The sequence below is a fragment of the Halostagnicola sp. A-GB9-2 genome (assembly GCF_030068615.1).
GTDB lineage: Archaea > Halobacteriota > Halobacteria > Halobacteriales > Natrialbaceae > Halostagnicola.
On the sequence record NZ_JASJOC010000007.1, the window covers coordinates 1 to 57,671 of the forward strand.

A 57,671-nucleotide genomic window follows, 5' to 3' on the forward strand; every position below is an offset into this window, starting at 1 on the left:
TAATCAACCGATTCGGAGGGTTTCGATCAAGCTATTCGGAGGCATCCGAAAGAGTAAGAACAAGAAGTCCCAGCACAAATTCGAGAGCAACGGGCCTCATCCAGCAGCAGTATATAGTTCGATAGTATTGTAGAAAGAAGTCAACATTCAGAATCCGCTAGTACGGGGAAATCACACGAGATAGAGAGTTCCAGCCGTTTGTCGATCGCTCGAGTCTCCCGAGTCAATTCCTCCCGACGATCGAGTCGACGGCCTCGAGATCCGGAAGCGCCGTCATCGCGCCCGTCGCCGTCGTCGTCGTCGCCGCCACCGCGTTGGCGAACTCGAGCGTTTCCTCGAGCCCGCGTCCGCCGTTCAATCCGACGATCGCGCCGGCGACGAACGCGTCACCGGCACCCGTCGTATCGACCACGTCGATCTCGTACCCGGGATGGATCGCCGTTCCAGACCAGGGTGCCTCGGGGGCTGTAACGGCGACGGCTCCGTCGCTTCCGCGGGTGAGCAAGACCGTGTGCGGGCCGACTTCGAGCGCGTTGTGAGCGACGTGATCGCCAGACGACCCATCGAAGCCGAGTAACTCGAGTTCCTCTCGGGTCGCTTTCAGCACGTCGACGTCGGTAAGTACGTCGCGGGTAACTCGTCGAAACGTTTCCTCGTCGGGCCAGAGCTCCCGTCTCGCGTTCGGATCGAACGAGACCGTACAACCGTGGTCGGACGCCCGGTCGACTAAGTCACACATCGCCTCTCGAGAGGACCCGCTCGAGAGCGCGACGCCGCCGACGTGAACCCACTCGGCCGACGCGAGGGTCCGGTCGTCGACGGTGCCGGACTCGAATCGGGTATCCGCCGTGTTCTCGCGGTAAAACGAGAACGATCGATCACCGATTTCGTCGTGCGTGACGAACGCGAGCGTCGTCTTCGCCTCCGGGTCTCGTTCGATGGAGTCCGCGGGGAGTCCGTGCTCCTCGAGCGTCGTCGCGAGATATCGGCCGAACGGATCGTCACCCACTCGCGTCCAGAACAGGGGCGTCGACTCGAGTCGAGTGAGCGCGACGGCGACGTTCGCGGGCGCACCGCCCGGTCTGCGATCGAATCCCTCGACGCTCGTAAGGGGGCCGGGTCGTTTTGGGAGAAAGTCGATCAACGTCTCACCGGCAACGACCACCTCGTGTGACATAGGCTCAGTTCACAGAGCGGTGAGTAATGCGTTACGGAGATGGACGAAAGGAATACCCAACCAGTCCTACTCGATTTCGACCCACTCGCCGCGTTCGTCGCTGTCCTGGATAGCGGAGAGCACGCGCTGTACCGAGAGCCCGGTTTCGAAGCTCGGTTCGAACGGCTCACCGGCCTCGACTGCCGAGAGGAACTCGTAGTTCTCGTGGACGAAGGTGTGTTCCCAGCCGAGGACGTGACCCGGCGGCCACCAGTGGTCGAGATACGGATCGTCCTCGTCGGTCACCAGAATCGTCTCGTAGCCGCGGTTGTGCTCTAAACACACCTCGAGTTCGTTCAGGCGCTCGAGCGAGAAGCGAAGACTTCCCTTCGAACCCTCGATTTCGATCGTGTGATCGTTCTTGTGGCCCGTCGCGTACCGGGACGCCTCGAGTGTGCCCATGGCTCCGTCGTCGAACTCGACCTGCGCGGAGTAGGCGTCGTCGACGGTGACCGGGCGCGTTTCGTCGCTCCCCTCCACCGGTCGCTCGTCGACGAACGTGCGGAGATGCCCGCTCAGGCGGGTGATATCGCCGACGAGAAACTGCAGGAGATCGACCGTGTGCGCGCCCAGATCGCCGAGTGCACCGGAGCCGGCCATCTCCTCGTCGTTTCGCCACGACCACGATGCGTCGGAATCGACCAACCAATCCTGCAGGTAACGCCCGCGAACGTGACGGATCTCTCCGAGTTCGCCGGCCTCGAGGAGTCCCTTCGCGTACTGGATTGCCGGCACGAACCGATAATTAAAGGCACAGCCGGCGGGGACATCGTCACCGGCCTCCCGCGACGCCTCGGCCATCCGTTCTGCGCTCTCGAGGGTCGGTGCGAGGGGTTTCTCACAGAACACGGCCGTTCCGGCCTCGAGCGCCGCGATCGACGGTTCGGCGTGGACGTGGTTCGGGCCGAGGTTGTAGAAGACGTCGACCTCGTCGACGACCTCCTCCCAGTCGGTCGAAATCGTATCGAAGCCGAACTGGTCTGCGGCCGCCGAAAGCTCGGATTCGTTCCGACCGACGAGCACGCTCCGTTCGATATCCGGCGCGTCCGGAAAGAACATCGGTAATCGCTCGAGAGCGTTCGAATGCGCTTTACCCATGAACCGGTAACCGAGGACGCCAACATCGAGTGTCATACAGCGTTATTAACAAGAGACGTAATTAATATTTTCCCATGCGACGGAGGGCCGGTTCAAAGAGGCAACTGCGTCGCTCAGCGCGCCGCGTCGACGGCTTCGACGAACTCTTCGGCCGTCTCCCGAACCTGGTCCATATCTCCGGCCTCGATCGCGTCGTAATCGACGATGGCGCTTCCGGCACCGACTGCGAGCGCACCCGCGTCGAAAAAGTCTGCGACGTTGTCGGTGGAGACGCCGCCGGTTGGAACGATCGGCAGATCACCGAGCGGCCCCTGAAGCGCGCTGATGTGGCCCGGGCCGACCGTCGTCGCCGGGAACATCTTCAAAATATCCGCGCCCGCCTCGACCGCGGTGACGGCTTCCGTCGGGGTCATGACGCCCGGAACCGAGACGACGCCGTGACGGTTGCAGGTCGTGATAACGTCGATGTTGACGTCCGGCGCGAGGACGAACTTCGCGCCCGCGTCTATCACGGATTGTGCGGTCGGGGCGTCCAGGACGGTTCCTGCGCCGATGACCGCGTCCGTATCCGACAGTTCTTCGTCGACCGCGGCGATCTTCTCGCGGACGCGGTCGCCGTCGGCCGTGACCTCGATTCCATTGACGCCGGCGTCGTGAATCGCTCGAGCGACCGGAACGATCTGTTCGTCGTCGACCCCGCGAAGAACGGCGATGACGCCGCTTTCGACCAGGCGATCCGTGACGGATGCGTGATTTGCCATACGGGGTGGTTGGCTTGCCGCTGTTTAAAACCTAACTAGACAGTTCTCGACGAACGAGACGGGCAGAACGTTCGAGCTGGTCACGGCGCTTGGGCTGTTCGCTATTCGTACGCAAAGAGTGTCGCCTCACACACCTCGCAGACGAGCTTTTCCGCAGGCGACGATCCGATCGGTGTCACCTCTCCACAACAGGTGCGCTGTGTAACGATCAACTCGCCGTCACAGCGCGGACACTCCCGAAGGAACGGACGCAGAGGTCGACCCGCGGCGAGGCGAACCGTCGTGTCGTCGAGACGGGACTCGAGTGCGCGTGCCGCACCGAGTTCCGCGAGCACGACTGGTTCGTGGAATGAAACGATTCCGCCGGGGCCGTCGAGAACGACGTGCGGCCGACCCCAGGTCCGCTCGGAGCGCGTTTCGACCGACTGTGAGGTAAGGTCGTCCGCGACCACTGCGAGCTCCGCGGGCGAGCCGGCGCGGAGACGCTCGATCTCCCCGCGCCATTCGCGTCGAAACGAGTCCTCGAGAACGAACTCCTCGCCGTCGGGAACGACGACGCCGGACTCGAGCAACGCCGCGATGATATCCTCACCGCTCGGGGGAGTCGACTTCGACGCGTTACCGACTTCGGCCGTCCCGATCGATTCCGACGGGTTCACACCGCGGCTATCGGCCAGCGATCCCTCCCGGTCGTGGCCGAACGGTTCTCCCGGAAGCCCGGCGGCGAGTCGAGGCGCGAACCGGGGCGTATAGGGGACGAGATACCCCCTGAAGACGATCGTCGCGGTTCCGGTAAGGGCGAGAACGGCACCCGCGGCGAGACGGCGACGGAGCGTGAGTATCGCGACAACGAGGGCGAGAATAGCGGTGTTTACGATAGTACACGGCCAACACCGATTCTCACCTACGTGCTCCGGACGGAGAATGCGCTCGAACGGATCGGTCATCGATCGTCCGTTCTCGTGCCACTCGCTTGAATGTAGCGCCCTCGAGAGGCGGTACTTCGGCGAAGAGGTCGCGTTGGACGGCGGAAAGCCCCAGTCATTCCCCTCGAGGGAACCGACGACACCCGTTCGCGGTACCCCGATCCCACACCAGCATTATATACGGCGACGGTCGAGTAGCACTCGAATGGAGTATACGAGACTCGGCTCGACAGGCCTCGAGGTATCGAGGCTCTGTCTCGGCTGTATGAACTTCGGCAGTGACGAGCCGTGGATGATCGACGACGAGGAGCGGAGTCGCGAAATCATCGATCGAGCTCGCGAACTGGGTATCAATTTCTTCGACACGGCGAACGTCTACTCGTACGGCGAAAGCGAGGAGATAGTCGGTCGTGCTGTCGAATCCTTCGATCGAGACGAACTCGTTATCGCGACGAAGGTCTACTCGCGAATGGGCGAGGGGCCGAACAAGCAGGGATTGTCTCGAAAGCATATTCTGGACCAGTGCAAAGCGAGCCTCGAGCGGCTCGGAACCGATTATATCGATCTCTACCAGATCCACCGCTGGGACGATCGGACGCCGATAGAAGAGACGCTCTCGGCGCTAGATTACCTGATAGAGGAGGGACTCGTCCGATACGTCGGCGCGAGTACGATGGCGAGCTGGCAGTTCTCGAAGGCGTTGTACACCGCGGATATCGAGGATTACGAACGGTTCACGTGTCTCCAGCCGGAGTACAACGCGGTCGATCGGCACGAAGAGCGAAACCTGCTGCCGGTTTGTGCGGATCAGGACATCGGCGTGATTCCGTGGTCGCCCCTCGCCGGCGGATTTCTGACCGGAAAGTACGATCGGGACGCCGACCCCGACGGGGACAACAGGGCGGCGACGGACGAGTACACGCAGGCGCGGTTCACGGACGAAAACTGGGACGTGCTCGACGCGATATCCGAGATAGCAGACGAGAAAGGGAAAACGCCGGCACAGATCGGCATCGCCTGGCTCCTTCACAAGGACCTCGTCGACGCTCCGATCATCGGGCCGCGCCGGATGGATCACTTGGAGGAGAACGTCGGCGCGCTCGAGGTTTCGTTGACGGACGAGGAAATCGAACGGATCGAGGCACCGAAACGACCTGTGTGGCCGCCAGCGGGGAAAGACCGGTGACTGGAGGGCGGGCCGAGTTCCGACAAGTTGAGGTGTGTGAATCGAAACCACATACGTATACACCATGAACGGCGACACCCTGGCCAACACACTCGAGGATGCGGGGCTCTCCCCGTATCAGGCCGACGCGTTCGTGACGCTGCTCGAACGCGGATCAGCGTCTGCCACCGATATCGCGAAGGCGAGTTCGGTCCCGGACGCACGGATCTACGACGTGTTGCGGGATCTCGAGGAAGACGGCTACATCGAAACCTACGAGCAGGATAGCCTGCACGCGCGGGCACACGATCCGAGCGAGGTGCTCTCGGATCTGCGATCGCGGGCGGACCAGTTCGATACCGCAGCCGACGAAATCGAGGAGCGATGGAGCCGCCCCGATCTCGAGGACCACAAGGTGAGCATCGTCAAGCGCCTCGATACGGTGCTGGCACAGACGGACGAACTGATCCGATCGGCGGAGGATCAGGTGAAAGTCGCCCTGACGATCGGTCAGTTCGACGAGCTCTCGGACGCGCTCGAGGAGGCCTACCAGCGAGGCGTCAACGTCAAAGTCTGCCTGTCGACGATGGACGAGGGCGTGTCGCTTCCCTCCGATGACGTGTTCGAAACGACGTGTACGGAAGCGCGATACCGAAAACTACCCTCGCCGTTCGTCGCGCTGATCGATCGGTCGTGGGCCTGTTTTTCGCCCCACGGACGAACCGCGGATCAGTACAGTATCATCGTCAACGACCTGACGTACGCGTACGTCTTTCACTGGTACTTTCTCACCGGCCTCTGGGAGTTTCACGAATCGGTTTACTCCGAACAACACGACGGAGAGCCGATCACCTACGTCGACATGCGCCAATGTGTCAGGGACATCGATCCGCTGCTCACGGAGGGAACCCACATCGAGGCGACCGTTCACGGCTTCGAAACCGATACGGGTCGCGAACTGACGTTGGACGGCACCATAACCGACGCGACCTACGCCGGAATCAACGCAAGCGACGACCAGAAATCGCCCGTCTCCCAGCTCGCGGGGAAAGTTTCGATCAGTCTCGAGACCGATCAGGGAACGTACACCGTCGGCGGCTGGTCGGCACTACTCGAGGATATCGAAGCGACACGGATAACGATCGAACCACTCGAGTAGTGCGCGTCGACACCGCTCGAGTAGTGTGCGCCGATACTGCTGAGTAATGCGCATCGACACTGCTCGAGTAACGGACGGCCGCAACGAACGACTTCGGAGCGGCTCCGTCGGCGGGTGAATATCGTAGACGAACGCCGCATTTTCACGATTCCACGCTCCGAACCGAACGGATATGTAGCGCCTCTCGTGGACGAGAGCGGCAATTCTCGCGCCACTCCCGATTGTTGACTACACCCGTTGTAACCTATCCACTAATTATAAATACTTACAATCGAGACATTCGCTCATGCCTGACAACGGCTCACAGGGAACAAGCACAAACGAACCGGGCGTTTCGCGGCGAACACTGGTCAAAGCGGCGGGGGCGGCGGGAGCAACCGGAGCCTCGGTCGGCCTCGCGGGCTGTATCTACGGGGGCAGTGCGAGCACGGACGGGGTTACGTTCGGCTTCGACCCGGACGCAGAGGACGCTGTCGGCGAAGAGATACTCGATCTCTTCTACGAAAACGGCGTCGACGAAGACACCGAAATCGAACTCCAGCCGGGGGACAGCGACACCGGCGACCGACGCGACACCTACACGAACCTCCTCCAGGCCGAAGAAACCGAACCGGATCTGTTCCTGATGGACAACGGCTGGGTTAACACGTTCATCGAACGTGGCGATATCGCAAACCTCAGCGACGAACTCGGCGACGACGAACTCGAGCGAATCGAAGACGAGTACTTCCATGCGTTCACGGAAACCGCTCGAGATCCGGACAGCGGCGACCTCTACGGACTGCCGCTGTTCCCCGACTACGCAACGATGCAGTACCGCAAGGACTACGCTCGAGGCGCAGGCTACGACGACGAGGACTTCGAGGAGTGGGCGACCGAGCCGATGACCTGGGAAGAGTGGGCCGATATCACCGAAGACATCGTCGACAACTCCGATGCGGAGTACGGACTGGCGACCCAGTGGGAGACCTACGAGGGAACCGCCTGCTGTACGTGGAACGAGGTCATGACCTCCTTCGGTGGCGCGTATTTCGGCGGCGAGGAGAACCTCCTCGGTCCCGTCGGCGACCGACCGATAACGGTCGACGAGGACGAGTTCATCGAGGCGCTCAGCATGATGCGCACGTTCGTTGCCGACGAACACGACGAGGACACCCTCGAGGAGTATCCGACCGGACTCGCCACTTCCTCGATCACGTCGTGGGAAGAAGAGGACGCCCGGGAAGCGATCGCCGGCGGCAACGCGGCCATGCAGCGTAATTGGCCGTACGCGATCGTCGATACGATCGAAGACGAGGACAACGACGTCTCCGCGGACGATTACGGCGCGATGCCGATGCCCTACGCCGTCTCCGAGGAAGACGCGGCCCAGCCCGGGGCGGGCGGAACGACCTCCGCACTCGGCGGCTGGCATATCGTCCTCAACCCAAACTCCGAGCGCAAGGAGGAAGCGCTCGAGGTGATGCGAGCGGCGATGGCCGACGACCTCAACTTGGGCCTGTTCGAGCTCTGGGGTTGGATCCCGCCGAAGCCGCACCTGTTCGAGACCGAGGAGGTCGAAGACGTCGAACCGATCGGCGATTACATGGATACGCTCCGAGTTGCCGGCGAGAACGCGATGCCGCGTCCGTCGACGAGCGAGTGGACCAATCAGGCGGGCGTCATCGCCGAAGAGGTGAACCAGGCGGTCGCCGGCGAAAAGAGCCCGGAAGACGCCGCCGCGGACCTGCAGGATAGTCTCGAAGATACCGAATCGTAACGATGAGCACCGAAAATCAACCGAGCGGGCCCGCTCGAGAATCGAAGCGTTCGGGTCCGCTCGTGAGGATCGTCCGGTGGATGGAGAATCTCGGCGAAACAGGGTTCGCCTACTTCCTGTTGACACCGGTGTTTCTCGTGCTCGGAACGATCGCGCTGTATCCGCTCTTGCGGACGTTCGAGCTGTCGCTGTACACGAACGTCCTCAGCGATCCGGAGTTCGTCGGCCTCGAGAATTACGTCCAGTTGTTCACCGGCGAGGCGGACGCGAACTTGCCGGGAACTACCACGTTCCTTCCGGGAGGGGTGACCACGAGCGGGAGCTTCCCGTTCGTTCACATCGAAGGGGTTCTCCGTAGCGCGCTCATCGTCACGCTCGTGTTCACCGTCGTGAGCGTCTTTTTCGAGACGATCATCGGATTCGGACAGGCGCTGGTATTGGACCAAGACTTCCGCGGGCGACGATGGGTTCGGGCCGCGATCATCATTCCGTGGGCGATTCCCATCGTTATCCAGGGGATGATCTTCTACCTGATGTTCCATCCGGATACGGGATTCCTCGTCGATTACCTGGGGCCCCTGGGCATCATCGCACAGAACAACACGCTCAACGATCCGGCGAGTTCGCTGTTGATCGTCACGGTCGCCGACATCTGGAAGACGACGGCGTTCATGGCGTTGCTGATCCTCGCGGGTCTTCAGAGCATCGACCGGAATCTCTACGAGGTCGCTCGAGTCGCCGGCGCGAGCCGCTGGCAGCAGTTCAAGATGATCACGCTTCCGCTGGTGCTTCCGGCCCTCGGGATCGCGATCCTCTTTCGAACGATCGACGCGATGCGAGTGTACGGGCTCATCGACTCCGTTTCGGGCTGTTCGACCGTCCCGTCGCTCTCGTGTATGGTGGTCATGACCTTCAACAACAGCCGCGGGCTCGCCTCGGCGATCGCGTTCGTAACGGCGGCCCTCATCGGACTGCTCGTCACGGTCGTCATCTACCAACAGTACAAGGAGGGTCTCTAACATGGCAACGACAGATCAATCGTCGACCGAACAGGAGACAACGGGCCAGCCATCGAGCGAACCCGAAGGGGGGCCGCTCGAGCGCTGGGCCCAGAGCCTCGTAACGAACAAGGACAAACGCGATCGGCTCTACAAGTTGCTGTTCTACGTGGCGGCCGGGTTTTTCCTCGTAACCACACTGTTTCCCTTCTACTGGCTGCTCGTCCTCGCGCTGACGCCGAACAGCCAGATCATCGGCGGGGACTGGGGCGTTCCGATCCCGTTCGTTGGAACCGAGATCCCGTTCCCGCATCCGCAGGGGTTCAACGTCCACGCGTTCGTCGAGGTGTTCCAGCAGGTCCCGTTCCACCTCTACGTGTTCAACAGCTTCGTGCTCGCGACCGCGACGACGATCATCGTTCTGGCTATCGCGAGCCTCGCGGGATACGTCTTCGGACGGTTGGATTTCCCCGGACGTGGACCGCTGATGCTCGCCGTGTTGGTGGTTTCGTACTTCCCGCCCGCGGCGTTCTTGGTGCCGCTGTTCGACGCCTTCCTCGGAAACGCGATCGTCGTCCCGTTCGTCGGGTGGGAACTCATCTCGGCACCGCGGCTCGTCAACACGCCGGGATCGATGATCATGCCCTTCAGCGCGCTGTTCTTGCCGCTTGCCATCTTCATCCTTACGACATTCTACGCGCAGATTCCCGACGGGTTAGAGGACGCCGCTCGAGTCGAAGGGACGACTCGACTGGGAGCGTTGTTCCGGGTGATCATGCCGCTCTCGGCGCCCGGTATCGCGACGGCCGCGGTGTTGACGTTCATCTCGGTCTACAACGAGTACTTCTTCAGTTCGATCATGTCCCTCCAGAACCAACCCGAGCAGTGGTCACCACTGGTCGGCGGAATATTGAGCTATCAGGACCAGTACACCACGGATTTCAACCTGATGGCGGCGGCGAGCATCATCGGCGTCATTCCCGTGGTGATCATCGTGATCCTCGCACAGGAACGAATCGTCAGCGGCCTCACCGCAGGGGCTCTCAAAGAGTGATCAAAATCATGGTACGACAAAACACATGGCACGAGTAACACTACAGGACGTCACGAAACGCTACGAAGACGTCGTCGCCGTCGACGAGATGAACGTCGAGATCGAGGACGGAGAGTTCGTCTGTCTCGTCGGCCCCTCCGGCTGTGGGAAGTCGACGACGATGGAATCGATCGCCGGACTCACCAAACCGACCGACGGAACGATCGAAATCGGCGAAGCGGATGTCACGACGCTCCCGCCGAAAGACCGCGGGGTCGCGATGGTGTTCCAAAACATCGCGTTGTTCCCGCACATGGACGTCTACGACAACATCTCGTTCGGGCTTCGGCTGCGAGATTACGACACGAACGAGATAGATCGACGCGTCGAACACGCGACCGATGTCGTCCAACTCGAGGGAATGCTCGATCGAATGCCCGAAGAGATGTCGGGCGGACAGCGCCAGCGGGTCGCGATCGCTCGAGCGATCGTTCGTGAGCCGTCGGTCTTCCTCATGGACGAGCCGCTCGCGAACCTGGACGCGAAGCTTCGGGTTCACATGCGAACGGAACTCCAGCGCCTCCACCAGGAGCTGGATACGACCATCGTCTACGTCACGCACGATCAGGCCGAGGCGATGACGATGTCGGATCGAATCGCTGTCATCAACAGCGGCTCGTTACAGCAGATCGATCCGCCGTTGGTCTGTTACAACGAGCCCGCGAACCTGTTCGTCGCCGGCTTTATCGGCTCGCCGTCGATGAACTTCGTCGACGGGCGACTCACCGCATTCGGACTCGAGACGGATACCTTCGACCTCAAGTTCGAACCGGAACACCTCGACGGCGTTTCGGTGGGCGACGACGTCACGATGGGGATCAGACCCGAAGACGTCTACCTCTCGGATATCGGTCAATCCGCTGACGACGAGACGGCACCGATCGGGGCGACGACGGACGTCCTCGAACCGATGGGCGACGAAATCTTCGTCTACCTCGACCTCGAGCACGAATCGGGTGCACCAACGGACGAGGGAGGAATGGGCGCGTCGTCCAACCAACTCCTCCTGAGTGTCGAACCGGACCTCGAGATCAGTGAGAACGAAGCCGTCACCGTCACGCTCGATCGATCGAAAATTCACCTGTTCGACGGTGCGTCAGGCGAAGCGCTCACTCACGGAATCGAAGATCTGGCGGACTCACCTCTCGAGCAGGGGAAACCAAACGTTGGTGGTCCCGATGAGTAGTCTCGTCCCGGTCGTGTATTACGGGGGGTTTCTCGTCCTGTTTTTCTTCTGGATCTACGGGATCGTCTCGTTTACGAGAGATCTGAAGAACAGATTCGTTCCGGGACTTCGGCAGTACCGACGCGGTCGGAAACAACTCGCCGAAGCGGACGAACAGGAACGCGAACGCGAAGAGAAAGAACAGCAGCTGTACTGATACGATGAGACGAAACAACTGTTCGGCGGCGGAGCACAACCCGACGCCACCTGTCGCTCCAAGAGCGATCGCTAATACATCGGTAGCCGGTGGCTCGGTTGGCGACGAATCGGCGGCTCCCACATCGATGACGGTTGCACAGACTCGTGACGAAACTACTGCGAACATCTCTCAATAAATGGATACTAACTTCACACAGATTCGGACCGGTATTGTCGGACTCGGAAACATCGGCGAACATCACGCACAGCGACTCGAGGAACTGGGCGTTTCACTGGTCGGCGGGATGGACGTCGCCGCGGATGCCCGCGAAGACTTCGCACAGCGATACGAGATAGACGTCTACGAGGACCATCAAGCCCTCTACGACAATGTCGACGTCGTCGTGATTACGACGCCGAACCGGTTTCACGAAGAGTACGCCGTCGACGCGCTCGAGCGGGATCTGAACGTCCTCCTCGAGAAACCGCTGGGACACACGCTCGAGAGCGCCGAACGGATCGCGGCCGCCGCCGCCGACTCGAGTGGCAACTGCATGGTCGGGTTCAACAACCGATTTTTGAACGCCGTCCAGATCATCAAGAACCGACTGGAACAGGGCGAGTTCGGAAAGATCACCCACATCGAAGCCAACTACGTCCGCCGACGCGGAATCCCCGGACGGGGGTCGTGGTTCACCAGAAAGGACATCTCCGGGGGCGGATCGCTCATCGATCTGGGCGTCCACGCGATCGATCTCGCTCTGTACATCCTCGACTACCCGGAAATCGACGCGCTCTCCGGTGTGACGAGATCCGAGTTCGGACAGCGAGAAGACTACTCCTACCTGGAAATGTGGGGCGAAGACGTCGGTCCCGAAGGGTTCGACGTCGACGATTCGACGAGCGCGTTTATCCGCTGCGATGACAACCGGACGATCAGTCTCGAGACGGCCTGGGCGACGAACCGACCGTCAACCCACGAGTTCGTCGTCCGCGGAACCGAGGCCGCCGCGCGGTTCGATCTGCTCGAGAACGAACTCTCTATTCACTCCGTCCGGTCGACCGGTCCGAATCAGTTCGAGGATGCGACGATTCGAACGCCCGAGAACGACACCCACGGCGACGAACAGGAGGCGTTTTTCACCGCCATCGCCGAGGGTGAAGCGGCCGAAGACAACGTCGAGGAGGCGCTGACGGTTCAACGAATCATCGACGGCATTTACCGCTCGAGCGAGAGCGGGCTGCCAATCGTGATGGACGGATCGAAATCGCCACGTCAGGAGACGCCAGCTACCCCACAAAAATAGGTCGAGCGGGTCAGACGAGCGATTCGTGGAAGCAAGCACCCGAACAGGATCGCCGGGAAGGATTACATAGCTATGGCTGTAACATTCTTCGTGAATTATAGAAGACAGATGATCGAATCTTATTGTGGTTCTTTCAATTTAAACGAGTGAGACTCACAAGAGGGGGCGGCGAACGGATCGCTAGTGGACCGTGCGATCGTCGCTAGTATCGATCTCCTCGATCGGATCGCTGTTGCCGAACGTGCGATGGGTTTGGCTACTCGAGTCGAGCCACTCGACCGCATTTCGGAGCACCTGCCTGATCTCGGGCTGGTGGTAGACCGGATACGTCTCGTGACCCGGCCGGAAATAGAAGATTCGACCCGCACCTCGCGTGTAACAACAGCCAGAGCGGAACACTTCGCCGCCTTCGAACCAGGAGGTAAACACCAACGTGTCGGGTCGCGGGATATCGAACCGTTCGCCGTACATTTCCGCCTCGGGCACCTCGATGTACTCCTCGAGGCCGTCGGCGATCGGATGGCTCGGTTCGACAACCCAGAGCCGCTCCGTCTCGGCGGCTTCGCGCCACTTCAACGAGCAGGTTGTCCCCATCAGCCGCTTGAAAATCTTCGAATAGTGGCCCGAATGCATGACGAGCAAGCCCATGCCGTCGAGGACGTGATCGCGGACTCGTTCGACAATCTCGTCTTCGACTTCGTCGTGGGCGGCGTGGCCCCACCACGTGAGTACGTCCGTCTCCTCGAGCACGTCCTCCGTAAGGCCGTGTTCGGGTTCGTCGAGCGTCGCCGTTCCGACGGTGAAATCATCCGCCAGCGCATCAGCGATCGTTTCGTGGATACCGTCGGGATAGATATCTGCGACGACGTCGCTCTCTCGTTCGTGACGATACTCGTTCCAGACGGTAACGTGGGTCGTCATTGGCGGTAATTACCCGGCAACGACCAAATACGTTCGGTTTGCTCGAGAGGTCACACGATGAGAGAGGATTGGGGCAACGAGAGCTAGAAGGGGGCGGCATCCGAGCTGCGGGCCCAGTCCGTACCGATCCCAAAATCGGAGGGGCCGTCCGAAACGCGAAGATTGTATCATAGGGTCGGTTGTCCCTATTTTCAGCCAGTCTCAGCGGAGAACGAGTTTCGCCGAGCGAAACCGACGACTAAGTATCCATGCCGGGAGAGAATTACAACCGACCCTATCAGCCGCCGAGATTACCGGAACCGCTTTTCAAACTGGATCGCAACTGGTGGTGTATGGCGAAACACCTCCGAACCGGAATCATCGGTACCGGCGACTGGGGAACCCACGTCGCAAAGCAGTTCCACGAGCACCCCGACGCCGCGGTTACCGCGATCACCGACATCACAATGGCCAATCGAACGCGGGCCGGGGAAACGCTCGAGGTCGACTCGGACCACCAGTACGGACACCACGAAGCGATGCTCGACAACGAGGGCCTCGACGCCGTCCAGATCAGCTCGCCGCACGAACTCCACTACGATCACACGATCGCCGCCCTCGAACGCGACGTTCACGTCTTCTGTGAGAAACCGTTTACGCCGGGCCTCGAGCGAGCGCGAGATCTCGCGCGGCGAGCGGAGACTGACGAACAGATACTGATGGTGGGCTATCAACGGCACGTGAATCCGGCGTACGTCGCGATCAGAGAGGCAATATCGAGTGGCGACGTGGAGCCAAAGGTCGTCACCGCCGAACTGACACAGGACTGGATTCAAGACGTTTCCGACACCTGGCGGGCGAACACCGAACTGAGCGGCGGCGGCCAGCTTTACGATAGCGGGAGTCACTTGCTCGACGCCATCATCTGGATGCTCGAGGACGTTCCGACCCACGTCAGCGCGGAGATGGAGTTCTACGAGGATACGCAGATAGACATCCAGGCGGCACTCGCGGTGCGATTCGCGGGCGGAACCGTCGCGAACATCACCGTCTCCGGAGATTCACCCGACGTCTCCGAGCGGATCGTCGTCCGTGGTGACGGCGGCCGCTGTTTGCTCGAAGGGACCGGCTGGACCGACCGCGAAGTGACGATAACCGACTCGGCGGGAGATCTCCGAAAGTCGATCGAGAGCGAGCTTTCGTCGTACGAAAAGGTCGACGCGTTCGTCCGATCCGTTCGAAGCGGGACGGAGCCGCCGGCCACGGCCGAAAATGCGCTCTACGCGACGGCGCTCACCGAGGCGGCCTATAAGTCAGAACGGCTCGGTCAACGAGTACCGATCGAAACCAAATGATAAAGAAGTAACTACCCACTAATCGATCCATCAGAGCTACCTAGAGAGTGTATAGACCGCGGAACCTGATGAACGATTATTCCAGATGGACAGCGATAAGAGAGTGGGCACATCGGTTAATTTGTTTTCGGTTGAAAAATAGAACTTGCTATAGATTACTTTCGAAAACAGTGAACAAACAGATAAGAATAATTTATACGAATGTGCAGTCGAATGGTTGCGAGAGAGAATCTACGGCGGTATCGGAGTACGAAGTATCGGCCCGAAAAGTGTATTAGGATGTCTAATATGATAGTATAGCCGAAATACAGGAGACGGAAAGGAAGGAAACAGAAATTAAGGGAAAGGAGATCACCCACGTGACCGCCGACGAAGACCCGATAAACTATCCGTACAATATTGTGTATATACTTCTAAACTAATATCCGTTATTATGCCACATTTCAACCGGAGCAATCGATCCGTCGGAAAGCCTAAATAACGCAACGGTACAGTCAGTGTATGGGTCAGATTAGCTACGACTTTACGGACGAGACTGTAATCGTGACGGGCGCAACGTCGGGGATCGGTCGAGCGGTCGCACGGCGGTTCGGGGACGCCGGTGCGACGGTTATTGTCGCGGATATCCGCGAAGAGCCAAAAGAAAAGGCCGAATCGGCTCCGACGGCCGAACTGATCGAAGACGGCGGCGGCCGTGCAACATTCGTCGAAACGGATGTCTCGAGTCCGACCGAAATCGTCTCCGTCATCGAAGCCGCTCGCGAGTTCGGCGGCGTCGACGTGATGGTCAACAACGCCGGCATCTATCGGCACGCATCGCTGCTCGAGACCGACGTCGAATCGTTCGATCAGGTCTTCGGAATCAACGTTCGCGGCGTCTTCGCTGGCTGTCGAGCAGCCGCCAGAGACATGCTCTCGAGGGAGGATCCCGGCTCGATTATCAACACGGCCTCGATCAGTTCGGAGTACGCCCAGACCGGTCACGCGATGTACGATGCCTCGAAAGGTGCGGTCATGATGCTCACTCGAGTCGCTGCCCTCGAGTTGGCCAGCCACGATATACGGGTCAACGCCGTTGCGCCGGGAATCATCGAAACCACCTTCGGAAGTGGAAACCCCGAACCAGAGCGCCACGTCGATGACCAGTTTATTCACGACGAAATGGAGATACCGGAAGTTTCGGGGCGGGAACGAGACCCTGTGATACCGATGGGGCGAATGGGCTCGCCGGAAGAGATGGCCGGATCGTACCTGTTTTTGGCCGCCGACGATGCGTCGTACGTCACCGGCCATCTGCTGTACGCCGATGGCGGATACCAGATCGTGTGATTGAGACGACGACTGTCGAAGTGTAACCAACAGTTCGGGCCCGTAATACCGTATTTCCTGCCTCGAGCGCGGTGGTAACACTGACAGTCGGCAGATAGTGAGCGCCCATCGTTTCGGAACTACCGAACGCTCGAGTAACACCGGTGAACGAGCTGAAAATCAAGGTTCCAGTACAGTTAAGACATCGGCTGATCCACTGTGACACGATGACGCTCGAACGAATCCTGTTAGCAGTCGGACCGAACGATATCGATCGCGCTGATGAGATTCTCGAAACGGTTCTCGAGGTTGCGAAACCGACCGGTGCGACCGTTATTCTTTCGCACGTGTTCACCGAAGACGAGTACGAAGACGTTCTCGAGCAACTCAATCTCGACACGAGCGATGAATCGGTCGACGCTGATCGGGTCGCCGACCGGTACGCCGGGGTTCAGGATTTTACATCCGGCTTCGAGGAGGCCGATATCGAGTACGAAATTCGAGGATCGGTCGGAGAACACGGAGAGATGATCGTCGATCAAGCGACAGCCTTCGAGGCGGATCGGGTTATCGTCGCAGGCCGAACACGTTCACCGGTCGGGAAGGCGCTTTTCGGTTCAACCGCACAAACGGTGCTTCTGTCCGCTCCGTGTCCAGTCACGTTCGTCTGTAGCGAAAATTAATCCAACAGCAGGTCCCGTTCGCCTTGAATTTGGGAGAGTCCACGCTCGAACTGTTAATCAGCTCCCTGATTCGGAACGTGGCCGCAGTGTGAACAACTCGAGGGGCGACGGCCTACCGTGACGAGTTCGGTGCAATGGGGACAGATGTACTCCATGGAGACGGCTACGATCGACGATAACTAAACTGTTACTACGACGATCAACGTACGAGATCGTAAATTGCAATCGGTTCCTGACCGTCTAGTCCCTTCGGGAACCCCGGCGCTAATCCGCTTAATCGTCGGCGGCAGTCGTGTCTGGGCGATACTCTTCGCTGATGGACTTCCACTTGTTCGTCCGAAACCGCCAGTAGTTGATCGCCGCGGGGACACTCTTCTCGGCGACGAACGAGAGGTACAGTCCCCAGTATCCGAGGCTCGTCGTTGCACCGAGATACGCCAACGGGATCGCGCCGCCGAAGACGCCGATGGATTGGCTGACGAAGGGGATCCGAGTATCCCCGCTGGCGTCGAGCGGGCCGGCGGCGGCGGCCGTCACCCCCTGAAAGAGAACCGCGACGCAGGCCGCGTAGACGAGGTTCGTCGCGATAGGGATTTCGGCGCTCGTCGGATCGTCCGCGAAGAGCACGACGATCTGTTCGGCGAACACCGCGATGAGAACTGCAGAGACAGCGTACGTGGCGACCGAAAACCGAATAATATCGCGACCGTACGCCTCTGCCAATCGCTCGTTGTTCCGCCCGAGAGCTTGCCCGACGAGACTCGAGGATGCCAGTCCGAAGCCCCATCCCGGCGTGTTCATCAGGCCCCAGACTCGACGGGCGATAACGAATGCGGCGACGGTCGTTTCGCCGAAGACATCGAGGATCGTGAGCATCGGGAACTCGGCGACGGTCCAAACGAGGTTTCGGGCTCCGATGGGCAGACCGATCTGCGTGATATCACGGAGCGTATCGGGATCGACGTACGTTCCGAGCGGATCGACCCGGACCGGGAACTCGCCGATACCCGGGAATCGACCGCGGACGATACCGATCGCGAAGACGACGGCAATTGCGACGTTCGAAAGGACGGTCCCGAGTGCAGCGCCGGCGACACCCCAGCCGACGCCGAAAATGAAGACCGCGTTCAGGACAATGTTTAGGACGGCACCGCCTGCTCGGACTTGCATCGCGGTGTAGGCGTCGTCCGCACCGACGAGCGTTCGACTTCCGACGAGGTTGAGCCCGGCAAACGGGATCCCGAGCCCGACGACCTGCAGGTACGTGCCGCCGTACTCGATTGCCCGTTCGTTGCTACTGAGCAGGGTAATAAATTCGTACGGAAAGAGCCAGAAGACCCCCGCAATTGGGATACTGATCGCGACGACGAAGAGCGTGCTCGAGCGAACCGCGAGGCCGAGTTCCTCGTACGCCTCGGCACCGTATCGCTGTGAGACCAGTGCGAGGGTCCCGCCGGCGACCCCGCCACCGATCGCGAAGGCGAGCCCCCAAAACGGCCCTGCAAAACCGACTCCGGCGACGGCGGACGTTCCGACCGCGACGCCGACCATCGCGACATCGACCGCGTTTTTCGACATTCGGGCGATCCCGGTGACGATTCGTGGCCACGCGAGAACGGTCGCCTGAATAGCCCGCTCGCGGTCTATCAACCCCAGATACGCGAGACTGAGGCCGATGTACAGTATCGTGAGACGAAATGGGTTTGGGTACCGTGACACGAAGTGTTTGAGATCCTTTCGCGTTGTATTCAAAGGGTGTTTGTTACCCGGCAAAGGGTTCCTCGAGCACGGGAATCGGACCTGACGGCCGGAGGTGCTCGCTAGAATCGAACGGAGAACACTGAGAGGACATCGCATCTGTTTGTTCAGTATGAAGACGGTCAGACGCGGAATTTTCGGCGTCTCAGGGTCGAAAACGAACCACGCTGGTTGTCTCGATTCTATCGCGAATACCGAACTCGTCGCGGGTGTGACCACGAGTCAGCCCTTGATCGACGCGTTCGAATCGGCGTACGGTACAACCGGATACGCCGGCCAAAAAACACTTTTCGAGAACGAAGGCCTCGATGCGGTCAGTACCTGTCCGCCATCCTGCACACACGCGTCGACACGACCAGGGCACGACGCTCTCCAAGATAACGTGCGAGGATGTCGCTACAGTTGCCCTCGAGTTCGAGAACGGAGCGTACGGACGGTCAGAGCGACGACGGCCGGCACGGGGCACCGGGGAGCGGATCGCATTGAGGACGGTCGTGACAGCAGCTGAGGGAGAACCGATCGCGTGTCGGCGATCGGATCCGCTCGTGTATCGGAACCCGGATCATACCGAGTTTAGACCGAAACGCACGGGAGGGAGTATTGATTATGCCGTTTTGAAATGGGGAATAATCGTTTCCTCATAGTGTGAAACGGTTTCGTCGAAATCCCCCACGGGAATAAGAACGACGTGGTCGACACCGGCGTCCACGAACGACTCGAGCTGGTCGATCACCCGCTCGGGATCGCCAGAAGCGGTGACCCTATCGACCGCTTCGTCGGGAATCCGGCGCGCCGCGGCGTCCAGCTTTCGTTTTTGCTCCCGATCGAAGGACATGTCGAACATAACTGGCGTATCGTTCGCTATGGCTTCGTACCCCATCTTCGTCAGCAGTTGCGGGCGCAAAGCGAGACTCGTCCGGTTGCGCTCGATCGCGAGTCGCCGAGCCGCCTCGTGATCCTCGGAGACGGTCGTCGGAATCATCACCGCCCGATCGATCGCGTTGGGGTCTCGCCCGCGATCATCCATAACAGTAAGGATCCGCTCGAGGTCGGCCTCGTACTGGTCAGGGGCGTGGATCCAGGGAATCCACCCGTCGGCCAGTGCACCGGTAACCCCGCGCATACTCGGCCCGTAACCCCCGACCCAGATCGGCGGGCGCGGCTCCTGAACCGGTTCGAATCCCATGTGTGCGTCCTCGAGTGTGAAGAACTCCCCGTTGAACGAAAACGGCTCGTCGGCCCGCGAGTTCCAGAGTCCGTCGACGATTTCGAGCGTTTCGGTGAATCTGGTGAACGGATCGGTCCAATCGACATCTTCGATCGGTTCGAAATTGAACGCCTCACCGGCCCCGATTCCGAAGCCCGCACGGCCGTTCGTCAGCCGATCGAGCGTTGCCGTCGCATGGGCTAACTCCGTTGGGTGTCGGCGAACGGAGTCGGTTACCGCCGGCAGCAACGTCGCGTCGTCCGTGTGCTGTGCGATCGCACCCAATACGGTGAAGGCTTCCCACGGCGGGTCGACGAGGTAGTGCTCTGATCCGGTGGGATGAAACAGGTGGTCCGGTACCGTGATGATATCGAAGCCGGCCGCTTCCGCCCGAACCGCATCTTGGATCGTTCCGTGAACGTCGTCGTAGCTGACCAGTTGGCACCCGAACTGAAGACTGTTTGATTCGGTTTCGACCATCACGTACGATGTCCCACTGTCTGCAGTTATAGTTGTGCCCATAAGCGGAATGGCTGGGGAAGGGAGGGGGCGTTCGAAGCGGTCCCGTCCAGCACTCATCCCGTTAGAACACATCATTTCGCCCGCAACAATACCGATAATTATTAGTATTGGTTAGTTGTAGAGTGATCCACATGAGAGATCATGACAACAACTGTAACAGTGGTACCGACAACGCCGGGACGGGACGCCGTCGTGTCCTCGCACTGAGCGGTGGACTTCTCACGGCGACTGCACTCGGTAGCATCGGGAGTGCAAGTGCGGAACCGAGCGAGATCGAACTGACGGAAGACCCCGGAGCCAACTCACCGGGCTCCGGAATCGCACCCGCTGACGGCTGGGCGTCGACCGACTGGCTGACTGACAGGCCGCTCCAGGTCGTCCGCGTGACGAACCTCAAGGCGGGTGGACCGGGTTCGTTCAAGCACGCGGTCGAAGACGTCGACGGACCCCGAATCGTGGTCTTCGAGGTCGGCGGCGTCATCGATATGCAACAGCAAGACATCGAGGCTGAGGAACCGGATCTGTTCGTCGCGGGCCAGACCGCTCCGGATCCGGGAATAACGATCACTCGAACGAGTGGCCCGGGAGTCGAGTTCGACGAGGAAAATATGCTCGTCCAACATATCCGTTCGCGTCCCGGAACCGATATCGAATACGGCGAGCCCGCCGATTCGATGGTCGTCGGAGACGACGGCCACAACGTGATTTTCGATCACTGTTCGGTCTCGTGGGGTTCGGAAGAAAACATGTCCGTCAACGCGGGATCGGCGAGTGCGGACATCACGTTCAGCAATAACATCAACGGAGAAGGGCTGAAGGACACGACGGGCGTCGTCAGAGACGACGGCGACGACCAGCGTGCGTATGGAACGCTCGTCGGCAACGAGGCGGAAACGACCGCGATTCTCGGGAACCTCTACGCTAACAACTGGCGTCGAAACGTCCGACTCAAAGGCGGGACCTCGACCGTCGTCGCCAGCAACGTCACGTACAATGTCGAAGCCGCAAACCGAATCGGCGGCGGTATCGACGATCCGTCGGCCCGGACGAGTTTCGTCGCGAACGCGTTTCGATCCGGCGACGAATCGGACTTCAGCTTCCCGTTCATCTATACCGGAGACGAGACGCCGATCGACCTCCACGTTTCGGACAACGACGTAGAAGATTCGTTCCAGCTACTCGACGACGATGCGGTCGACGACGGGATCATAGAAGTACACGACGAGCCACCCCTTTGGCCCGACGGATTAACTCCCGTCCAGGACCCGTTCGGGCAGCAGTTAAACACCGTGGGGGCCCGGCCCGCACAACGGACGCCGATCGACGAACGCATCGTCGAACACACGATCGAGAGAGGGGGAACCCACATCGACAGTCAAGATGAGGTTGGCGGCTATCCGAACCTCCCCGAAACCGAACGAGAGTTATCCATTCCGTCCGATCCCAACGATTTCACCGCGTGGCTCCAACAACACACTCGAGCCGTCGAACTCCCCGGCGAAACAGCTCCGAACTAGCCACCCCAGACCACACGCTCGAGAACCTCAACGAACTCGAGTGCAGGGTTTTGTGAAGGCGTCGAGCGGTAGAAGGGCTCGAACGGTCCTGGCCGTGCGGCGGTGTGCATGAAGCCCCAGTCTATATGGTGAGCTGTCGCAATTACCATCATATGGACGTGTTACTGACTGGGACGTACGGCCGGTGTGGAACCGCACTTATCGATCACCTACACGACGATCCAGCGTACGAATTTACCCACCTGAACCGCTCGGATCGGCCGGACGATCACGAGTACGGCGGCTACGAGACCGTTGTCGCCGACATCGCCGACGGTGAGGCGGTCGAATCGGCAAGCGACGGACAGGACGCGATGATCCATCTGGCCGGATACCCCTATACGGACGGGACGTGGACTGACATTCTGGAGCCGAACATTCTCGGCATGGTAAATGCCCTTGAGGCCGCCCGAACACACGAACTCGAGACGGTCGTCTTCGGTTCGACGAATCACGTTATGGGAATGTACGAAGTCGAGAACGCTCCCGAGCTGTACACCGGAACCGATGTCCCGTTTCGGCTCTCGGCCGGCGATCCCGTTCGACCCGACTCCTATTACGGCGTCTCGAAGAGTTTCGGCGAGGATATCGGGCGGTACTACGTTGAGAACTTCGAGTACCCGAAGCGGTTCCACGCCATCCGCATCTGTAGCGTTCGAATGCCGGAGTACGACCACCCCTACGGCGACGCAGAAGCAGGTGTCGACGACGGTAAATTCGATCGGAACAGCGATGAGTACGCCCACCAGGTCGGGCGGATGAAAGCGATGTGGCAGTCCCGACGCGATTTCGCGCACATGATCGACTGCTGTTTGCAGGATTCGGGTACCGGATTCGAAATTTTCAACGGCGTCAGCGACAACGAACGACGTTGGTACAGCATCGAAAACGCTCGAGAGAGAATCGGGTACGAACCGCAGGATAACGGCGAATCGTGGAATGCACCTCCGGAGTAGGGGAGGAGACACACGATTCGTTCGAAAATCATTTCGAAAGCACGAAGCATGAGACCGTAGCCACGAGTGTTCGGTGCGTTCCGAGAGCGGGAGGCCGCTGGTGTCGACCTGTTCCGTGATTTTCCGTTCCCCTAGGAAGAACGAACCTATCCGATAGATAACAATAGCGAGACAGTTGAACGCATGCAATGGACAGCGCGGCCGGTGCTTGTCGACTTTTCCGGAATCAACCTGCAGTCGATACGTATACAGCGACAGACCAGATACCGCGAGTTCGGTGCGAAGAACGTTTCTCATGGGGATGTAAAACCGTAAATGACGGAATCGAAGGTGAGGAACGTTCTCAGTCTCACGAAACTAACCACGTGAGACGGGGACGCGAGCACAATCCCATTACACACATACAGATGTAACAGGATAGCATGATCTGTCGATCGGTGAGGGTTCGTCCACGATGAGAACTAAATGATCGGATGTACCGAACGCAATTAGGAGAGGAACTACAAGTGGTATACGAGAGATATTTACATTTACCCCATTCGGTCGAGTATTTGCGATAGCTTGTTTAGATACTAATGTCTATCATAGCGAAGTGTGGATTCTTCCCCGGTAAATCATGCGTTCCCGACTGCAGAACGTAAAATAACCCTCGAAGAAACCGAACCCACTGTCGGAATCGCCGACCGCGATACACTCGAGACGACACATAGGTTCGTGGATCGGACCACCATTCGATCAGTCGAACTCTTTGGCCCGACGCCGGGCGTGGTGTGGGTTACCAAAACAAATATACATCCACCCCACAGGCTACTAAACGAGGAATGGTAGCTACAGAACTTCGATACGGGATCGTCGGGTGTGCCGGGATGGGGACGAACCACGCCGATGCCGTCGCGAAAACCGACGGGGCAACTCTCGTCTCCTGTGCAGACATCGACGATGAAACCGCCCGTGCGTTCGCGACGCAATACGGAACGACGTGGTACGAGGACCCACTCGAGATGGTCGTCGATGAGCGATTGGATGCAGTCAGCATCTGTACACCGAACGGAACACACGCAGAGATCGTGACCGCGCTGGCCGGCGAAGGTGTCGATATCCTCTGTGAAAAGCCACTTGAGGTAACGCCGGAACGCGTTGCCCGAATCGCAGATACCGTCGAACGCGAGGGAATTACGTTCGGATGCGTGTTGCAACGGCGAACGTTCGGCGGCCCGCGGCTTGCTCGCGACGCAACGAGAGCGGGACGTTTGGGAGAGATCGTTCTCGGCAACGTACAGGTGAAGTGGGACCGAGGAGAGTCGTACTACGAGGACGTGAACTGGCACGGAACGGAGGATCTCGACGGCGGAATCCTTCTCACGCAGGCACTTCACGGAATCGACCTCCTCCAGTGGACGACCGGCGGCATCGACCGGGTTGCCGCCACGACTGATACGATCCAACACGACATCGAGGTCCCCGATACCGCCGTCGCGAGCGTCGAATTATCGAACGGGGGATACGGGCAGATTACCGCCACGACCGCGATGTATCCACAGGAGCCGATAACCCTCGAGTTGCACGGAACCGAGGGAACGCTCCGGTGGCGTCAGAACGAACTCGAAGCGTTCGAAACCCTCGAGGGCGCGGGAGCCGAGACGCCGAAGGAGTTTTACCTGGGAGCGGAACACCTCGGACAGGTTCGAGATTTCGTGCAGGCGATACACGAAAATAGAGAACCGATGATTCCGATATCAGCGGCTCGAAAACCGCACGATGTCGTGTTTGCGATCCAGGCAGCAGCGGATCGGGAAGAATGGATCGACGTTGCTACCATTCGTGAGGAATACCGGTAAATTTCCGATGTGAACACCGGGAATCCCCATCGGATCGGGTGAACACGCGTCTCGAGACGACAAACGACGCTCGGTCTCGAGTCGGTACCTATCGCTCATTTCGCGGTTGGGAACGAGATTTGGCTACACTTCCGTCGGGGACTGGGCGAACGGGTCCCACTCGAAATAGAGGATAAGACAGCTCACACAGAACGTGAGAAGGACGGGAACGAGCGTCAATTGAGCGACGACATAGGAGCCGCTACCGGGATCTAAGTGGGGATAGGAAAACGCCAGCAAGAGAGCGAATAATATGTCGAGAGTGATCATCGTCTTGCAGACCGATTGCATCAGTGTCATACGATAGGTTGGCGACAATATAGTATAAAAATTACCACTCCGTGAGCACACTCAATCAGAGGATGATTGCTTGAATAGGGTCTCGAGCACTCACGAACGAGAAATTACCGCTTTGGAGGTTCGGATTGTAACCACCACCGAAATATTTATCATAAATGACCGCAGATGAATAGACGGAATGACAAGTGATAACAATCGTGTTGCGGGAGCAACGCGGCGGAAGTTCCTCAGCCTCAGCGCGCTCGGAACGACGGCGATGGTAGCGGGGTGCATGGGTGGTGACGGAATGGGAGACGTAGACGGTGATCGGCTCCGCACCGACGACCGAGACTACGCAGCACCGGAGGACAGACATTTCAACCCGTTTAATCCGACCGGGTCCGCCGCGTGGCATCCCGGGCGAATGGTGTTCGACAAGATGGCGATCTATTCGGCACCGGCCGACGAGATCTATCCGGTGATCGTCGAAGACTACAGCAAGCCCGACGACGACACGCTGGAAGTCGAGATTCGGGACGACTGGACCTGGCAAAACGGCGACGCCTTCGTCATCGACGACTGGGTCACGCAGGTGGAGATCAACAACGCACTCATCAGCGAGGGGGAAGTGGGAGACGACGAAGAGCAAGACGCAGGCCCGTTCGTCCAGGATATTGAAGTGGTCGACGATCACTTCGCTCGCCTCTCGCTTCGCGATCCGCTATCCGAACACTTCGCCGCGATCAACGCGCTGGCGACGCCGCCTGGTGACGCCGATCACGGCGTATTCACGAAACACGACGACGAGCAGTGGAGCGAGTGGCACGACCAGATCGTCGACGGTGACGATAGCGAGCGCATGGATGCAATCGAAGAAGTCATTACGACCCCGCACCCGGAGCTAACCGACGATCCGATCGGAAACGGCCCCTTCGAGGTGAGCGAAATCGGCGACGACGAGATCGTCTGTGAGTTATACGAGGACCATCCGAACGCGGACAACGTCGACTTCAACGAATTCTCGATCCATCACTTCGAAGACCCGATTCAAGCGTACCTACAGGGGAACATCGACGCCTCACACAGCGGCTGGCCGGTCTCCCCAGATCTGCAAGAACAGATGCCGGAAGGTTCGGAACTGATCTCGGAGGATATGGCACACAACAATCTGATCACGTTCAACTGCGGGTACGACGTCGACGTGTGGGACACGCCGTTCGATACCCCCGAAACTCGACAGGCGATCGCTCACGTCTTCGACAAAGAAGGGCTACGGACGCTGGCCGAAGACACCGAGGTCGAGGTCTTCGAACATCCACCGTGTCGCGTTCCACACGGCGCTATCGACGAAGGCGAAGTAGACGTCGGCGACTTTACCGAGTACGGGCAAAACGATACCGACAGAGCGACCGAACTGCTCGAGGGAGAAGGGTATTCGCTGGAAGACGACACCTGGTACACGCCCAACGACGAAGAGTTCGAGATTACGATCCTGACCGGTGTCGATAACGTCGTCATCCAGACGCTCATCGCAAACCTCGAGGAGTTCGGAATCCAGACCCAACAGGAAGAGGTCGACGACGCGACGCTCGACGAACGGCGGATGGCAGGCGAGTACGATATCATCCCGGACGGGTCGTCCGCGGACAGTATTTCAGAGATGTGGTCGCTCGATCTCTGGGATTGGATCAGCGATCTCACCCACCACAGTCCGGAGATGACCGTGCCGATGCCTGTCGGCGATCCGTCGGGGGCGGACGGCGAGGAAACGATAACTATTGAGGATCACCTCACCGAGTGGCGCATCACCGACGACGACCAGTATCACCGCGAACTCATGTGGGCATGGAACCAACACATTCCGCAGGTCGAGATGGGCGTCGAACCCTCGAACGGCGTGATCAATACGGGACACGGTTGGGAGCTCGAAGCCGAACACGGGATCAAACACGGCCTCGATACGGTACTCTACGACGCTCCCTCGATTACGGACGAGGGCCTGAGCTGGAGTGAACCGTAACGAATCACAACGGGAACAGACTCGAGGGCAAGGCGAATCGAGGAATTCCTCGAGAGACGCACTTTCGCACAGAATGGCCCGCTATCATTTGTGGTGTGTGAGGAACCCACACATTTATAGTGGTTAGCGAGAGTAGTAATTTACGCATGGATTGGAGAGTTCGACGGATAGGACAGGCACTGTTTACAGTGTGGGGTGTCATAACGATCTCATTTCTGCTCGTGCGACTGATGCCGGGAAATCCGATGTCAGCGATGATCGTAGAACTCGAGGAACAGGGGATCTCCCCCACGCAGGCGCGATATCTGGTCGAGCTTCGGCTTAATATCGATCCCGAAGAGCCGATTCCGATCGCCTACGTGAACTACGTCGGATCGATGATACAGGGTGACCTCGGGCACTCGATGTACTACGACCGACCGGTCGTAGAGGTGCTCGCGACCGCGCTCCCGTGGACGCTGTTCGTGTTGAGTTGGGCGGCGTTCATTAGCTTCTTTCTCGGCATTACGCTCGGGGCGTTGATGGCCTACTGGGAAGGCGGCAGGTTGGATCTGGGCCTGACCGGTTACGCGACGGTTATGGGGTCCGTTCCGTTCTACGTTCTCGCGATCTTGCTACTGGTGTTTCTCGGGTACCGATACGGGATCTTTCCGACCGGTGGCCGACAACCAACTGGAGTCGAACCCGGCTTCAATTGGACGTATATACGCGGGGTGATTCACCACGCGGCGTTACCGGTGATATCTATGCTGGTTGTCTCGGGGGCCGCGTCGTTGAGTATGCGCGGAAACAGTATCCGAGTGCTGGGGGAGGATTACCTCCGCGTTGCACGGCTCAGGGGACTTCCCGACTCGACGATTGCGATCCAATACGTCGCTCGAAACGCGATCCTTCCGATGTACACCGGACTGATGATCAGCATCGGGAGCATGTTCGGCGGGTCGATCATCCTCGAGGAGGTCTTCGCCTATCGGGGTGTCGGATACTACATGATGTCAGCGGTCAATCAACGCGATTACCCGCTCATGCTGGGTGCGTTTACGATCATCACGATCGCCGTCGTCATCGCCTTGCTGATCGCGGATCTGACGTATTCGAAGATCGATCCACGCGCAGGAGGTGGGAAGAGTGAAGGACTCTAGAGGGCCAACGGACGGCGACGGACAGCCCAAAGCCGCAGACGGCGATGGACAGCCAAAAGCCGCAGACGGCGGAAGTGTCAACTCCCCGTTCGAGACGATTTCCGATATCGAAGAAACGCGGCGAGATCGATACAGAAAACGCTACGAGAATTACGTCTATGCACCGTTCTCGATAATCTGGGACGACTGGCGAGCGCGCATCGGGCTGGCGATCATCGCGTTGTACGTCTTTGTCGGAACGGTCGGCGTTTTCCTCGTTGAACCGACCACAAACTTGGACGGTTCGGCGTTTATCCAACCGTTCGAAACGTGGGAGCACCCGTTCGGAACGGATCGGATGGGCCGTGATCTGTTCGCGGATACGATCCATTCGACTCGGCCGATCCTCATCATGATGGCATCCGGGGGACTGTTTACGGTCACAGTGGGGACAGTCTTCGGCACGATCGCGGGGTACAAGGGTGGGATAACCGACACGGTGTTGAGTTCGATTACGGACGTGTTCATCAATATTCCCGGCCTCCCACTCGTTATCGTACTCGCGGTCATGTTCGAGCCGCGGAATCCGGTACTGGTCGGCATTCTGTTGAGCATCGCGGCGTGGGCTGGCCTCGCGAGGGCGATTCGATCACAGGTTCTCACCATGCGGAGGGAATCGTTCACCGAAGCTGCACGGGCGATGGACGTCTCGACCTCGCGAATCATTCGGAAGGATATCCTTCCGCGACTCATGCCGTACATCGTCATCAACATGATGAACGCCACCCGGAACATCATCTTTTCGGCGGTCGGGTTGTACTTCCTCGGGGTCCTCCCGTTTGAGGACCAAAACTGGGGAATCACGCTGTATCTGGCCTACGACGCTGGTGCACACTACCGACCGGGGGCCCTCCACTGGCTACTCATTCCGATGATCGCAATTATCGGGATCTCGGTCGGGCTGATACTGCTCGGACAGTCGCTCGACCGCGTGTTCAACCCGCGTGTCAGAGCCCGACACCGGAACGGGGAGGCCGAAGCCGAAGGAAGCGAGGATGTCGAGGCGGACAACACCGGAATGATGAAACAAGTCTAAAATTACAACAATGGCTCGAAACGAACGCAGTATGACGGAACAGGCCGTATCGAACGACGATCGAGACGCGTCGATCACCGACCCGATACTCGAGGTACGAAACGCCACCGTCAAGTTTGGAATGGACCGCGGTGAATCGCGAGTCCTCGACGACGTCAGCATCGATATCGAACGAAACGAGATACTCGGCGTCGTCGGCGAAAGCGGCAGCGGAAAGTCGATGTTCGCCTCAGCCTTTCTCGACGCGATCGTCGACCCGGGGACGCTCAGCGGAGAGATTTCCTACTATCCCGACAGCGGCGGGGAAGTCGACGTTCTGGGCCTCACGAAAAGCGAGCTCAACCAGTTCCGCTGGGAAGAGATTGCGATGGTGTTTCAGGGAGCCATGAGTTCGTTCAACCCCGTTCGAAAAATCAACACCCACTTCGTGGAGACGCTCACTGCACACGGAGACACCGTTTCCGAGGGGATGGAGCGAGCACGCACGATCCTCTCGGATCTGTACATGGACCCGGAGCGGGTGCTCAGGTCCTATCCCCACGAACTCAGCGGGGGGATGAAACAGCGCGTGTTGATCGCACTGAGTCTCGTCCTCGAGCCGGAGGTGCTCGTGATGGACGAGCCGACGGCGGCGCTCGATCTGTTGATGCAGCGGTCGATCATCTCGCTCATCGAGGATATTAAGGAGAAGTACGACCTGACTATCGTCTTCATCACGCACGATCTCCCGCTGGTCGTCGACCTCGCCGATCGGATCGGCGTGCTCTACGCGTTCGAGTTCATCGAGATCGGTCCCGCGAACGAACTGCTCGAGGAGGCGGCCCATCCGTACACTCGAGCGCTACTCAAGTCAACCCCGAATCTCACCGCACCCGTCGACGAAATGCGGCCGATCGAAGGGAGCGCTCCCGATCCGGTAAACGAGATTTCGGGTTGTTCGTACCATTCGCGGTGTCCGATGGCAGACCAGCGCTGCGAAGTAGAAGATCCTGGTCCGTACATCGTCGATACGGATCACGACGTTCACTGTCATTACTGGGAGGAGGCAAGCGAAGCGGTGCCGATGCCGAACGACGGGTCGGGAACTGAGACAGGGAGCCCAGATTCCGATCAACCGATATCGGTACAAACACCGGAGACGCGCCCTCGGTGGGCGGGCGAGAACCCAGTCCTCTCGTTGGACGACGTCGAAGTCCACTTCGAAGCGACCCAGGACGAGGGATTATTGAACCTGTTCACCGATCCGGAAACGGTTCGGGCAGTCGACGGCATTTCGTTCGACATCTACGAAAACGATGTCGTCGTCCTCGTCGGGGAGAGCGGGTGCGGCAAGACGACGCTCGGTAAGGCGGCGGTCGGACTCGAGCGTCCGACAGCCGGACGCGTCGAGTACCGGGGACAGGACGTCTGGGAAGCGAAGGAAACCGGCGGCGACATTCCGTTCGAGGACATCCGTCAGTCCCTTCAGATCGTTCACCAGGATCCCGGGAACGCATTGAACTCCTACCGAAAAGTGTTCTCGAGTCTCGAGGAACCGCTCGTCAGATGGTATGACGACCTCGACGGGAACGATCGTCGCCAACGGATCCTCAGCATGCTCAAGCATGTTGGGATGTCGCCGCCGGAGGATTATATCGAGCGGTATCCACACCAGTTGAGCGGCGGTGAACAACAGCGAGTTGCGCTGATCCGTGCAATGTTAATGAATCCGGACGTCATCCTCGCGGACGAGCCCGTAAGCGCTCTGGACGTCTCCTTGCGCGTCGAGATGATGGATCTGATGCTCGAGCTCCAGGACATGTTCGATACCTCATACCTGTTCATTTCGCACGATTTAGCCAATGCCCGATACATCACCGAAAAAACCGACGGACTGATCGGGGTCGTCTATCTGGGAAAGCTCGTCGAAATCGGGACGCCGGAACGGATCATCAACGATCCCCAACACCCCTACACGCGGGCGCTTTGCTGGGCGACACCGGAGTTGCTGACCGAAACTGATCGAACGGACGACTCCCCGATGCGAAAGATCGATATCCCGGATCCGACGGACCCGCCGTCCGGCTGCCGGTACCACACGCGCTGTCCCGAAGCAAGGGACGTCTGTCGCGAAGTCGAACCGGAGATGGTCGACTCGGGTACGGACGAAACGCATCAACGAGCCGCGTGTTTCCGCGCCCAGGAAAACCACGAGTACTGGACGAGCGAGTCCATCGTCGAGGACTGACGCGGTTTTCAGCCCGTATCAGACCCGACCCTGAGTTGCGTTTTTGACGACCGATTACTCACGATAGCGAGCGGTGAGTATCGAGTTCGTACGTTTCTCCGGACGACAAAATAGCACCGACTGGAGAACGCCGATCCAGACTACTGCCACCTCACTGGGCAGTCCGATGGGCAGAAGGCGATGGCATAATGCCGTTACATTCTACTGTTCCCGAGAGCAGAATTCTCTGCCAACACACTCGAGGTTTTACATTCCGGTAACGATGGCTGAATCTGAATCGTACAGTATCAATGGGAGTCATAGATCCAGAGACAGCGGTGTTTGGGGCCTGCGTGAGTCACACCGCTCAGAAACGTCGGCCCAACTCGAGTCTGCTCGAGCAAACTCGAATTCTGTTACGATCATACTATTGTAAATAATTGGGGCGAGTGGTTCGGCTGTCGGGAACACGAAAAGCGAAAAGCGAACGAGAGTCGAAGGACTGTAACCACCGCAAACAACGTCAATAGAAAGAGAGTCGAATAATTGGCAATACGTCTCTCGTCGTGTGCATCGGCAAACTTGTGCTACACGTTCGCTCCTTGGGAACACATAACTTGGATCTGCGTGATGAACGGACCGAATGACCCATTAGTATCGGCGAGTGCCCCATCCCCGCGACCGGCAGTTTGGGAATGTTTTATGTCCACCGACGGCCTTCTTTGGGATATGACGATCGACACAGTTGATGACTCCGGCGTAATCGGAAGCCTGAGCGAAGGTGTACGAACCGTTCTCAATTCGGTCACGCTGACGCTCGCCATGGTCGGAGTGTTGCTCATACTGATCGGTTTTATCATGCAAACCGGCGTTCTGGCCGGTCTGTTACCGATCTGGGGGGCAGGATTGGCGTTCGTCGGGTTCACTGCGTATGGCCTGATCTGGCGGTCCAGGAAATAACTTCGATCGAGTACAATCGTCGTAATCGAGCGCAGACACCCACAGGCAGGTTCCGCTCGACACAACGTTTATGACCTCACTCAAAAATAACCGAACGATGCCCGAAATTCAGACCAGTCACTCCGATATTCGCGAGTTCGGCGCGACGGGAGACGGCGAGACTCGAGATACCGACGCGATACAGACCGCACTCGACGACTGCGCCGAGTCGGGCGGAACGGTTCGCGTTCCACCGGGAGAGTACCTGACAGGACCGCTTCGCGTCGGTGATAGGACATCGTTACACGTTGAAAACGGCGCAACGCTTCGATTCGTCAAGGACCACACTGCCTTCCCGACCGTCGAAAGTCGCTGGGAGGGATGGGATCAGTTCGGCTTCCATCCGTGTCTGTTCGTCGACAACGCCTCGAGCGTCGAGATAACCGGACGGGGCGTGATAGACGGCTCGGGCGAACACTGGTGGCAGTACAGAGATCTGCCCCGATCAGCGTACCCCGACGACCTCGAAGAACGCGTCGAGGAGTTCGACAAGCGAAACGAACTTCGGGACGGTGTGAGTTCGTTCACGCTCCGACCGCCGTTACTCCAGATCTACGATTCGGAGAACGTTAGCGTCTCCGGCGTAACGCTTCGAAACTCGCCGTTCTGGAACACGCACGTCGTCTACTCCGAAGACGTGACGATAACCGACGTGCGGATAGTGAACCCCGCGGACGCACCGAACGGCGATGGGATCGACATCGACTCCTCGAGAAACGTTCGGGTCAGTGATACGTTCATCAACGCCGGTGACGACGCGATCTGTCTCAAATCGGGGAAGGACGAACAGGGGCGTGCGGTGGGCGAGCCGGCGGAGAACATCACGATTACTAACTGCACGGTCAAACACGGTCACGGCGGGGTCGTAATCGGAAGCGAAACCGCCGGCGACGTCCGCAACGTGACCGTGTCGAACTGTACGTTTACCGATACCGATCGAGGGATTCGAATCAAGTCCCAACGGGGTCGCGGCGGCGTGGTCGAGGATCTCCGCTTCGATACGATCGTCATGCGACAGGTTGCCTGTCCGTTTGTCATCAACGGGTACTATTTCACCCCGATCGACAGCGATCCGGAGCCGATCGACGAAGGAACGCCGATGGTCAGGAACGTCCACTTCCACAACATCAGCGCCCGAGACGTCGAATCCGCCGGATTCTTCGCCGGGCTTCCGGAGCGACGTTTCGAGGGCATCACGTTCGACGACGTCCATATCGACGCGACGCGGTCGCTCGAGGCAACCGATCTCGATCCCGCGATGGCGTACGACTACGACCAGCGACACGGTTTCTTCTGTAAATCGATGCGAGACGTGTCGTTTACCGACGTTCGCCTCCGAGTTCCGGACGACCCGGCGCTACGGTTCGAGGAAACCAATCTGGTGTCGATCGATGGCCTCGAGGTCGAGCGAGCGGGAGCGACCGACGGCCCGCTCATCGAACTCGATAACGTCGAAGAAACGCGAGTTCGGGGCTGTTCGCCACCGCCTGAGGACCGGCGGTTTCTCGAAGTGGCTGGTCCTGCTAGCCGCAGGCTCTCGCTCGTCGGCAATTACGGCGATCTTCGGGAAACGATCGATATTGGGACGGAGTGTGATGCGGTCGTCTTCGAATAGGTGCTCGAACGGCGAAGCGTTTAAGCGCCTCCTTGACAGAGGTTCGCTAGGAGCTTTCAAATGAACGCAGTTCAGGCAGACGACGGCCACGTATTCGTCCGACTCGGCTCGGGTGACCTGCTCCTCGAGTCCGTCCGTGACGTCTGCGAGGAGCACGGCATCGATTCAGGCGTCATCGTTTCGGGAATCGCGACGCTTCGAACCTTGAACTACCACTACGTCCCAACCGCGGCGTTCCCGAGCGAGCCCGATGAGCGAAACGTGTTCGAAGAACGCGAGGGGGCGTGGGAGGTCGGCACGATCGACGGGGCGATCGCCGACGGCGAACCCCACCTGCACGTCATCGCCTACAACGGCGAAGAGACGATCGCCGGTCACCTCGAGGACGGAACCGAAGTCCACGTTACCTGCGAGATCGTTATCCGACCCATCGAGGGGATCGAGATGACGCGCCGCACGAACGAGATGAACGTGTCAGTGTTACAAGAGCGGTAGTCCAGCAAGGGGAGGCCTTCTATTAGTCGGCAAAGCGGCGACGAGAGAACCGCTTACGGGTCGTCGGTCGATTCAATCGACTCGACCGGTTCGACTTCGCCTCGAACGGCAGTCGCACCCGCCGTCGGGGCCGCCCAGTCGACCGCGTTCGAGAGCACACGACGAACCTCGTCCTGAAAGAAGATGGGGTACTCCTCGTGTCCCGGCCGAAACGCGAATATCCGACCGCGACCGCGCCGATAACAGAGCCCAGAGCGAAACACTTCCCCGCCTTCGAACCACGAGATAAAGACGGTTCGATCGGGTTCGGGAACGTCATAGGGTTCGCCGTACATTTCGGTCGACGGGATCTCAAAGGACTCCTCGAGTCCGTCGGCGATCGGATGACCGGGATCGGCGACCCAGATTCGTTCCGTTTCCCCACCGTGGCGGTACTTGATAGCACAGGTCGTTCCCATCAATCGCTCGAACGGTTTCGAGTTCTTTCCCGAGTGGACGGGGACGAACCCCATCCCGCTGTGCACTCGATCGACCACGCGGTCTGCGATTTCGTCGCGGACCTCGCCGTTCGCACAGTGGGACCACCAGACGAGCACGTCCGTTTCCTCGAGGACGGCCTCGGTGAGTCCGTGGTCCGGTTCCTGTAACGTCGCCGTTTGGACAGTCCGGTTGCCGGACTCGAGACCATCGGCGATGGCGCCGTGGATGCCGTTGGGATACAGCTCACGAACGTGCTCGTCTTCGCGTTCGTGAACGTATTCGTTCCAAACTGTGACCTGAACTGTCATACGGAGAGTGGTCGGCCGAGAGCGATAAAAGTGTTCGGCTCGGCGATCGTTCGTCTCGTCGCCTCTCACGTTCTCGGGCTCAATCGTTACAGCGGGTCGAGTTCGCCGAGGTCTGCGAGGATTTCCCGGAGTTCCTGCCGTTCTTCCATTCCGATCTGTTGTTGTGGCGGCAAGAGCGTATCGTGCTCGAAAATCCCCTGCATCTCGAGGGCAACTTTCGTTCGAGCGCGGTAGCGACCCTGCGGTTCGCCGAAGACGTGATTGGTCAGGGGCAACATCGTTTCGCGGATCTCCTTTGCACGCACCATATCGTCGTTTCGGACCGCCCGCAGCTTCTCGACCTGGAGTTCCGGAACCAGATTACCGTATCCGATGAGTCCGGTTTCCGAGCCGAGTTGGTACGCGTGGGTAAGGAACGTGTCGTTACCCGTCATCATAGTGAAGTCGTCTCTGGCGTGATCAAGGGCTCGTACGGTTTCCTCGTAGCGAACCGGATCGAACGACGCTTCCTTGAACGCGATAACCGAAGGGTGCTCACAGATTTCGACGTGTGCGCTAATGGGAATGCCGGAGCTTCCCCACGTCGGGAACTGGAAGTTGATAAGTGGAATATCGACGGCGTCGGCGACGCGTTCGAAGTGCTCGACGGGCGTTCGTGGATCTTGATTTGCGTAGGTGTCGAGCGGGAGTAACATGACCGCGTCGGCACCGGCCTCCTGTGCCTCGCGCGCCATCTCGGCGGCCTGAAGCGAATTCTCGCCGTAGACGCCCGAGAAGACTGGGGTGTCAGCCGCGGCCTCCTTGTGAACGCGAATAACCTCCTGTTTCATCTCTCGAGACAGGAGCTTGCACTCGCCGGTGTGTGCGTTCGCGATGACCGCGACGATGCCATCGATCCCGGTCAGGTACTCGACGAGCCGTCGAAGGTCGGCTTCGGCGAGATCGTACTCGGGTTCCGGCGTCCACGGGGTCGCCGTTGCCGGGATGATGCCACCTGCAATCCGGTCTTTCAGCTCTCGAAATTCGTCGTATAGCATGCGGTATGCGAACATCAGCATCGGTCACGAAAAAGATTTGGTTTCGTGTGACACGAACGAGAGTCGAGCGAGCAACCGTTGGCGGATACCACAGGTATGTTCTGTGGAACACGACTACCGTTTCGAAACCTAATCTTGGCCGCATCGCTTCGAACGCCAGACTGTCGAATCGAGGCGTTCGAAAGTCGTTGGCAGTGGCAACCGCAACCAACAACGAGTCGAGAACGTCCCGAAAATCGGAATACGACCAGTTGTTTAATTCCTTACATTTGAACAACTTTATATATTAACAATCCCATTGGTACCGTATGTCACGCGCTATGGACGGAAACCCGGGCCGAACGATTCGGTCGGTCCAAATAGCCTTCAACATCATCGAGCAGTTACAGACGCAAAAGGGGGCCGGGGTCACGGAGCTCGCGACGGAGCTGGGTCACTCGAAGAGTACGATCCATAGCCATCTCCGAACGCTATGCGAGCGGGAGATCATCGTCCGCGAGGACGACGGCTATCGATTGAGCCTTCGCGTTCTCGATATGGCGAATCACGTGCGCAAACAGGTCGAGAACTACGACGTGATCAGAGAAGAAACCGATGAGTTGGCGGCCGAAACCGGAGAGATAGCCCAGTTCGGGATGGAAGAGCACCAAAAGATTTCGTACCTCTACAAGGCCAACGGCGACAGAGCAGTCGTCACGGCGTCCCGAGTCGGAACACAACAACCCCTCCACTCGACATCCCTGGGCAAGACGGTTCTGGCGTTTCTACCACCCGAGCGAACAGAAGCGCTTATCGAGTCGATCGACTACACGACATCGACCGCCAAAACGGTCACCTGTCGCGACGAACTCCTCGAGGAACTCGAGCGAACGCGAGAACGGGGGTACGCCATCGACGACGAGGAGAACTTCGAGGGGCTTCGCTGTGTCGCCGCACCCGTCAGAGACGGTGATTCGGTCATGGGTGCGATCAGTATCACCGGTCCCTCGAGTCGGTTTACCGACGAACGGCTTCACGACGACCTCTCGAAGTACGTGATGCGAGCTGCGAACGTCATTGAGGTCAATACGAAGTTCTCGTAAGCGACGAGGACAGGGAGACTCCAATACGAGCAGGTCCGCCGAAGGGGCACGATTATGTTGTGAGACGGTACCATTATGCTTCCGGGTTCGTACGTGTACGTATGAAGGTTAGCGAAGTTACTGGATACGCGCTGTCATCACCGATCGAACCGCCGCAGGATCGGTCGTTCCACGGCGGGACGCGGCGGCTGAACAAGCGAGACGTCGTACTCGTCCTCGTCGAAACCGCGGACGGACGACAGGGGTTCTCGACGGCCGGGGCGAGCAGTTCCGAAATGCGCGAGTACTTCGAGGGTGACTCCCAGGGCACGTTCGCCGACGTTATCGGAGGATCCGTTGCAGAAGCTCTCGAGGGACGGACGGTAGATAAAATCGCAGACGCCGCCGGCTATATCTCCGAAACCGATCTACCAGCACACCTCCGAACGGAGGCCATTTCCGCGATCGACGTCGCCCTGTACGATCTCCGGGGAAAAGAACTCGGGATCCCGATCTACGAGCTTCTCGCCGACGCGTACGGAAGCGAACCGACGAAACGGATGCCGTTGTACGCCAGCGCGGGAATGTACATGGAACCGGAAGGGTACGCCCGGCAGGCCGAGGTCATAGCGGAACTGGGATTTTTCGGGTACAAGTACCGTCCCGGGATCGGTCCCGATGGTGACCGCCGGACCATCGATCTCCTCGCGGACGCGCTCACAGAGACGGAGTTCATGCTCGATGTCCACACCTGGTGGAAGCTCCGTCGATCCTACGGCGACGATACCGTCCGAGAACTCGTCGAGTACGCGACGGAAGCCGGCGCGTACTGGATCGAGGAGCCGGTCAAGCCCAACGACCACGAGGGATACGCAACGCTCGCGGAAACCGGCGCTCCGCTCGCTGGGGGCGAGAGCAAAGACTCGCCGAACTCCCTCGTGGAACTGGGGAAAACCGGTGCAGTCGAGTTCTTGCAGGGAGACGTCCGTCACCACGAAGGGTTTACCGGATGTGAGCCGGCAGTCCAGTACTGTCACGGACGCGATGTCGAGTTCGTCCCGCACAACTTCGGAACGTGGCTCGGACTCCTCGCAAACGCCCATCTCGTTGCCGCGGCGCCGGGCACTCGATTGCTCGAGTATCCCGTCTTCGAGGACGATCCGCTCTTCGACGAACCAACGGATCCGGGAATGTACCCGTTCGACCTCGCGTTCGATATCATCGAGGGCGAACCCGCGGTCGAGGACGGCCGATTGACCGTCCCGGACGGTCCCGGACTCGGCGTCGACGTGAACCTCGACGTGCTCGAGGAGTACGCCTTCGTCGACGGTCCGTGGACGGAGTTTCACTACGACGACGAGTAGGGGCACAAAGCGGGAGGTGCCTCCACGTAGTCGAACACGCTCAGTTGATTACCCGGTCGATATCGTCGTCGAGTTGGCTATAGAGTTCCTCCGCCCGTTGGGCCGTCTCCGGGGCGAGCGGTTTGATCGGTTCCCGAACGCGGCCGCCGTTGAGGCCGGCTAACTGTAACCCTTTTTTGACGGCTGAGACGCTGATCGCGCCGTCGATGTCGTTACCCTGCCCGTTTTCTTCCCTGAAGCGCTGGTAGGGGAGACAGATGTTTCGAAGCGTGCGTGCGTACTCCCAGTCGCCGCTCGAGAGCGCGTCGAAGAGCTCGAGACCGACCTCGGGGCGGAAGTTGCTCACGCCCGCCGAGAATCCCTCGACACCCTCCGCCCAGAACGAGACCGCGTACGGCTCGGCGAGACCGTCGACCCAGACGACGTCATCAGCTCCGGCGGCGACGCCTGCACCGAGCTTCACCGAATCCGCAATCGCGTACTTGATACCGACGACGCCGTCAATGCGGGTCAGCGCATCCAGGTACTCGACCGACGGATCGAACCCGCGGACGTACGGAACCAGCGGCGTCTCGGTCACGTGATCGAGTTCGCGATAGTAGTCGAGCAAGCCCTGCTCGTGAATATACGTGTGATCAGGCGGCATGATCATCATCGCGTCGACGCCGCCGTCATCGTACGCGCGAATCAGGTCCTGAGCCTCGCTTGTACTGCCGCCGACCCCGGCGAGAACGCAGGCGTCGTCCGGGAGAGCGTCGACGCTCGTCTCGGCGACTGCCACTCGTTCGTCTCGAGAGAGCGAGTGATACTCGCTGATGTTGGCACTCGCGAGGAACGTTCCGACACCGCTTTCAGAAAGCGTCTGTGCGTTCTCGCGGAGTTTATCGTACTCAATGCGGTGCTGGTCGTCGAACGGTGTCAGGAGGCCAACGGCAACGCCGCGGAGGCAATCCTGTACCTGCTCGGCAGACAGTGACATGAAATTACTGTCCGCCGCAGGGAGTATAAACCCATCGGCGAAAATCGAACGCAAAACGCGGTATCCCCAGTACGTGTAGTCGAGTTCCTCGAGACAGCGTTCGGTCCGTCCGGCACTACGTTTGGCGTCCCAAAAACGGACCCGCTATAGTCTGATCGACACAGCTTCGGTCGACCGCGTCGTCTCAACGGCAAGCCCGCTTATCACAACGGCGACGGCGCTGATGTGGGCGAGCTACTTGCACCGGTGAACGAATTAACTCGAGGAGCCGGTTCGCTTCGACGGTTGACGGTCAGTTCGACCGACCGGTGCTTGGTAGGCTCTTACTCACTACCAGACGAATTACCGCAGTTTCAGGGCCTCGACACAGACCGGTTTCTGCACGGTGACCGACGCCACCGCGGAAAGCGAACCGGAATCAGCGTCGATTCGGTAGGCGACGACGTTCTCGCCGTGCTGGTTCGCGACGAAGAGGTACTCGCCGTTCGGGGCGAGAGTGAACGTGCGCGGCGTCCGGCCTCGAGCGGACACGTGATCCATGGGGCGGAGGAGATTACCACTACTGTCGGTCTCGAAGACGGCGATACTGTCGTGGCCCCGATTGGTCGCGTACACCCACCGGCCCGTCGGATGAACGTGAATATCGGCAGCGGTATTGTCGTCGTCGAAAGCTGGCGGGAGGGTCGAAACGGAGTGAACCGGTTCGAGTTCGCCCGTGGTCGACTGCCGTTCGAGAACGGTCACCGTCGAATCGAGTTCGTTCACCACGTACGCAAACCGACCGTCGGGATGAAAGTCCAGGTGTCGGGGACCTGCTCCCTCGTGAATCGAAACTCCGTTCGCTGTGGCCTCGAGGATCGGGGGTTCGTCGCAACCGGTTCCTGAGATCACGTCACTCGATGCGCATCGGTAGCTCTCGATGCAATCGGTGCCGAGATCTGGAACGTAAACGAAGCGGTTCTCCGGCCCGAAGCGGGCGGCGTGGGGATGCGGTTCGCGCTGTCGATTCGAATCGACGCTCGAGCCCTCGTGCTCGAGAACGGTGCAGGTATCGCTCAGACGGCCGTCAGCTTCGATCGGATACGCGGCGACGGTTCCCCCCTGATAATTGGCGAGCGTGACGACCCGTCCGTCCGGGTCGACGTCGACGTAACACGGTCCGGTGCCCCGACTTGGCTTCCGGTTCAGCGCTCCCAGCGCACCGGTTCGGTCGTCGAACTCGAATGCGGCAAGCACGCCGCCGTCGACGCGTTCGACCGCGTAGAGCGACCGCCGATCCGGGTGGACCGCGACGAAGGAGGGGTTCTCGAGGGGTGTCGAGGCTTGCCGACGGAATCGGTCGGCGTCTGGATCGAAGCGGTATCCGTGTACGGCCCCGTCGCTTTCGCCTGCGGCTGAGCAAACGACTACCAGAAACGAACGCTGACTGGTCACACCACCTTCTTTGACTACTCGCCGCTTAACTTCACCGATGAACGCCGTCAGCCAGTTGTTTCGGATACGGGGTTTTCGGTACCGCAACTCATTGTGGACGAGTGTTTCGGCAGGTCGATCACCACTGCCACGGACGAATACCGGTCCTGCCCGAATATCGATTCCACTCCCGATCACCGATTCCACGGGAGCGCGTACGTCGGATCGTTCGTGAACCGATCCAGCTCCGCCGAGAGAGACAGGCGAGTACCCGACGGTATCGAGACGCGAAGGGTGTTCGAGTCGACGCGCGACGATCCGTCGTTGTAGCTGACGGTCTCGAACTCGTGTTCGGCGTAGGCACCCGCCTGCACGATCAGTTCGCGGTCTCGCCCACCACCGTTGACGAGCGTCAGATCGATGCCGTCAGCATCGACGTTCGTGACGAGTGCGGCAACGTCTTCGGGTAACCCGGGCCGTTGGCGGCCCGCATCGAAGTGACGAATCTGTGCCATCACGAGTCCGCCGTAGTACACCGGCTGTGGGGCACCCATCGTCAGTTGAAGCAAACCGCGGTGGAAGACGGGGTTTCGGTCGCGAAGGTAGTCCTCGTCCAACTCTGCCCGAGCGGTATCCTCCCGGCGCATAAGCTCGAGTTGTTCCTGGACGCGCTCGTGATTCGCTTTCATGAGACGCGAGGGGTAATCGGGAAACTCGCCGTCGAGGTAGGCGAGCCAGGCGTACTCGTGGCCCGCACCGTGCTTGGTCGACGCTCTCGGGTCCACGCGCCGCCAATCCTGTTTGCTCCAGTCTCGAAGCCGACGGACCCGTTCACGGTCGGCGTCGGACATCGACATGTACCAGAGGTGAACGGCGTAGGGGTCGTCCCTATGGGGTTTGAACTCGTACCAGCCGTCGCGCCACAGCACTTCGCCATCGTCTTCGGTGAGGACGCCGCCTGCGTCGTAGTGGTAGTCCCCTTCGCCGCCGTACTTGTGTGGAACGTAGAGCGTGTCGTGGACCGCATCCTCGCTCACCTCGATCCCGTTTTCGATGAGGATATCGAGTTGCGAGCGCGGGAACTCGAGAAACTCTCTCTCACCCTCGAGCAGAACGGCGTTCTCCGCCGCGACCATCGGGCCGATGCCAACATAGTGCCAGCCGCCCCACGACCAGCCGTAGTAGCCGCCGTACCACCGCCCGTCAGTGTACTCGCCGATCTCGCCCGATCGTCCGACGTTGTCAGGGATGATCCCGCCGTTTTCCGCCGTTCGCTCGCGCCAGGCCTCGAGATAGGTGATCGCCCACTCCCGGTACGTCTCGTCTCCGGTGTGGAGATACGCGTTGGTCATCAGGCTCGTAATGTTGAGATTGAGCGGGATATCCCCTTTTCCACACCGTTCGTTCAACACCTCGAAGAGCCGATCTTCGGTCCCGGGATCGAGAAGATCTGCGGCCTCCTCGAACTCGAGGTCTCGCCAGGGAAGGCCGTGACTCGCCCACCGGTAGTCGGCACCGTACGGATGGTGTTCGTACGCCGAAAAATCGGCGTGATCCGGCCCCGCTCCACCGTTCATCGGACCGCGAACGAGGCGATTCTCCGCGTCGTAATTGTTCGCGTCTGCGTCGTCGAAGTACAGCCCAGCGAACCGCTCGGCCCGTTCGACGACGGCTGCGTCGTCCGGAGCCGCCAGCCCCATGTTGTACGTGTACAGATTCCCCTCGCCCATGTGGAACCAGTCTCGACAGTGTTCGAACTCGTCGACAACCATCGGATGCCCGAACGGCGTCGGAGTCTCGCTCGCCCGGCGCAGGGCACCGTTGTACACGTCTCGAGCGTGCTCGAGAACTGATTCGTCGCCGCCCATCGCGTAGACCAGTGGCCAATTGTACACTCCCTCCACGATATCGTCGAAGCCGTCGGAGCCGACGTGACCGTCGGGAGGCCACAGCGGCTCGCCGCTGTCAGCAACGTAGTCGTCTACGAAGCGGTCGACCGACGTTCGCATCACCTCGAAGAGGCTTCGTTGGAGCCTCGACCACTCGGGCTGGGTTTTCCGCTGCGTACGTGCCGTTATCTCGAACATATACAGTAGACGCGTCTGATATACTCATTAATATTTGGGTCAACGAGCGTCGACAGGTGTGACACCTTCGTCGGGCCATCCCGGTTGAATCGGCGATTTCGGTAATCTCGTATTGGCCACCAGTTGTTCCCTTATCGGGAACGGTTTCCGTCGGGCAATTACAGCCATATCTATGTAATTACAATCGGCCGTCGGAATCTCGAGACTGAGTAAGGGACAAACGCAACCGCACAGTATATCAGAACCGTACCGCACCCTATCGAATGTGAGTAACACGATCAGGGGATGAACGAATCACTCGTTCGGTATCCGAGAACAGTTCGAAACACAACGACGAACCGAAAATCAGTTCAGTCACGAACCAGCGGCGAGAGAGAACTGAGCGGTGCGGTTCGCCTTCACACCAGACATCGAGTATGTTCCCATCTACGGAACGGGGAAGTGGCCAAAACAGCCGTATCACGCCCTTAGCGACAATGTTCAGACCGCGACGAGCAAAACACTTTTGTAGGGAGAAACTGATTTTGGAGGTAGCATGAAGTTTGGAATCTTCCCGACAGAGGGTGGTGACTCCTGGGACGGAGTCAACGAAACGTGTCGACGCGCGGAGAGCGTCGGTTTCCGATCGTGCTGGGTGAACGACCATCAGGCGACGGAGGGAGACAATTACTGGCCGTCTCCCCTGACACGGCTCACGAGCATCGGAACCGCGACCGACGAGCTCGAGTTAGTCACGTCGGTCTTGATTCTCCCGCTGTATCACCCGCTTCACGTCGCCCAACGTGCTGCGATGCTCGACAACATTTCGGGCGGACGACTGACGCTGGGGGTCGGACTCGGCTATGTCGAAAAGGAGTTCGACGCGTTCGACGCGCCGATGGACGAACGCGCCGGTCGAATGATCGAGGGCATTCGATTCATTGATGAGTTTCTCAGTTCGGAAGAGCCGATTTCCTACGAGTGCCCGTTCTTCGAGGTCGAAGACTGGCAACCGCTTCCGAAGACGGTACAGAATCCACGTCCATCGCTCTGGATCGGCGGCTGGGGGGACAAACAGATCGCTCGCTCGGTCAAATTTAGCGACGCGTGGGTTCCGGGCGTCGTCGCAGACCTTGAGACCGTACAAGATCGAAAGGAGAAACAACGAGCGGTCGCCGACGAACGGGGTGTCGACTGGGCCTCGGTCGAACATCCGCTCATGCGCGAGGCCGTCATCGGCCGGACCGAGGCGGAAGTCAGAGAGCGCAGAGAATACGTCCACCGAACGTATCGCGACGAATATGGCGGGGAGTTTTCGCATCCGCTGATGACCGCTGATTCCGTCGAACAGTTCGAATCGTTAGCCGAGGACCGGTTTATCTACGGAACGCCCGAACAGATAGTCGAACAGATCGAAGATATACGCGACCGGTTCCCGCTCGATCACCTGGCGCTCCGATTCCATCATTCGGGGATGTCGACGGAGATGGTTCGAGACCAGATCGAACTGTTCGGCGACGAAGTCATCCCCGAGTTCAGCTGAGACGAATTGGAACGAGCCGTTCGATAAACGGATCAAGAGCCAAACAGCGTATTTCAGCGTTATAACGCCGACCAGAAGCGTTTTCCGAAAGAGTGAGCACACTTCGGACGGCTCCCCCTCGAGGACCAACACTGTCAGCGAACTCGACTTCCTGCTATCAAATTATAGACGATGTCTACATGGAAACAACATAGTATTGTTGGGTGGTTTTTAAAATAGCTTGTTTGCTTATGGTTTATTCAGGTAGAAACTGCTGAGTATTTACCTCCGGAACAATTCGTCTGCAACACACTGAGAGGGCAATCATGAACGAAAGATCGGGGAGTACCGATTCCAACTGGCTCAAGGTAAATGAATCGAACGAGTCAGAAAACCGATCACGCTTGTGCGAATTACCCTCGATATACTGGAAATATTCGTGCTTGGTATCCGGATATACAGCTCATTTGGAAGCCATACCAACGGGATTTGATTCAAGCCAATTGTCGTGGACGAGTACAGCCATAATCAAATAATAGTTTAGGTAGTGATATTTATATACAAATGGTACAATACTGCGACGGTAACCGATTGTCTCGCATGCGTAACGGATAAAGTTCGTGCGCGCACCTCACCGGTCACCGGACCACTATACCACAAGAGCAGAATCGGCTCAGTTAGTCGGTTGGAGGAATCAGGATACCCGACGCACAATCGACACGAAGTCAGAGAGGGTCGCCGGTGACATTCAGTGAGCTACGACGGCTATGGTAGTCCGGTCGTATCGATTCGATATGTGGGCAGACGACCGTCGACGACCCAATTATTTGGTTATCGCCCCTCCTTATGAATGATGTGATTTTTCGTACGTCAATCCTTCAACAACGGTTCGTGCAACGAAACGCTCTCCTCGAACCCGACCGCCTCGTATTTCGCCGTCGGCCACTCATCCGTCGACGTGAGGACATCGACTCCGTTACCTCCGGCCTCGAGGAGGACCGTCTCCTCGCACTTCGTTCCCTGAATCGTCGGGTTCCAGGCGAAGGGCATCGGCGCGCAAATCGGCATCGCCGAACCGGGTGTAGCCGTCCACTCGCGGCTCTCGTAGCCGATTTCGCCACCCTGGTGGTGCTGACGCCACTCGTTAGCGTATCCGGTCTCGGCGTACGCCTCCTGAATCGCGTCGAAGACGTCGCCTGCAGTCCCACCAGTTCGTGACGCTTCGGCGGTCGCAGCGATGGCCGTCGCGGCAACTCGAGCCGTCGCTTCGTGACGTTCGCGGAACCACTCCGGCAGATCGAACGCCACCGTCCTTGTAACGGCGACGTTGTGGCCGCCGCGTCGAGCGACGACCGTGAGATGCCCGAACTCGTTCAACGGGGCGGCCGTGGGCGTGAAGTGTCGTTCTCGCATCGACCGGTCGGAACCGCCCACGAGAACCACCGGCGCGGCGAATCCTCGAGTTGAGAGTTCGCGTCGAAGCGCCGTTGCAGCCTCCCGTTCCGTGGTCTCGGCAGTCACCTCGTTCCCGACCGCTTCGACGGCACGTGTCGTCTCGAGACAAGCGGTTCGATACCGATCGATCTCGGCGCTTGGAAGCGGCGCTCGAAGCGGGGACGGGTCGACCGTCTGCATTCCATCGATTCGGACATCCGCTCCTGCCGGTGAGCAACCACGTTCGGCCACGGCATCCGACAGCGGCGACTCGTGCCACTCGTACTGTTCTGGTTCGATATCGAGGGGAGAATCGTCGAGTCGCGGGAGTTCTTCCGCTCGAATACGATCGATTTCATTGTTCGGCGCGAGCAACCGAACGGACGATCCGTCCGCGGGGATACCGAGCGCGGCGACGCCAGTAGCACTCGCTTCATCGACGACGGTAGTCCCACCCGCGAACCAGGCGACGTTCTCCGGTCGAAGGAGCCACAGTTCGGAGAGTGCGCGTTCGTCGAGTTCAGTCCGGATACGATCGTGTTTGACACTTGCAGGAGCACTCATATCGTTCATACCGTCTATCTCGAGTATAAGTCTTTCTCGACAGTCGTAATAGAGAAACTCATTCGTCGAGACGTGGACGCGCGTCCCTTAGTTTTCCGAGAACGTTACACGGACGATCGAAAACGGCGGAACGGAGACGGTCGTCGAGCGACCATCGACGGAAACGGAATTTTGGGATGGAACCACGGTTTCCGGCTCTTCGAACGTGTTTTCCGCGGCCATCGTCTCGCCGGCGAGCGTCGTGACCGTCGCCTCCGGGCCGGGATCGAATCCGTCCTCGAGTTCGATCGTGGCGTCAATCTCCCCGGCCGTCGCGTCGCGGTGGACCAATTCGACGACCAGTTCGTCGCCCGACCGGCTCGAGACTGCGAGTGGATCGAGAACGGGAACCGCCGAGACGGTGGGGAGTTCCCCGAACAGGTCTTCAGTGTCGGTCGCGAACGCCGTCTCGGTATCGTAGGTATCACAGCTGAGTTCGACCGCCAGCGGCCTCGCGTCAAATAGCGACGACCCCATTCGGTGATAGTAGTAACACGGATCCGCCCAGACGCGTTCGTGGTGCTTCCGAAGCCCGCCACCGTGGTTTCCGGCACCCGAGTGAGTGAGCATGTCGACGGCACCCGAACGAACGCTCTCGTGGACGAACGTCGCGTCGTAGACGGCCTCGGAAACGGATTTGTTGGTCGGTAGTTCCGGCGACTCTTCTATGCCCTCCCACTGTTCCCGATCCGGGAACGTAAAGAGCTGTAACTCGGTGAGCGCGATCCGCGGGTCGTCGACGTCGGCCGCCCGCATGTCCTCGAGAACGTCGTCGTACTCGTCCATCACCTGATCGGCGAGCGCCATGTGAGCGTTGTACAGTTCGGTTTGGTCGGTCTCCGGTCCGACGTGCGTTCCGACGAGAACGTGGTCAGTGAGCCAATCAACACGATCCGCGGCCGTCGACAGAACGGGATCGTTCCAGTCGGTCAGCCGGTTTCCACACGCCAGTACTTCGATATCGTCGTCCACATCGACCATCGCTTCGTGAAATCGGGCGAATCGATCCGCGTAGCCGTCGGGTGTCGTCCAACTGACTTGCCACGGGCCGTACACCTCGTTTCCGACCTCCCAGTAGGTAACATCGAAGGACTCCGGATGGCCGTGTGCCGCGCGGAGCGCGCCCATGGCCGTCTCCGTGGAGCCGTTACAGTACTCGACCCATCGGGCGGCCTCCTCGGCGGACCCGTCCCCAGCATTGACGCAGATCATCGGCTCGCAGCCGATCCGTTCGCAGAACTCCAGAAACTCGACCGTTCCGAACAGGTTCGGCTCGAGGCCGTCCCATGCCGGATTTGGCTTCGTCGGTCGTTCCTCGGTCGGACCGACGCCATCTCGCCAGCGATAGCCCGAAACGAAGTTGCCGCCGGGCCACCGAAACACGGGTAACTCTGCGTCGCGGAGATACTCGACTATTTCCGGGTCGGCCCTATCGACGTGATCGTCCGGATACAACAGCGCCGCGTCGAGTACGACGTTTGCCGGCGAGTCGGTCGTCACGCTGAAGGCGAAAAGCGTGTCACGACCGGTCTCGATATCGTCCGGAACCCGAAGGTCGAAGTCAATACTATCCCACGATTTATCTACGGACACCGTGGTGTCGTCGAGGGTGCGCTTGAGTTCGCCCGTCGGCCCGACTTCGCGGAGCGAAACGGTGAGCGTCGTCGGCGACGCGGCTCGGGCCGTGATCGATCCTTCGAAATCGTGCGTGCGATGGGTCGGAAGATGACACCACTGGGCGATGCCGGCCGAATGCTCCAGCGACCGATCGTCCGCCGATTCAGAGCAGGGAGAGAGTTCCGTAGCCGATACCTCGAGGCGCTGAGCACGGTCGCCGGCGATTCCCACGTCCGGGCTCGTCGTGATGTCGACGCCGTCGATCTCGGCGACCCCGTTGATCTCGTCGTCGCCGACCGGGAACCACCAGAGGGCGGTCGCGCTACGGTAGGCCTCGATGAGCCGGGTCGAGTCGGGATACTCTCGAGTATCGGCGTACGCTTCGATTCGTTCAGCTTTCGTCTCGGCGTCGTGGACAGACGGTCGTCCGCCATCGACGGACGCGTGTTCGACCTGGAACTTCCAGTTTCCGAACGTCGGGTTGTGGAGGATTTGGGCGGTGAAGGAATTCTTCGCGTTCCGCGTCGAATAGAGGTGTTCACCGAACTTTCCGAACAGTTTCGGATCGATCGGTTCTGCGGAACGCTCCGTCGGATCGACCACGATCGTCGCCGTATCGCCGTGGTCGTCGTCGCTGGCCGCCGGGTGGTGCGTTAACAACTGTCGACTCGTCATAGTTATGAATTTTCGCCGAGGGTAATAAGTTCATTCCTCCCGGAACGATCGAAGAACGTTGCTCCACGAGGGAAGATCCCACGGAAGACTCGACCGCCGACCGCTATGGCTCGTCCAATATTGTAACGACCGGTCGATCAGCGTCCAACAGTACCGATTGGGTGACGCTCCCGAACAACGCCTTCCCGACTGGGGAACGAGACCGACCGCCGATGACGAGGTAATTCGCGCCAACCTCGTCAGCGTAGCCAAGAATTTCCTCGGCGGGATCGCCTACTCGACCGACAGGTTCGTAGTCGTCGGTGACGCCCGAGGAGACATCGGCGATGACTTCCTCGGCGAGTTTCTGCGCTTGCTCTGCGGACAGGGATTCGACCTCGTTCATGTACTGGTTGACGAGGTAGGCGTGGTCGCCCGCCTCGTAGACGAGGATCACCTCGAGCGGTTCGTCGAACCGTTCGGCGAGCGTGCTCCCTTCGGAAATGACGCTATCCGAGCCGTCCTCCCCGTCGATCGCTGCGATGATTGTCATACGCAGACGATTTCACGTCGACCCGTAAATAGATTTGCGCCCGAAAAGGACCGTCGGAGACGAGAAGGATAGAAACGAGAGACAAACGGATACTAGGTCAGCGGGAAGAGCGACGAGAGAACCATCACGACGGCGAACCCAGTAATTGAGACGATTGTGGTAAGCGCGGTCCAGATTTTGAACGTCTCCTCCTGGGTCAATCCGCCGATTTCTTTGACGATCCAGAATCCGCTGTCGTTGTACCAGGAGAAAATCGTTCCACCTGCCCCGATGATCATGACGAGGTAAACGGGGTGGACCGACAGGTCACCGACGAGCGGAGCCATAATGCCTGCAGTCGTGAGGAGGGCGACCGTGGCCGACCCCTGGGCAATACGGATCGTCGCGGCGATAACGAATCCGGCGACCAATAGCGGAATGCCGATACCTTCCAACGTGGTCGCGATGTAGTCACCGATTCCAGACAGCGCGAGCATCCCGCCGAAGGCACCACCGGCGGCGGTGATCGCAGCAATGTGTCCGCCGCTCTGAAGCGATTCGACTAGTTCGTCGGACCACACCTCTCGGCTGAGCGATTCCATCCGGTAGTAGGTGATCGCCGCGGCGAGGGCGGCGGCGGTCAACGCGATGTTCGCATCACCGACAAAGCTAGATGCCACGTCCGCAGCGCCACCTTCGACGAGGAATCCGGCTTCGATCAACGTATCCACCGTCGTGTTCGAGGCGATCAAAAACACCGCCAGCAAAATTGGAAGCATCGCTTCGACCATCCCCGGTAATTTGGCTGTCGGACGGTCGGCCAACTCCTCGACGCGTTCGACCGACGAACCCATCGTCTCTCGAAGCGGAATCTCCATCTTGCTGTTGATCCACTTTCCGTACAGGACACCAGAAACGAATACCGTGGGAAGAGCAACGACGAGACCCACCAATATCGTCGCGCCGACATCGACGCCGAGCTCGAGCGCCACTGCGAGCGGTCCGGGCGTCGGCGGGATAAAGCCGTGTGCCGTTACTCCGGCCGCGCCGACGATAGTGATGAACAGGGCGTAATCTCGGCCCGTTCGTGCACGCATCGAACGGGCCAACGGCGCTAGCAAAAAGAACACGTTGTCGAAGAAGACGGGGATAGCGAGTACGCCGCTCGAGCCACCCAATGCGAGATATGAGTTCCCCTCGCTCGTAAACGATTGGAACCAACGAACGATTCGTTCTGCGGCACCGCTTTCCATCATCGTTTTCCCGATTATGGCAGCCATGAGAATCGGGATACCGATGCTGATCATCGTCTCACCGAAGCCGGTTGCCGTCTCCTCAGGAACCTGGCTCAACGGCACTTCGGCCGTCGCCGCACCGACGACAATCGTCGCGATTACCAGCCCGATAAACGCGGGGACGCGCAACCAGACCAGCAACGCGACGACGACTATCAGCCCGATTCCGAAGACAACGAGTGGGTTTTCGAATGCCATACTCACACATTCAGAGGCACTATAAAATAATCTTTGGTGATTATATCCACACATTACCGAAGCCGAGGAGTCAATCACCACTATCCGTTGTTCGACAAAAAGAGAATTTGCTGAACGATCAACAGAGTCCAGAGACCGTCGGAACTTACTCTCGAAGGACACTCACGTCAAAGACTGGCTTACAGGTGTCGCCCGCCAAAAAAGCCTCGAACGCCTCGTCGGCCTCGAGAAGCGAATACCGGTCGTCGAGAAACGTCTCGAGGTCGACATCGCCGGATTCGATGAGTCTGAGCGATCGTTCGAAGTCCTCCCACGTCGAGGCGTAGGAACACTGAAGATCGATTTCGGCTCTGACCAACGGCGAGTACGCCATCGTGGTCTCACCGGTCTGGCCGACCATCACGATCTGACCGCCCTTCCGAACCTCATCGACGGACATCGTCAGTCCGGAGGGATGTCCGGTGGTGTCGAAGACGACGTCGTAGCCGGCTCCGTCGGTCAGTTCGTCACGAATACCCTCGAGATCGTCTTCTTCGACGTTGAGCGTCGGGAATCCGAGCTCTTCGGCGAGTGGGAGTCGATAACTCGTGTCGCTACCGACGCCTGCGACGACGACGTCACCGCCCTGAGAGTCCGCTATCTGTGCAGTCAGGAGACCGATCGGACCTGGTCCCGCAACGAGCACGCGGTCGCCAGCCCCGACTCGAGAGTTCTGGATGACCGCTCGAGCGCCGATACTTGTCGGCTCGACGAGCGCGGCGTGTCGCGGATCGACCCCGTCCTGAACGTGCTGGAGGGCGGTTTCCGGAACGGCGATGTAGCCAGCGTACGCGCCGTCGTGATCGACGCCGGTGATCACCGCGTCCTGACAGACGTTTTCCTCTCCGAGCTTACACTGATAGCACTCTCCACAACCCCTGATGGGGCGCTCGACGACTCGATCGCCGGTCTGGAACTCCGTGACGTCGTCGCCGGCCTCGACGACGGTCCCGGTGTACTCGTGCCCGATGACGGTCGGAAGCGCCATTCGTTCGAAGGCGGATTTGAACTTGTAGATTCCCGCATCGCTGCCACAGAGACCCGCGTAGTCGACTTCTATCAGCGCTTCTCCCGGACCTGGATCGGGGCGCTGTCGATCGACGAGTTCCATCTGCCCGTACTCTCGGCTCGTTTTCGCAAGTGCGCGCATACTGTCGACTGGTCGGTCGAGTGGTATAATTCTATTGGACCGTCTCGACGCTGGGAACGGATCATGTTCGAAGAGCTATTCGAGATCGACGCGTTCGTCGCGTTCGGCCGCCTCGTGGATCGCTCGAATCGTTCGCATGTCCTCGAGCCCGTGGCGACCGTCCGGAAGGATCGGTTCGCCGCCGAGCACTCGATCGGCGAAGTAGTCGAACTCCTCGCGCATCTCTTCGACCGCGCCATAATCGACGTCCTCGAATTCGGCACGGAGGCTTCCCGAAGAGAGGTGAAGCGTCGCCTCGCCGTGGAACGCGGGGGCGAGTTCGATCGTTCCCTCGGTGCCGATTATTTTGAGTTGCGTATCCGTCTGGGCGTGTTGACTGGTCGTACAGACGACCGGCAGATCGCCCTCGAGAGTCAGCGTAAACGTCGCGTTCTGGTCGGGAACGTCGCTAAAGGCGTCCGCGGACGAGGACATTCGAGCGCTGACGGCGATCGGATCCCGCTCAAGGAGGAATCGAGCGGTATTGATCGGATAGATACCAAGATCCATCACGGACGTCCCGTATCCGGTAACGTCGGAATCGAGCCGCCACTGATCGGGGTCGGGATTCATCTCGAGAATCGGTTGGGTATTGTTTCCGTAGACGTGCGTCGGTTCCCCAATGAAGCCGTCGTCGATCAACTCCTTGGCTCGGCGAACCGCCGGTTCGGTGTGCATTCGGTAGGCAGTCATCAGCGGAATGTCGGCCGCTTCAGCCGCCTCGACGAGTCGTTCGGCGCGCTCGACGCTGGCCTCGAGTGGTTTCTCACAGAGCACCGCCTTCCCCAGGTCAGCGGCGGTTTCGACGTACTCGAGGTGATAGGCGTTGGGCGTGCCGACGTAGATCGCGTCGTAGGAGTCGACCGCGGCGCCGTCGTGGAAGTCGGCATACGTGAGACCGCGTTCGACGTCGTTTTCGTCCGCCAGGCGATCGGCCTTCTCCTGAGTCGAACTGACGAGTACGCTCGTTTCGCAGTGGGACGTCTGTTCGATCGCGGGGATAACGACATCGACTGTCCACCAGCCGAGACCGACGAGAGCGAAGCGAACTGTGCCGTCTGCCCCCGTTTCCCAGTCGCGTTCTTCGAACCGGCCGAGCACGGAATGTGTTTCCATAGGAGAGCGTTTCGCTCGAGGGGAATAAAATCGTTCGGTGTGCTCGGGGCGGCTGCCTCGAAGCGTTTCGTGGGTCTCGTTCGTCAGTGCCCCGCTACACAGCAGGCTATAGACGCCGAGTCGGAAAACCGACGGGGCGGCAGACACCACAACGGGGACGGACGTGATCCAAACACGCTTGCGCGATCCTTTCCCGTTCGTTAACGAGAATGGCATTATCTATGAGAGAGTTACTGTTCCCATATCAAAAACACTCTTCCGGAAACAGGCAAGTGGTAGTGGTAATCCGATATCGACGGGGGATCCTGAGTAGAACACTGGTGAATTACGGACAATATTTACACTCGTATTGTTGTATATTCGGGATATCCTCGGTCGGAACACGCACGGAAAGGGCGTCTCTTCCATCACAGTTCTATCAGAGGATTCAATATGAAATCGGCACGCACAAGAGTGGTACCGGATCAGCAGACCTATTAATATAGTGGCCCGGAAATCGATTGCTATCAGTAGTCACCCACTTCCGTTCCCGATTACAAACCGATTGTTCATATATGGAGAACAGAGTTTTCGATAGAGCCGTAACCGACGAAAGTCCCGAGGACGATATCGGATCGTTCACCGCCAACAGATTCGCTTCGTGGCGCCACACGCCGGCGATCGATGCATTCCGCGATCTCGGCTACCCTCGACATTGTCTGGATTCGGTAAAAAAGCGTCCGCGACGCTCGCCTCGAGTTGACGCAACTATCTCATCAACTATCACAAAAACGAAGAACCGCAAGTCCAACAGTTTACGCCTCGTCGTTCACGTTTCGTCGAACAACGCGGAGCCAGCTCCGCGAGCTTGACTCGGCTTACGCCTCGTCAAACAACGCAAATCAAAGATTTGCGACCACGACGAAGCATAGCTTCGTCGAACAACGCTGAGTGAAACTCAGCGAGCTTGACTCGGCTTACGCCTCGTCAAACAACGTCTCACCATCAACCATATGCTCGGAGACGGCGTCGAGGTCTAGAGTCAACCCGAGACCGGGCTTTTCCGGAATTTCCATCCGACCGTTCTCGATCAGTCCGTCTTCTTCGACGAGGTCCTCCCACCAGCCGAGCTGATAGGAGTGATACTCGAGCGCAAGCGAGTTCGGAATCGCCGCCGCGACCTGCGCCGAGGCCATCGTTCCGATCGGCGAGGAGACGTTGTGCATCGCGACCGGAACGTAGTAGAGGTCCGCGAGGTCGGCCACCTTTCTGGTCTCGCGCATTCCGCCGACGCGTGGAAGGTCTGGCGCGATGATATCGACCGACTGCTCTTCAAGAAGCTGTCGTTGGCCGTGTGTTCGGTAGACGTTCTCGCCGACGGTGATCGGCGTGGTCGTCGACTGTGTGACCTCCCGCTGGACGTCGTGATTTTCCGGCGGGACCGGATCTTCGAGCCACCAGACGTCGTAGGGCTCGAGCTCTCGAGCGAGCCGTTTGGCCGAGCCCGCAGAAAAGGACCAGTGACAGTCGAAGGCAACGTCGGCGCGGTCGCCGACGCGTTCGGTGACTTCGCGGACGATCTCGGCCTTGTGATCGATTTCGGGGCCACGGAGGTGGCGGTTCGCACGGTCTTTCTCGTGTCCCGAGGGGACATCGAGATCGAACTTGATCGCGTCGTAGCCGAGCTCCTCGACGACGCGTTCGCCCTCGTCGGCACAGGCGATCGGGTCGGCTTCGTCTTCGGTGTGTAGATCACAGTAGACCCGAACCTCGTCACGGTACTTGCCCCCAACCAGCTGGTATGCGGGCACATCGAGGATTTTGCCGGCGACATCGTGAAGCGCGATTTCGATTCCGGAAATCGCCGAAATGACTTTCCCGGAAATCGAGCCCTCGCCGGACATCTTCTGGATGAGGTGTTCGTATAGTCGATCAATGTCGAGCGGGTTTTCGCCGATCAGGAACGGCGTCATTCGTTCGATGATCGCATCATCACCGCCGCCCCAGTAGGATTCGCCCGTTCCAACGAGTCCGGCGTCGGTGTAGACGCGAACGAGAATCCAGGGGTAGTTCCCGTCGACCATCGTCGTTTGGACGTCCGTGATTTCGACATCCCGCGGACCGCGGTCGGCGGTCAACTCCATCGTCTCGGATGAGAGATCGCGCATGGTATACTCTGCGTTCGGATCGCGTAGCGTCCGGTAGTTCGGCATACAACTGCGTTTTACTCCTCATGGTATATCACGTTTGGCATGTCGGATATTTACAGGACCACTGCCGCCGCCCCGAACGAAACGGCGGGAGCGGTGGATTTTAGCTCCTCCGCGTCAACGAGAACGATAGATGTCGAACCTGAAAACCGTGATCCTCGGCGGGAACCGCTTTCCGTTTCACCGGATCGAACGACTCGGGCCGCCGGTCAAACGATTTCTGGAGAACCGAGAGATTGAAGCCACCGTCACTACCGACCGAGAAATACTCGCAACTGATCGCATACGCGAGTTCGACGTCCTCGTCGACTTTACGACGGACAGCACGTTCGACGAACCACAGAAATCTAGCCTCTGTTCGTTCGTCGAAGACGGCGGCGGGTACGTCGGCATCCACGGCGCTGCGGATCTGACGACAACGGCCGAGGAAAACCGCGACGAACCAGTTCCCGAACTCCGAACGCTCCTCGGCGGGCACTTTCTCACCCACCCCGAGCAGACGACGTTCGACGTAACCGTCGTCGATACCCATCATCCAATTACAGCAGACCTAGACGGTTTTTCCGTCTGGGATGAACCGTACGTTCTCGAGTACGACGACGACGTGCGAGTGCTCGCACGCATGGATCATCCGGAGAACGGAGACATGCCGGTCGCATGGGTGAAATCTCACGGCGACGGTCGCGTGTTCTACTGCTCGCTCGGACACGACCTCCCGGCGATCAGGAACGAGGGGGTGCGTTCGCTGCTTGAGCGGGGGATCCGTTGGGCGACTAGAAACAACTGACTACCTGTCTATCAGCTTAGCCACACGATCCTGAGCCACCCCGTGAGAGAGACATGGATAGAGTGAAACAGGATTCACGTTTGTTCACTATCGTTTCCGAGGGAAACATCGCGTCTCGTCGTCACTCGGAAGGAATCAGACCAACGGTACGTTTCACCACAGCAACGTCACGCTTCGGGTGTAGCGTCTTGGTGGAAGCGCCACGCACCGTACCGACAGCGCCAGCAGTGATGAAAAGTAACTTTTCGAGGAAGGACAGGAACCTCCAAGGTAACAGCAACTCGTTACTCGAGGTCGAGAATCCCGACACCGACGAAAAGACGAACTCCGTAAAGTCGCGGGATACTGCGACGACTCAACGAGGACCATTCCGGTCTCACAGGCCTGAATGCGATGGATCGTGTTAACTCGCAGATCGTCTCGGTACAAGTTCGGTTACCCCCAAACGGAACTACTGGCCGTCTCGTGATGTTGAACGTGAACCTCCACCATACCGGCATATTTATTAATGAGAGGTAACACTGTCAAAACAGCATGGTTGACAATGACAAACTTGTTGATGGGATAGGGAGGCGAACGTATCTCGGGGGCATCGCAACAGGAGCAGCGGCCGGATTAGCAGGCTGTGCCAGCGGTAATACAGCAGACGGGCTCGAAGTACTCCACGGGTGGACCGGCGGCGACGGAGCCGACGCGATCGAGACGCTTACGGACGCGTTCGAAGAGGAACATTCCGATATCGACGGAACCTTCGAAGCCGTTGGCGGAGACGGAAACGTCGAGTTGAATACGTCCATTCTGCAACGATTGACCAACGAAAATCCGATGAGTTCGTTCGCTAATTGGCCGGGAAACAATCTCGAGCGGTACGAAGGAGTCCTCATGGATCTCGAGGAAGACGTCTGGGAGGCCGAAGGGTTAAAAGAGAACATGCAGGATCGAGCCGTCGAACTCTGTACGTTCAACGGGCAGATGCCGGCGGTACCGATC

At 59.2% G+C, this 57,671-nt stretch carries 46 protein-coding genes (1 of these 46 running past the window's edge); 26 read left to right on the plus strand and 20 right to left on the minus strand.

Features of this window, described 5'->3' with window-relative positions:
- Positions 1–223: 223 nt before the first annotated feature.
- From QNM96_RS16290 to QNM96_RS16305, 4 genes are all read right to left on the minus strand, one after another.
- Positions 224–1,177 carry a carbohydrate kinase gene (locus QNM96_RS16290; protein WP_283837662.1) on the minus strand — a complete coding sequence of 318 codons (954 nt, stop codon included), beginning with the start codon at positions 1,175–1,177 and terminating at the stop codon, positions 224–226.
- A 66-nt stretch (positions 1,178–1,243) separates the two neighbouring features.
- The gene (locus QNM96_RS16295) at positions 1,244–2,350 is read right to left on the minus strand and encodes a Gfo/Idh/MocA family oxidoreductase (protein ID WP_283837663.1); all 1,107 of its coding nucleotides are present in this window, start codon (positions 2,348–2,350) and stop codon (positions 1,244–1,246) included.
- A gap of 77 nt (positions 2,351–2,427) precedes the next feature.
- Positions 2,428–3,075, minus strand: a complete 648-nt coding sequence (locus tag QNM96_RS16300) for a bifunctional 4-hydroxy-2-oxoglutarate aldolase/2-dehydro-3-deoxy-phosphogluconate aldolase (RefSeq protein WP_283837664.1) — start codon at positions 3,073–3,075, stop codon at positions 2,428–2,430.
- Between the two features lie 101 nt (positions 3,076–3,176).
- Positions 3,177–4,022, minus strand: a complete 846-nt coding sequence (locus QNM96_RS16305; RefSeq protein WP_283837665.1) for a hypothetical protein — start codon at positions 4,020–4,022, stop codon at positions 3,177–3,179.
- A gap of 184 nt (positions 4,023–4,206) precedes the next feature.
- Here QNM96_RS16305 and QNM96_RS16310 point away from each other — a divergent pair, with 184 nt between their 5' ends.
- From QNM96_RS16310 to QNM96_RS16345, 8 genes are all read left to right on the plus strand, one after another.
- Positions 4,207–5,187 (plus strand): aldo/keto reductase, encoded by a 981-nt coding sequence (locus QNM96_RS16310; protein WP_283837666.1) that lies wholly within the window; start codon positions 4,207–4,209, stop codon positions 5,185–5,187.
- Positions 5,188–5,251: 64 nt separating this feature from the next.
- Complete coding sequence (locus QNM96_RS16315; RefSeq protein WP_283837667.1) at positions 5,252–6,325, plus strand: TrmB family transcriptional regulator; 1,074 nt, start codon at positions 5,252–5,254, stop codon at positions 6,323–6,325.
- Positions 6,326–6,611: 286 nt separating this feature from the next.
- A complete protein-coding gene (locus QNM96_RS16320) occupies positions 6,612–8,084 on the plus strand; it encodes an extracellular solute-binding protein (RefSeq protein WP_283837669.1) in 1,473 nt (490 codons plus the stop codon).
- Between the two features lie 2 nt (positions 8,085–8,086).
- Positions 8,087–9,103: a sugar ABC transporter permease gene (locus QNM96_RS16325; RefSeq protein WP_283837671.1), complete on the plus strand. Its 1,017-nt coding sequence runs from the start codon at positions 8,087–8,089 to the stop codon at positions 9,101–9,103.
- A 1-nt stretch (position 9,104) separates the two neighbouring features.
- Complete coding sequence (locus QNM96_RS16330) at positions 9,105–10,136, plus strand: carbohydrate ABC transporter permease (RefSeq protein ID WP_283837673.1); 1,032 nt, start codon at positions 9,105–9,107, stop codon at positions 10,134–10,136.
- 25 nt (positions 10,137–10,161) lie between these two features.
- Positions 10,162–11,361 (plus strand): ABC transporter ATP-binding protein, encoded by a 1,200-nt coding sequence (locus QNM96_RS16335; RefSeq protein ID WP_283837674.1) that lies wholly within the window; start codon positions 10,162–10,164, stop codon positions 11,359–11,361.
- Positions 11,354–11,557 (plus strand): hypothetical protein, encoded by a 204-nt coding sequence (locus QNM96_RS16340; RefSeq protein WP_283837675.1) that lies wholly within the window; start codon positions 11,354–11,356, stop codon positions 11,555–11,557. Before QNM96_RS16335 ends, QNM96_RS16340 begins: the two co-directional genes overlap by 8 nt.
- A gap of 178 nt (positions 11,558–11,735) precedes the next feature.
- Complete coding sequence (locus QNM96_RS16345) at positions 11,736–12,845, plus strand: Gfo/Idh/MocA family oxidoreductase (protein WP_283837676.1); 1,110 nt, start codon at positions 11,736–11,738, stop codon at positions 12,843–12,845.
- Between the two features lie 180 nt (positions 12,846–13,025).
- Here QNM96_RS16345 and QNM96_RS16350 read toward each other — a convergent pair whose 3' ends face one another.
- Positions 13,026–13,766, minus strand: coding sequence for a ThuA domain-containing protein (locus QNM96_RS16350; protein WP_283837677.1), 741 nt, complete (start codon positions 13,764–13,766; stop codon positions 13,026–13,028).
- A gap of 332 nt (positions 13,767–14,098) precedes the next feature.
- On the opposite strand from QNM96_RS16350, the gene QNM96_RS16355 reads away from it, so the two are divergent.
- From QNM96_RS16355 to QNM96_RS16365, 3 genes are all read left to right on the plus strand, one after another.
- Entirely contained in the window at positions 14,099–15,100 is a 1,002-nt protein-coding gene (locus QNM96_RS16355; RefSeq protein ID WP_283837679.1) for a Gfo/Idh/MocA family oxidoreductase, read from the plus strand.
- Positions 15,101–15,601: 501 nt separating this feature from the next.
- Positions 15,602–16,429 carry an SDR family oxidoreductase gene (locus tag QNM96_RS16360; protein ID WP_283837681.1) on the plus strand — a complete coding sequence of 276 codons (828 nt, stop codon included), beginning with the start codon at positions 15,602–15,604 and terminating at the stop codon, positions 16,427–16,429.
- 206 nt (positions 16,430–16,635) lie between these two features.
- A complete protein-coding gene (locus tag QNM96_RS16365) occupies positions 16,636–17,091 on the plus strand; it encodes a universal stress protein (protein ID WP_283837683.1) in 456 nt (151 codons plus the stop codon).
- Between the two features lie 273 nt (positions 17,092–17,364).
- On the opposite strand, the gene QNM96_RS16370 is transcribed toward QNM96_RS16365, so the two are convergent.
- The gene (locus QNM96_RS16370; RefSeq protein WP_283837684.1) at positions 17,365–18,810 is read right to left on the minus strand and encodes an MATE family efflux transporter; all 1,446 of its coding nucleotides are present in this window, start codon (positions 18,808–18,810) and stop codon (positions 17,365–17,367) included.
- Between the two features lie 643 nt (positions 18,811–19,453).
- On the minus strand, positions 19,454–20,536 hold the full coding sequence (locus QNM96_RS16375) for an LLM class flavin-dependent oxidoreductase (RefSeq protein ID WP_283837685.1): 1,083 nt from the start codon (positions 20,534–20,536) through the stop codon (positions 19,454–19,456).
- A gap of 173 nt (positions 20,537–20,709) precedes the next feature.
- Here QNM96_RS16375 and QNM96_RS16380 point away from each other — a divergent pair, with 173 nt between their 5' ends.
- The 3 genes from QNM96_RS16380 (at position 20,710) to QNM96_RS16390 (ending at position 24,928) form a co-directional block, all read left to right on the plus strand.
- A complete protein-coding gene (locus QNM96_RS16380; RefSeq protein WP_283837687.1) occupies positions 20,710–22,095 on the plus strand; it encodes a pectate lyase in 1,386 nt (461 codons plus the stop codon).
- A 152-nt stretch (positions 22,096–22,247) separates the two neighbouring features.
- The gene (locus QNM96_RS16385) at positions 22,248–23,090 is read left to right on the plus strand and encodes an NAD(P)-dependent oxidoreductase (RefSeq protein ID WP_283837688.1); all 843 of its coding nucleotides are present in this window, start codon (positions 22,248–22,250) and stop codon (positions 23,088–23,090) included.
- An 821-nt stretch (positions 23,091–23,911) separates the two neighbouring features.
- Positions 23,912–24,928 carry a Gfo/Idh/MocA family oxidoreductase gene (locus tag QNM96_RS16390; protein WP_283837689.1) on the plus strand — a complete coding sequence of 339 codons (1,017 nt, stop codon included), beginning with the start codon at positions 23,912–23,914 and terminating at the stop codon, positions 24,926–24,928.
- 123 nt (positions 24,929–25,051) lie between these two features.
- Here the strand turns inward: QNM96_RS16390 and QNM96_RS16395 are convergent, their stop codons facing one another.
- Positions 25,052–25,267, minus strand: coding sequence for a hypothetical protein (locus QNM96_RS16395; RefSeq protein WP_283837691.1), 216 nt, complete (start codon positions 25,265–25,267; stop codon positions 25,052–25,054).
- 178 nt (positions 25,268–25,445) lie between these two features.
- Here QNM96_RS16395 and QNM96_RS16400 point away from each other — a divergent pair, with 178 nt between their 5' ends.
- The 7 genes from QNM96_RS16400 to QNM96_RS16430 all read left to right on the plus strand — a co-directional run bounded on the left by QNM96_RS16400 (position 25,446) and on the right by QNM96_RS16430 (position 34,798).
- The gene (locus QNM96_RS16400) at positions 25,446–27,266 is read left to right on the plus strand and encodes an ABC transporter substrate-binding protein (RefSeq protein WP_283837692.1); all 1,821 of its coding nucleotides are present in this window, start codon (positions 25,446–25,448) and stop codon (positions 27,264–27,266) included.
- A 146-nt stretch (positions 27,267–27,412) separates the two neighbouring features.
- Positions 27,413–28,408 (plus strand): ABC transporter permease, encoded by a 996-nt coding sequence (locus tag QNM96_RS16405; RefSeq protein WP_283837694.1) that lies wholly within the window; start codon positions 27,413–27,415, stop codon positions 28,406–28,408.
- 97 nt (positions 28,409–28,505) lie between these two features.
- On the plus strand, positions 28,506–29,483 hold the full coding sequence (locus tag QNM96_RS16410) for an ABC transporter permease (protein ID WP_283837863.1): 978 nt from the start codon (positions 28,506–28,508) through the stop codon (positions 29,481–29,483).
- Between the two features lie 31 nt (positions 29,484–29,514).
- Complete coding sequence (locus tag QNM96_RS16415; protein WP_283837696.1) at positions 29,515–31,710, plus strand: ABC transporter ATP-binding protein; 2,196 nt, start codon at positions 29,515–29,517, stop codon at positions 31,708–31,710.
- A 708-nt stretch (positions 31,711–32,418) separates the two neighbouring features.
- On the plus strand, positions 32,419–32,649 hold the full coding sequence (locus tag QNM96_RS16420) for a hypothetical protein (protein WP_283837697.1): 231 nt from the start codon (positions 32,419–32,421) through the stop codon (positions 32,647–32,649).
- Positions 32,650–32,746: 97 nt separating this feature from the next.
- Complete coding sequence (locus QNM96_RS16425) at positions 32,747–34,303, plus strand: glycoside hydrolase family 28 protein (RefSeq protein WP_283837698.1); 1,557 nt, start codon at positions 32,747–32,749, stop codon at positions 34,301–34,303.
- Between the two features lie 60 nt (positions 34,304–34,363).
- Complete coding sequence (locus QNM96_RS16430; RefSeq protein ID WP_283837699.1) at positions 34,364–34,798, plus strand: DNA-binding protein; 435 nt, start codon at positions 34,364–34,366, stop codon at positions 34,796–34,798.
- A 53-nt stretch (positions 34,799–34,851) separates the two neighbouring features.
- On the opposite strand, the gene QNM96_RS16435 is transcribed toward QNM96_RS16430, so the two are convergent.
- Entirely contained in the window at positions 34,852–35,586 is a 735-nt protein-coding gene (locus QNM96_RS16435) for a ThuA domain-containing protein (RefSeq protein WP_283837700.1), read from the minus strand.
- 86 nt (positions 35,587–35,672) lie between these two features.
- Positions 35,673–36,623, minus strand: a complete 951-nt coding sequence (locus QNM96_RS16440; protein ID WP_283837701.1) for a dihydrodipicolinate synthase family protein — start codon at positions 36,621–36,623, stop codon at positions 35,673–35,675.
- A gap of 308 nt (positions 36,624–36,931) precedes the next feature.
- On the opposite strand from QNM96_RS16440, the gene QNM96_RS16445 reads away from it, so the two are divergent.
- Both QNM96_RS16445 and QNM96_RS16450 read left to right on the plus strand, forming a co-directional pair.
- Positions 36,932–37,705 (plus strand): IclR family transcriptional regulator, encoded by a 774-nt coding sequence (locus QNM96_RS16445; RefSeq protein ID WP_283837703.1) that lies wholly within the window; start codon positions 36,932–36,934, stop codon positions 37,703–37,705.
- A gap of 101 nt (positions 37,706–37,806) precedes the next feature.
- Positions 37,807–39,048, plus strand: coding sequence for a mandelate racemase/muconate lactonizing enzyme family protein (locus QNM96_RS16450; RefSeq protein WP_283837705.1), 1,242 nt, complete (start codon positions 37,807–37,809; stop codon positions 39,046–39,048).
- Positions 39,049–39,088: 40 nt separating this feature from the next.
- Here QNM96_RS16450 and QNM96_RS16455 read toward each other — a convergent pair whose 3' ends face one another.
- The 3 genes from QNM96_RS16455 to QNM96_RS16465 form a co-directional block, all read right to left on the minus strand.
- Positions 39,089–40,027: a dihydrodipicolinate synthase family protein gene (locus tag QNM96_RS16455; protein WP_283837706.1), complete on the minus strand. Its 939-nt coding sequence runs from the start codon at positions 40,025–40,027 to the stop codon at positions 39,089–39,091.
- A gap of 342 nt (positions 40,028–40,369) precedes the next feature.
- Positions 40,370–41,461 carry a lactonase family protein gene (locus QNM96_RS16460; RefSeq protein ID WP_283837707.1) on the minus strand — a complete coding sequence of 364 codons (1,092 nt, stop codon included), beginning with the start codon at positions 41,459–41,461 and terminating at the stop codon, positions 40,370–40,372.
- Positions 41,462–41,634: 173 nt separating this feature from the next.
- On the minus strand, positions 41,635–43,527 hold the full coding sequence (locus tag QNM96_RS16465) for a hypothetical protein (RefSeq protein ID WP_283837709.1): 1,893 nt from the start codon (positions 43,525–43,527) through the stop codon (positions 41,635–41,637).
- A gap of 535 nt (positions 43,528–44,062) precedes the next feature.
- Here QNM96_RS16465 and QNM96_RS16470 point away from each other — a divergent pair.
- The gene (locus QNM96_RS16470; protein ID WP_283837710.1) at positions 44,063–45,049 is read left to right on the plus strand and encodes an LLM class flavin-dependent oxidoreductase; all 987 of its coding nucleotides are present in this window, start codon (positions 44,063–44,065) and stop codon (positions 45,047–45,049) included.
- 849 nt (positions 45,050–45,898) lie between these two features.
- On the opposite strand, the gene QNM96_RS16475 is transcribed toward QNM96_RS16470, so the two are convergent.
- The 7 genes from QNM96_RS16475 to QNM96_RS16505 all read right to left on the minus strand — a co-directional run bounded on the left by QNM96_RS16475 (position 45,899) and on the right by QNM96_RS16505 (position 55,897).
- The gene (locus QNM96_RS16475; RefSeq protein ID WP_283837711.1) at positions 45,899–47,026 is read right to left on the minus strand and encodes a M24 family metallopeptidase; all 1,128 of its coding nucleotides are present in this window, start codon (positions 47,024–47,026) and stop codon (positions 45,899–45,901) included.
- A gap of 87 nt (positions 47,027–47,113) precedes the next feature.
- Positions 47,114–49,357, minus strand: coding sequence for an alpha-L-arabinofuranosidase C-terminal domain-containing protein (locus QNM96_RS16480; protein ID WP_283837712.1), 2,244 nt, complete (start codon positions 49,355–49,357; stop codon positions 47,114–47,116).
- A 103-nt stretch (positions 49,358–49,460) separates the two neighbouring features.
- Complete coding sequence (locus QNM96_RS16485; RefSeq protein WP_283837713.1) at positions 49,461–49,889, minus strand: universal stress protein; 429 nt, start codon at positions 49,887–49,889, stop codon at positions 49,461–49,463.
- A gap of 92 nt (positions 49,890–49,981) precedes the next feature.
- Positions 49,982–51,361 carry an SLC13 family permease gene (locus QNM96_RS16490; protein WP_283837714.1) on the minus strand — a complete coding sequence of 460 codons (1,380 nt, stop codon included), beginning with the start codon at positions 51,359–51,361 and terminating at the stop codon, positions 49,982–49,984.
- A 145-nt stretch (positions 51,362–51,506) separates the two neighbouring features.
- Complete coding sequence (locus QNM96_RS16495) at positions 51,507–52,550, minus strand: alcohol dehydrogenase catalytic domain-containing protein (RefSeq protein ID WP_283837715.1); 1,044 nt, start codon at positions 52,548–52,550, stop codon at positions 51,507–51,509.
- A gap of 75 nt (positions 52,551–52,625) precedes the next feature.
- A complete protein-coding gene (gene gfo6 / locus QNM96_RS16500) occupies positions 52,626–53,705 on the minus strand; it encodes a D-xylose 1-dehydrogenase Gfo6 (protein ID WP_283837716.1) in 1,080 nt (359 codons plus the stop codon).
- A 956-nt stretch (positions 53,706–54,661) separates the two neighbouring features.
- Positions 54,662–55,897, minus strand: coding sequence for a mandelate racemase/muconate lactonizing enzyme family protein (locus QNM96_RS16505; RefSeq protein WP_283837719.1), 1,236 nt, complete (start codon positions 55,895–55,897; stop codon positions 54,662–54,664).
- A gap of 130 nt (positions 55,898–56,027) precedes the next feature.
- Between QNM96_RS16505 and QNM96_RS16510 the strand changes: the two genes are divergently transcribed.
- On the plus strand, positions 56,028–56,681 hold the full coding sequence (locus QNM96_RS16510; RefSeq protein ID WP_283837720.1) for a ThuA domain-containing protein: 654 nt from the start codon (positions 56,028–56,030) through the stop codon (positions 56,679–56,681).
- Between the two features lie 534 nt (positions 56,682–57,215).
- Positions 57,216–57,671, plus strand: partial view of an ABC transporter substrate-binding protein gene (locus QNM96_RS16515; protein ID WP_283837722.1) — the 5' portion only. Its footprint extends 828 nt past the window's final position; the window shows 456 of its 1,284 coding nt (coding positions 1–456); its start codon is at positions 57,216–57,218; the stop codon falls past the right edge of the window.

Excerpts from the sequence above, each read along its gene's own strand:
- QNM96_RS16490 (WP_283837714.1), bottom strand. The coding sequence starts at position 51,361 with ATGGCATTCGAAAACCCACTCGTTGTCTTCGGAATCGGGCTGATAGTC.
- gfo6 (WP_283837716.1), bottom strand. The coding sequence starts at position 53,705 with ATGGAAACACATTCCGTGCTCGGCCGGTTCGAAGAACGCGACTGGGAA.
- QNM96_RS16510 (WP_283837720.1), top strand. The coding sequence starts at position 56,028 with ATGTCGAACCTGAAAACCGTGATCCTCGGCGGGAACCGCTTTCCGTTT.
- QNM96_RS16320 (WP_283837669.1), top strand. The coding sequence starts at position 6,612 with ATGCCTGACAACGGCTCACAGGGAACAAGCACAAACGAACCGGGCGTT.
- QNM96_RS16295 (WP_283837663.1), bottom strand. The coding sequence starts at position 2,350 with ATGACACTCGATGTTGGCGTCCTCGGTTACCGGTTCATGGGTAAAGCG.
- QNM96_RS16405 (WP_283837694.1), top strand. The coding sequence starts at position 27,413 with ATGGATTGGAGAGTTCGACGGATAGGACAGGCACTGTTTACAGTGTGG.
- QNM96_RS16350 (WP_283837677.1), bottom strand. The coding sequence starts at position 13,766 with ATGACGACCCACGTTACCGTCTGGAACGAGTATCGTCACGAACGAGAG.
- QNM96_RS16430 (WP_283837699.1), top strand. The coding sequence starts at position 34,364 with ATGAACGCAGTTCAGGCAGACGACGGCCACGTATTCGTCCGACTCGGC.
- QNM96_RS16310 (WP_283837666.1), top strand. The coding sequence starts at position 4,207 with ATGGAGTATACGAGACTCGGCTCGACAGGCCTCGAGGTATCGAGGCTC.
- QNM96_RS16390 (WP_283837689.1), top strand. The coding sequence starts at position 23,912 with ATGGTAGCTACAGAACTTCGATACGGGATCGTCGGGTGTGCCGGGATG.
- QNM96_RS16450 (WP_283837705.1), top strand. The coding sequence starts at position 37,807 with ATGAAGGTTAGCGAAGTTACTGGATACGCGCTGTCATCACCGATCGAA.
- QNM96_RS16470 (WP_283837710.1), top strand. The coding sequence starts at position 44,063 with ATGAAGTTTGGAATCTTCCCGACAGAGGGTGGTGACTCCTGGGACGGA.
- QNM96_RS16290 (WP_283837662.1), bottom strand. The coding sequence starts at position 1,177 with ATGTCACACGAGGTGGTCGTTGCCGGTGAGACGTTGATCGACTTTCTC.
- QNM96_RS16440 (WP_283837701.1), bottom strand. The coding sequence starts at position 36,623 with ATGCTATACGACGAATTTCGAGAGCTGAAAGACCGGATTGCAGGTGGC.
- QNM96_RS16365 (WP_283837683.1), top strand. The coding sequence starts at position 16,636 with ATGACGCTCGAACGAATCCTGTTAGCAGTCGGACCGAACGATATCGAT.
- QNM96_RS16425 (WP_283837698.1), top strand. The coding sequence starts at position 32,747 with ATGCCCGAAATTCAGACCAGTCACTCCGATATTCGCGAGTTCGGCGCG.
- QNM96_RS16335 (WP_283837674.1), top strand. The coding sequence starts at position 10,162 with ATGGCACGAGTAACACTACAGGACGTCACGAAACGCTACGAAGACGTC.
- QNM96_RS16475 (WP_283837711.1), bottom strand. The coding sequence starts at position 47,026 with ATGAGTGCTCCTGCAAGTGTCAAACACGATCGTATCCGGACTGAACTC.
- QNM96_RS16505 (WP_283837719.1), bottom strand. The coding sequence starts at position 55,897 with ATGCCGAACTACCGGACGCTACGCGATCCGAACGCAGAGTATACCATG.
- QNM96_RS16415 (WP_283837696.1), top strand. The coding sequence starts at position 29,515 with ATGACGGAACAGGCCGTATCGAACGACGATCGAGACGCGTCGATCACC.
- QNM96_RS16495 (WP_283837715.1), bottom strand. The coding sequence starts at position 52,550 with ATGCGCGCACTTGCGAAAACGAGCCGAGAGTACGGGCAGATGGAACTC.
- QNM96_RS16420 (WP_283837697.1), top strand. The coding sequence starts at position 32,419 with ATGACGATCGACACAGTTGATGACTCCGGCGTAATCGGAAGCCTGAGC.
- QNM96_RS16395 (WP_283837691.1), bottom strand. The coding sequence starts at position 25,267 with ATGACACTGATGCAATCGGTCTGCAAGACGATGATCACTCTCGACATA.
- QNM96_RS16455 (WP_283837706.1), bottom strand. The coding sequence starts at position 40,027 with ATGTCACTGTCTGCCGAGCAGGTACAGGATTGCCTCCGCGGCGTTGCC.
- QNM96_RS16435 (WP_283837700.1), bottom strand. The coding sequence starts at position 35,586 with ATGACAGTTCAGGTCACAGTTTGGAACGAATACGTTCACGAACGCGAA.
- QNM96_RS16305 (WP_283837665.1), bottom strand. The coding sequence starts at position 4,022 with ATGACCGATCCGTTCGAGCGCATTCTCCGTCCGGAGCACGTAGGTGAG.
- QNM96_RS16445 (WP_283837703.1), top strand. The coding sequence starts at position 36,932 with ATGTCACGCGCTATGGACGGAAACCCGGGCCGAACGATTCGGTCGGTC.
- QNM96_RS16330 (WP_283837673.1), top strand. The coding sequence starts at position 9,105 with ATGGCAACGACAGATCAATCGTCGACCGAACAGGAGACAACGGGCCAG.
- QNM96_RS16380 (WP_283837687.1), top strand. The coding sequence starts at position 20,710 with ATGAGAGATCATGACAACAACTGTAACAGTGGTACCGACAACGCCGGG.
- QNM96_RS16480 (WP_283837712.1), bottom strand. The coding sequence starts at position 49,357 with ATGACGAGTCGACAGTTGTTAACGCACCACCCGGCGGCCAGCGACGAC.
- QNM96_RS16340 (WP_283837675.1), top strand. The coding sequence starts at position 11,354 with ATGAGTAGTCTCGTCCCGGTCGTGTATTACGGGGGGTTTCTCGTCCTG.
- QNM96_RS16400 (WP_283837692.1), top strand. The coding sequence starts at position 25,446 with ATGACAAGTGATAACAATCGTGTTGCGGGAGCAACGCGGCGGAAGTTC.
- QNM96_RS16325 (WP_283837671.1), top strand. The coding sequence starts at position 8,087 with ATGAGCACCGAAAATCAACCGAGCGGGCCCGCTCGAGAATCGAAGCGT.
- QNM96_RS16465 (WP_283837709.1), bottom strand. The coding sequence starts at position 43,527 with ATGTTCGAGATAACGGCACGTACGCAGCGGAAAACCCAGCCCGAGTGG.
- QNM96_RS16485 (WP_283837713.1), bottom strand. The coding sequence starts at position 49,889 with ATGACAATCATCGCAGCGATCGACGGGGAGGACGGCTCGGATAGCGTC.
- QNM96_RS16355 (WP_283837679.1), top strand. The coding sequence starts at position 14,099 with ATGGCGAAACACCTCCGAACCGGAATCATCGGTACCGGCGACTGGGGA.
- QNM96_RS16315 (WP_283837667.1), top strand. The coding sequence starts at position 5,252 with ATGAACGGCGACACCCTGGCCAACACACTCGAGGATGCGGGGCTCTCC.
- QNM96_RS16300 (WP_283837664.1), bottom strand. The coding sequence starts at position 3,075 with ATGGCAAATCACGCATCCGTCACGGATCGCCTGGTCGAAAGCGGCGTC.
- QNM96_RS16385 (WP_283837688.1), top strand. The coding sequence starts at position 22,248 with ATGGACGTGTTACTGACTGGGACGTACGGCCGGTGTGGAACCGCACTT.
- QNM96_RS16345 (WP_283837676.1), top strand. The coding sequence starts at position 11,736 with ATGGATACTAACTTCACACAGATTCGGACCGGTATTGTCGGACTCGGA.
- QNM96_RS16360 (WP_283837681.1), top strand. The coding sequence starts at position 15,602 with ATGGGTCAGATTAGCTACGACTTTACGGACGAGACTGTAATCGTGACG.
- QNM96_RS16375 (WP_283837685.1), bottom strand. The coding sequence starts at position 20,536 with ATGGTCGAAACCGAATCAAACAGTCTTCAGTTCGGGTGCCAACTGGTC.